This window comes from Methanomassiliicoccales archaeon (assembly GCA_038740345.1).
Lineage (GTDB): Archaea > Thermoplasmatota > Thermoplasmata > Methanomassiliicoccales > UBA472 > JAJRAN01.
Window position 1 is genome coordinate 1 of the sequence record JAVYMA010000014.1, and the last position, 50,884, is coordinate 50,884.

Consider the following 50,884-nt stretch of genomic DNA (forward strand, 5'->3'; position numbering starts at 1 on the left):
CACACAGGACGAGGCCTATCCACGCCTAAACTGGCGTGGCCCAATTGAAGCTTGCCATATTTCGCCCTCCGGTCTCACGAATTGACTCTATCCACGCCTAAACTGGCGTGGCCCAATTGAAGCATGACCACTGCTATCGCGGGTGTGGCACCAGCGGCCTATCCACGCCTAAACTGGCGTGGCCCAATTGAAGCCCGGGCGTGGCGTTCCGTATCCATACTGGCCTGCCTTCTATCCACGCCTAAACTGGCGTGGCCCAATTGAAGCTATCTCACACTATGCCTCCTCATCTGCCGAGCCATCTCTATCCACGCCTAAACTGGCGTGGCCCAATTGAAGCGCCGTGCCGCTCGTCCAATGCAGGCGTATCATCTTGTCTATCCACGCCTAAACTGGCGTGGCCCAATTGAAGCTTCGGCTGCCTCTTTCCCTGCCTCTTGTCCCTCGTCCTATCCACGCCTAAACTGGCGTGGCCCAATTGAAGCCAACGCATCGTGGCGCAATTGAAGCAGCAGGAATCTCTATCCACGCCTAAACTGGCGTGGCCCAATTGAAGCGTCCCCGGAATATGGCCGATGCTGAGGCAATCGCCGTACTATCCACGCCTAAACTGGCGTGGCCCAATTGAAGCCTGTCGCGTGCCAGCCGCTGAAAGGCAGGTATTGGCCCTATCCACGCCTAAACTGGCGTGGCCCAATTGAAGCAGGAGCTCTACCTCCTTCATTCTCATCTCAGCCTGCTATCCACGCCTAAACTGGCGTGGCCCAATTGAAGCTAGAAGAACTGATCGAATCGAAAAAGATAAAAAAGCCTATCCACGCCTAAACTGGCGTGGCCCAATTGAAGCAATCTGTCATAGTAATAGCAAGGGAAGTCGTTTATCCTATCCACGCCTAAACTGGCGTGGCCCAATTGAAGCTGAGAGAGCGTTTATTATACTCTCTCTCATCCTAATCAGCTATCCACGCCTAAACTGGCGTGGCCCAATTGAAGCAGAGCAGATTCTGCCGTCTTCAATGTACACACAGACTACCTATCCACGCCTAAACTGGCGTGGCCCAATTGAAGCTTCGAGAATCGAGGAAGCATACTCCCTAAGGTACGCCTATCCACGCCTAAACTGGCGTGGCCCAATTGAAGCTATTTATTTCATGCTACATGATAACATGTAGCATGACTATCCACGCCTAAACTGGCGTGGCCCAATTGAAGCAATATTGAGATATATTGGTGCAGCGAAAGAAAAGGCTGCTATCCACGCCTAAACTGGCGTGGCCCAATTGAAGCCCGAGTTGCAGGATTGATGAAGCGTACCTTAGGGAGCTATCCACGCCTAAACTGGCGTGGCCCAATTGAAGCCACTATAGACTTCGGAGTAGATTCTGCCGTCTTCGATGTCTATCCACGCCTAAACTGGCGTGGCCCAATTGAAGCTTAACTTTCTTCTTTTGTTTTTATCGTGCTACATGTTACTATCCACGCCTAAACTGGCGTGGCCCAATTGAAGCTCCTCACCTGCCTACACAGGCAATGCCTATATACACCCTATCCACGCCTAAACTGGCGTGGCCCAATTGAAGCGCAGGCGGGGGCACCTCGCCTGTGATAATCATGCACTCTATCCACGCCTAAACTGGCGTGGCCCAATTGAAGCTTTTCTGAGAATATACCTCAGCAACTATTTTATTTTCCTATCCACGCCTAAACTGGCGTGGCCCAATTGAAGCGAGGGTGTGAGACAATGCTTGATGAGGTGATTAGGAGCTATCCACGCCTAAACTGGCGTGGCCCAATTGAAGCACTTTCTCCCCGTCAGGACATATGCCCCTAAATAATCTATCCACGCCTAAACTGGCGTGGCCCAATTGAAGCCTACATCAAGGAGGTGAGGGGGTGAGGGAGAAAAAGCCTATCCACGCCTAAACTGGCGTGGCCCAATTGAAGCTTGTCCAAAACGCCCGTGGCTCTCTCTACAATCGTACTATCCACGCCTAAACTGGCGTGGCCCAATTGAAGCGATCTAACGACCAGATAGAGCTGGAGTGCAGGGACGGCTATCCACGCCTAAACTGGCGTGGCCCAATTGAAGCCGCAACAGGAGCAAGCTGAGGACATTGGAACGGGTGCCTATCCACGCCTAAACTGGCGTGGCCCAATTGAAGCCACATAACGTAACTGCCTACGAATGCGCCCCCTATCTATCCACGCCTAAACTGGCGTGGCCCAATTGAAGCTGTCATGTGGAAACTGGTGGGACCGTCAGTGGTCCGCAGCTATCCACGCCTAAACTGGCGTGGCCCAATTGAAGCCTTTGGGAGTCTCCGACATTGAAAGACTCCACTTGCTATCCACGCCTAAACTGGCGTGGCCCAATTGAAGCTCCTGAAATAAAAACCTGCCCTCGGTGAAGATATAAGCTATCCACGCCTAAACTGGCGTGGCCCAATTGAAGCAGGGCTATGTGTTCAAGCCCTCTCAAGTCCGTATTTATCTATCCACGCCTAAACTGGCGTGGCCCAATTGAAGCGAGGCTAACGACGGGGCCAATCAAGGACCGCAGACGGCCTATCCACGCCTAAACTGGCGTGGCCCAATTGAAGCTCTCAGGACGGGCATATCATGGTGACCTCCCAAGGCCCTATCCACGCCTAAACTGGCGTGGCCCAATTGAAGCATAACCATAGCGCTGGCCGTTCGGACCAAGCTCCATCACGCTATCCACGCCTAAACTGGCGTGGCCATGATAAAATATATTTTTTATTATTAAAATATTTGATAATATTACAAGATGGCCGAGGGGTTTTAGAAACTTGATACTTATATCTTGATATAAGAATCACTCTCTGATGTCGAATCGAATTCCACTTCATACTTATTCCATTGTAGCTAGAGATTCAGAAACTGGAGAAATGGGTGTGGCAGTGCAATCACATTGGTTCGCCGTGGGCACCATCGTCACGTGGGCCGAGGCAGGAGTGGGAGCCGTCGCTACACAAGCCCTGACAGATCCTTCCTACGGCCCCAATGGCCTAGGTTTGATGCGTGATGGAGCCGGTGCTCCAGAGGCGTTGCGCACCCTCTTGGACCGCGATCAATACAGCTCCGTGCGTCAGGTCGCCATGGTTGATTCCAAGGGGAATGTGGCGGCATTCACAGGCAAGAAATGCATTCCCAAGGCAGGGCATATCGAGGGTCAAGGATTCTCCGTCCAAGCTAACATGATGTTGAGCGATGAGGTCTGGCCTGCCATGGAGAAGCGCTTCTTGCAATGGAAAGGGTCTTTGGCCGAAAGGATGATGGCGGCCTTGGAGGCGGCTGAAGAAGCAGGAGGGGATATACGCGGCAGGCAATCCGCGGCCATGTTGGTGGTCAGAGCGCGTCCTACCGGTCGTCCATGGGAGGATCGAGTAGTGGATATACGCGTTGACGATCACAAAGAGCCGATAGTGGAGCTCAAGCGCCTCCTGCGGATTCACAGGGCGTATCAGCACATGAACATGGGGGACAAGGCGTTGGAGACCGAGGACATGTCTGCCGCCCTGAAGCATTATTCCTTGGCGGAGAGGATGTTCCCCCGCAATCTGGAGATGAAGTTCTGGCATGCTGTAGGCCTGACCAACAACGGTCATTTCCAGGACGCTCTGCCCCTATTCAAGAAAATATTCGAAAGAGATGAGAACTGGAAGGAATTGGCCATGAGGATAATCTCAGTAGGGATGCTCCGTTTGGAAGAGGATCAGGTGGAGAGGCTCTTCGATCTTTGATTCATTGCAGAATGTACATAGCCCTATACTCTGCAGCGAGGTCACCTTACCTGAATTTTAGAAGCGAGGATCCAATTAGCCAGGGTAGTTGGTGTACGCGCCCAAGCCCAATCGATTTATGCCTACGATATGCTGGATAATAAGGGGAAGTTTCGCAAATGGAGGCGGCAGAAACGATCACTCGATGACCATCAGCGTCTTTCCCCCCTCCACCATCTCCCCTGGCTTGACTTTGATCTCTTTCACCGTCCCTGCTTCCGTGGCCAATATCTCATTCTCCATCTTCATGGCCTCCAATATCAGCAGGAGCTGATTGGTGTTGACCTTATCACCAGGCTTGACCTTGATGGAGACGATCTTGCCTGGCATGGGAGCCACAATGCTGCCAGTCTCATCCTTGCGCTCGCTCGGCCCCGTCTCCTCCTCAGAGTAGGACTCGCCCCTCTCGATCTCGATGATCGGCTCCACCTTGACCATCACCTTCCTTCCATCCAGATCGATCTCAGCTCCCTCCTCCAGCGACCCTTCGAAATTGAGGGCAAGGAATTCCTTGTTCACCACCACACCCCCATCCTTAGGGGTGCAGACCAGAATATTGTCCCCTAAGGTCACTCTGTAGTCTCCCCCATTCTTCTCCACCAGGGCCTCATGCACTTGACCGTTGAGATGTATCCTTATCTTCACCATGTCCAGCCCCCGCCGCTCACGGCCTCTCTTCTGGCCGCTAGGCGCCACAGGTCTGCCTCTGCCTGAGCCACGTTCCTTTTCACTTTGCTCCGTCTCTCCGCCTGAGCTACGAACAAGGCGGCGATAGCTGCCAGCTGCCTAGGGTCCACGCCCTTCTCTCTCATCTCTCTCTCCTTGAAGAACTCCAGCGCCACTTGGGGGAAGAGGGCGTAGGAGAGCACATCCTCCTCACTGCGGGCATAATCCTTCACCTCGGCCGCCAGCTTCTCGAACTCTGGTGGGAGGAGGTCCGCCGGTCTGACGGTAATCGGCTTCTCATCGCCGATGATCTTCTTCCGCACCTCGGCAGGGATGGGGGCAGGCGTCCTGCCGTACATCCCCCTGACCAGGTTCTTGGTCTCATTGGTGCAGGTCTTGTATCTCTGGCCCGTGATCACATTCAAGGTGGCCTGGGTGCCAACGATCTGGGAGGTTGGTGTTACCAATGGCACATACCCCAGGTCGGCGCGCACCCTTGGCACCTCTTCCAGCACCTCATGCAGCTTGTGCTCCTGCTTGGCCTCGCGCAGCTGGTTGGCGAAATTGGACATCATGCCCCCCGGTATCTGGAATATGAGCACGTCAGTATCGATGGCCGGGCCGCAGCTCTCGTAGTCCTTGTATTTCTTGCGCACCTGGGCGAAGTGCTCTGCTATCTCCGCCAGCTTGAGCAGGTCCAGACCAGTGTCATACTCCGTACCCTTAAGCATGGCCACCAGTGATTCCGTGGGAGGCTGTGACGTGCCCATGGACAGGGAGGATATGGCCGTGTCCACTATGTCCACGCCTGCCTCTATTGCCTTCAGATAAGAGGTCAAAGCCATTCCCGAGGTCATGTGTGAATGCAGGTGGATAGGAAGGGAGGTTTCCTCCTTCAGCCCCTTCACCAATTCGAAAGCGGCGTGTGGCGAAATCAGCCCCGCCATGTCCTTGATGCAGATGGTGTCGGCCCCCATCTCCTCTAGCTTTTTCCCCATCTCCACGAATCCTTGAATGGTATGAACTGGGCTTATGGTATAGCAAATGCTCGCCTCCACTACCGCCCCCACTGATTTCGCGGCCCTCATGGCTGTCTCCATATTGCGCACGTCGTTCAGGGCGTCGAATATGCGGAAGACATCGATGCCCCGAGCATGCGCCTTCTGCACGAACTTCTCTACTATGTCGTCGGAGTAATGGCGATAGCCCACCACGTTCTGTCCCCGCAGCAGCATCTGGAAATGGGTATTGGGCATGGCCTTGCGCAGCTTCGATATCCGTTCCCAAGGATCCTCCTTGAGGAAGCGCAGGCAGGAGTCGAAGGTGGCCCCTCCCCACATCTCCACGCTCCAATAGCCTATCTCGTCTATCACTGGCGCTATGGGCAGCATATCCTCGGTGCGCATCCTCGTGGCGAGGAGAGATTGGTGCGCATCCCTCAGCATCGTATCCGTTATCTTCACCATTTTCCAGCACCTCAGAGCGGCATATTTCCGTGCTTGCGCGGCGGCCTGGTCTCGCGCTTCCTTTCCAAGGCCCTAAGGGCCTGGATGAGCTTAATCCTCGTCTCTCTCGGCTCTATCACATCGTCCACATATCCCTTGGCCGCGGCGACGAAGGGATTGGCGTGGGAACGACGATATTCGGCCGCGAGCTCCTCCCTCTTGGTCTGCGGGTCCTCGGCCAAAATCAGTTCCTTCTTATAGACGATATCGATGGCGGCCTCAGGCGACATGACTGCTATCTCTGCCCCTGGCCAGGCCAGAGTGATATCAGCGCGGATGTGCTTGGAGGCCATGACGCAATAGGCTGGCCCTATGGCCTTGCGCAGGATGAGAGTGATCTTGGGCACCGTGGCCTCGCAGTACGCGTACATGAGCTTGGCGGCATGGCGCACTATGCCTCCCGCCTCCTCCTCCACGGAAGGCAAATATCCTGGCGCATCCACCAGGGTGATGATAGGAAGATTGAAAGCGTCGCAGAAGCGCACGAACCTGGCGGCCTTGGTGGATGAGGCGATATCCAGCGTCCCCGCCAGGAAGGAGGGGTGATTGGCCACGATCCCTACCGGCATCCCATCTAGGCGGGCGAATCCAATTATGATATTGCGAGCGTATTCCTCCTGCACTTCGAGGAAGTCGCCATCGTCCACTATCTTCTTTATGACCGACATGACGTCAAGGGGCTTCATGAGGTCCAAGGGCACGGCCTGGTTCAGCCATTCCTCCGCCCGATCGGGCGAGTCCTTAGGCTGCGATATTGGCGGGGATTCGAGATTATTCGAGGGCAGGAAGGATAAAAGGCGGCGCAGTTTGCGTATGCACTCTCCCTCATCCTTGCAGGAGAAATGCGCGCAGCCGCTCTTTAGGGAATGGACCAGGGCGCCTCCCAATTCCTCATAGTCCGTCTCCACGTTCTGCACCAACTTGATTACCTCAGGTCCCACCATGAACATCTGGCCTGTGCCCTTGACCATGAAATTGAAATCCATGATACCTGGCGAGAAGACGGCAGTGGAAGCGCAGGGGCCCATTATGAGTGAGATCTGGGGCACCACGCCCGAGGCAAGAGCGTTGCGGAAAATGATCTCGGCATAGCCGGCCAGAGCGTCCACGCCCTCCTGGATGCGCGCTCCTCCTGAATCGAAGATGCCGATTATGGGGCGTCCATTCTTCATAGCGAGGTCCATGACCTTGCAGATCTTCATGGCATGCATCTTGCCCACTGACCCGGCGAAGACGGTGAAGTCCTGAGCGAAGATGTACACCTGACGCCCCTCAATTGTCCCATATCCAGTCACCACGCCGTCGCCATGGATGCGGTTGCGCTCCATGCCGAAATCGTGGCATTGATGGGTGACGAAAGGGTCGAGTTCCACGAAGCTACCTGGGTCGAGTATAGCCTCGATGCGCTCTCGCGCGGTCATCTTGCCTTGCTTATGCTGCCGCTCGATGCGCTCGCCTCCCCCTCCTATCTTAGACTTGCGCCTGAGCTCCCTAAGTTCCTTGATGTCCTTTCGCTCCTTGTTCTCGTCCTCAGCGCCCATGGACACATCTCTCCGCCGTTTCCGTGAGGAATCTTCGAATCATTATTAATTCTTTCTTAAAGATTTTGAATCGTTTTCTTCTTCTTTCGTAACTTTAATGCTAGTTTCGTTGACATGAGCGAGCCTAAGCACCAACCCCTCGTCGCTCTTCATGATGAGCGCTCCATCTCGCTGGAGATACAACGCCTTGCCCCTGAAAGTCTCTCTTCCCACTACGGCCTCGATTTGACGTCCCAGGACGCAGGACATGGCCTTATACTCATCCTCGTCCACCTCATCCTTCTTCAGCTTTTCGTAGAATGAATCGATTTCTAGGAGCAAGGTGGAGAGCATTCTCTCTTCATCGATGACTCCATTCTTCTCCTGAGATAAGGATGTGGCGTCGGGAGGAAGCTCTCTGACATCGGTGTTCACATTGATGCCCACTCCCAGCACCACCATCTCCAGACTTCCCCCTTTGAAGACACCTTCGACCAGGATGCCCGCGGCTTTCTTTCCCTCTATCAGAACGTCGTTGGGCCATTTCAGCTTGGGCGTCAGACCAGTCACTTGCCGTATGGCCTTGGCCACTGGGACGCAGGCGTGCACCGTCAGACGTAGAGCATCCTCTGCCGATCCCGGAGGGCGGAGCAGGAAGGAGACGTAGAGGCCTCCAGGTGGGGAGATCCAGCTCCGACCCATACGGCCCCGACCACAGGTCTGTCGTTTAGCTACGACCACCAGCCCTTCGCTCTCTCCCCTCTTCCCCATATCCTTGGCCAAATCGTTGGTGGAAGACACCTCGTCAAATCTTAAAATTCGATTCCAGGAGGACATGCCCTTCTCACATCAAGGCTCCACGGCCCTTAAGCTTGTCAATTTGAAGTTGCCTTTCAGATGGGAAAGGTGCTCCTCGATGATGCTTCGCAGAGAATCCAAACCATCGCCCTTATACTTGGAGATGTCCGCCACCACGGCCATGGACATGGACTCGTAATAGATCAGCACCTTGGTCTTGACCGACATGAGATTGATATCCTGATCCGCCAGGAGGGCCATGACCTCGCCAATGGCCCCTGGCCTGTCCGGGATGAGGAAGTCCATCTGCACCATCCGCAGGCCTTCCTTTAGGGGGCTGATGGACAATACCCAGGAGTCCTGGTCCGCCACCATTATCACGGGCGTGCCGTCCCTGACCCCCTCCATCACTGCCAGGTACTCCGACGGTATCTCGAACTCCATGTTCCTGATAAGTCCAGGTCCCTTCTGCGCCCGTTTAACCGCCTTCACCTTTATGGTTGAGACGGAGGGAACCACGCCTTTGGTATAGCGGTCGTTGATCCGGGAATGCTCGATGAGCATGGAATCCACTTTAGATAGGGAGGCGGACCTCTGCCTTTTCAGGGCCTCGAACTCCTCCTTCAAAGACGCAGGCTCGCCATAATAGGATAGATCGACCATCATCTTCCAAACCATGCACACCTCTGATATCATGCTCAGGGAGACCGAGTTCAAGATGTCGATGTTACGCTCACCCAAGAACTTGGCCACTTGGGCGCAAGCCCCAGGTACATCGATGAGGTAAAAGGTCACATTGCATATCTCCCTATAGTCCTCGGGGCCGATGGTGGAGAGCACGATCTCATGGCTTACATGGCCATTATGCTCATAACGGAACAAGGCGCTGAAGGCCTGACTGCCATCCACTAGCCCCAACAGCCTACCAATCCGCTCAGGTATCCGCACCTTGGAGCGCTCGATCCTACCGAAATCATACAGCTGCATCTTCTGACCAGCGGAACGCAAAGGGCTTTCGATTGATAAACGTTGTCATGGCCATGGTGCGGATCTAGCCATCTCCATCGTCATATAGAGGAATGGATGGTTGGATAGCATCTCGTTTCTCACTCATTAGAATGAAGCCACCGGTGGATTCAAAAGATTGAAATATGCGAGTGTGTGTGCCCCTCGGACATAGGTAGAGCTATACTTAGTATCGGTCTACATAGGAGGATAGCATGGTGACTGAAGGTGAATCTGGCTTCAAGAGGGATGAGAGGCTGAGCTTGAAAGGGAACGGCATAATACTCGCCATACTGGCAGCCATGGCCATGATGGTGATGTTCATAGAGATTATGCTGGTTCCTGCCTTGCCCCACATTGCCATGGAGTTCAGAGAGGATGCAGCCTGGGTATCGTGGGTGCTCTCCGCCTATCTCCTAAGCGGCGCAGTGGCCACGCTCCTTCTTGGCAGACTAGGTGATATCTATGGTAAGAAGAAGGTGATGATGGCCTCCCTGATCATATATTGTGTGGGCCTGATAGGCTGCGCCCTCTCTTGGTCCATGGGGTCCCTGATAACCTTCAGGGCCATACAGGGTTTGGGGATGGGAGTATTCGTACTGGCCTTCGGCATAATCAGGGATACTTTCCCTACACGTCTGATTCCAGTTGCAATTGGCATGATCAGTGCTATGTTCTCCGTGGGGGTGAGCATAGGTCTGCTAGGCGGCGGTTTCATCGTATCCCAGCTCTCCTGGAGGGATGCCTTCTACGTGGTGGCTCCATTGATGATCGTCCTAACGGCCATGGTCTGGTGGCGCATCAAGGATGTAGCACGGCAGCAGGAGAAAGAAAGTGTCGATTTTATAGGCGCAATGCTTGTCAGCGGTGCGGTCCTCAGCTTGCTATTGGCATTGCAACAAGGACAGGACTGGGGCTGGACGGATTCGAGGATAATAAGCCTATTCGCCACTGCCGCATTCCTGACAATGGCTTTCGTGTTTTGGGAGACCAGGAAAGCGAGCATGCCTTTGGTTTCGATAGATCTCATGCGTGTCAGAGGCATCGCCGGGGCCAATGTTGCGGCCCTCTTCGTCGGCATGTCCATGTTCCTCCTGTTCCAGACCTTGCCCTTCTTCCTCATGTCGCCGAAGGAGATCGGAGGATTCGGTGTGCAGGATGCCTTCATGATCGGCGTCTATATGTTTCCCAGCGCCCTGGCGCAGCTCATCTTCGCTCCTTTGGCGGGCAAATGGTCCAGATCGATAGGGGCAGACAAAATGCTCATCTCGGGATTGCTCATCCTTACGCTAGGAATGTTCCTGATATCCTTTTGGCACGAGGCGCTGTGGCAGGTCATGGTTAACGTGTTCATCGCAGGCCTAGGGCTAGGGTTCGCCATGGTATCGCTGATAAACGTGGTGGCTATGTCCTGCCCTAAGAGACAGTTCGGGGTGGCCTCGGGCATGAACACCTTGTTCCGGGTGGTGGGCGGGTCGATAGGACCAGTTCTGGGGTCGGTCATCACCGCCTCCTTCATGGTCAACTATTTCCCTCCTGGGAGTCCATTCCCTATTCAATTGCCGGGGGAGACAGGCTATACCATGGTCTTCATGGTCGCGGGGCTCATCGCCTTCATCGGTGCGATGATATGTGCGCTGATGCGTCCAGGGAAAGGAGCATGCTTTGAGGAAGAGTCACCGGCCGTGGGAGCGGAGGCATGATTGGCAAGGGACACGTGTATAAGGGGAATCGCATCAGCCCTTCGCAATTCCTCATGCTGGTGGTACTGCGCAAGGGGCCCATGTACGGCTATGAGGTGCTGAAGCGCCTGCGAGAGGAATTCTCTGGCCTGTGGGAGCCGCAGAGCGGAGCGGTGTACCCGGCGCTGAAGAAGCTGGAGGAGCATGGGCTCCTGCGCTCGGAGCGTAAGGAAGACAAGGATTATTACGCCCTGTCAACGGAGGGCGAGCAGTGGTTGAAGGATAGGCTGGCGAGCATCTCCAGCGATGTGCTCTTCATGGCTCGCTATTTTCAGGTGATAGGTGAAGCGGCGGGCGAGAACGCACCCCGCGAAAGCCGAACATTGGATCCAAGCACCCTCCCACCCCACCTTGCTCACCTCATGGCTGAGGAGATGGATCTCCCGGATCGCTTGAAGCACCTGAAGAAGATGAGGGCCATGCTGTCCCAAGGAGTGGCAGAAATGGACAAGGAGATCGCGAGGCTGGAAGGATGCCTGAAGGAGAGATAATATGACTGCTATCATTGAGGTCAGGGACCTGGTAAAGGTGTTCGATGGTAAGATACGAGCTGTGGACGGCATATCCTTCGATGTAGAGGAAGGCGAGATCTTCGGCTTTCTCGGTCCCAACGGAGCGGGCAAGAGCACGACCATCAACATCCTGGTGACTCTTCTACGCCCCACCAGTGGCTCGGCGAAAGTCCTCGGCATGGATGTGGTGAAGGAGGCGAAGAAGGTGCGCCAGGTGATCGGCTTGGTGCCTCAGGACCTCACCGTGGACGATGATCTATCTGGCAGGGAGAACATGATGCTCCAGGCAGATCTTTATAATGTGGATAAGAAGGAAGCCCATGCCCGCATAGATGAGCTCCTTAGGCTGGTTAAATTGGAGGACGCAGCCGATCGCCTGGTGAAGACTTATTCCGGCGGGATGCGCAAGCGGTTAGAGCTAGCGGAAGGCCTGATACATCGGCCGAAGGTGCTTTTCCTGGACGAACCAACTTTAGGCCTGGACATTCAGACCAGAGCGACCATGTGGGAGCACATCCGGAAGCTGAAGACGGAGCATAATATGACCGTGTTCATGACCACGCATTACTTGGAGGAAGCGGACAGCCTATGTGACCGCATCGGCATAATCGACCTTGGGAGGCTCATGGCGCTGGATTCGCCCGAGACGCTGAAGCGCTCTCTAGGAGGAGACGTGATCCAGATGTCGGTGGACGGGGGGTTGGATGTGACCCCTGCCATCAGGTCCGTCCCTGGCGTGGTGGACGTGAGGAAGGAAGGTTCTGAATACCGGGTGAAGGTCCTGAAGGGTGAAACAGCTATGGCCGCGGTGCTTAAGGCGGTCATTGAAGCAGGGGGCAACGTGAGCTCCGTCTCCTTGCAAAGGCCGAATATGGATCAAGTCTTCTTGGAGTATACGGGGCGTTCGCTAAGAGACGCAGAACAAACGCAGGGCAGCAGCATCGGGGAAAGGGTGGCCCGCAGCCGCATGGCGCAGAGGAGGCATTGAGCATGTTGCGAGAGATGTGGGCTCTGTACGTCAGGGAGATGAAGCATTGGTATCGCATAAAAATACAGATTTTTATGGCGCTCATCCAACCTATCGTGTGGCTGGGACTCTTTGGCCAGTCCTTCAACATCACTAACCTTGTCCCTCCTGGCATTCCTGGCTTCGATCCTGCTCTGCTGCTATCAGGCGCGCCGGATTACTTCTCATATCTAGCCACGGGTATGCTGGCTGTGATCGCGCTCTTCACCACCATGTTCGCAGGTATGTCCTTGGTTTGGGACCGCAGGTTCGGCTTCCTGACCAAGCTGAGGGTGTCGCCCATCCCCCGAGGCGTGGTGCCCATATCGCGCATGAATTCGGCGGTGACCAGAGCCGTGATACAAGCGCTCATCGTGCTCTTGATCGCGTTGGGGTTCGCTTATGTTCCCGGGCTGGTGGGCTTGTCCCTCAGCCCTAGCTTCAATGTGTTGGATTTTCTAGGCATAGTGGCGGTGTTAATACTCCTAGCCACAGGCTTCGCCTGCATCTTCATCACCGTGGCACTCGCGGTCGAGAACCAGGACACCCTGTTCGGCCTCATCAACCTCCTCAATCTTCCCGTGATGTTCGCCTCCGCTGCCCTTCTCCCCCTCAGCCTGATGCCCAGCTGGCTTCAAGGCGTAGCCAAGGTGAATCCTCTGACCTGGGCTGCGGATGCGTGCAGGACATTCGCCTTCCATAATACCAACCCTATCTTCCCCGTGTGGCAAGAGGTTCTCATGCTCCTCGCCTTCGCCTCGTTCATGATCGGCGTGACGGTGGTCTCGGCCAAGAGGTTGTTGGATTGAGTTAAATCATGGTAACATAAAGGAAAATGCATGTAGAGCTGCTCTAATACTTCCCCTTCATCTTTTTATGAGTTTCTGCTTTAATTGGGATACTGCCTGCTTCACATCCTCGATTCCTTCCATGTCGAATATTGCCATCCCCTCCAGATCTGCCCTGGTTAGATGGTCATTGCGGGGGATTACGGCTAAAAGCTCGAGGCCCATCTCTTCAAGCCGTCGGGCTACCTCTTCCATCTCCTTGGACGAGGAGACTTTATTGGCCACTGCTGCCACCCTCATGATGCCCAGTTCCTTCGCCAGCTTCAGGATAGAGGCGGCAGCCTCTAGCGCTCTCGCACCAGGCTCCACCACGATGAGCATGACGTCCACAGCGCGTGCCGTCCCTCTACCTAAGTGCTCTAAGCCCGCTTCCATGTCCATGAGGACTATCTCATCCTCCTCCAACAGCAGGTGGTCCATGACGCGGCGCAGCAATGTCGACTCGGGGCAGAAGCATCCTTCACCAGCATGGCGTATAGTCCCTAAGACGAGCACCTCCACCTTATCCGGTCCTTCGACGGACAGCGTTTCTGTGAGGTCACTCACCTTCGGATTCATCCTAAACATGCCTCCAGGCCCGCTGCCTGGTCTAACGCCAGTCCTCTCTTCTATCAGATCTAGCATAGTGGAGAGAGGTCTCATCTTCTCCCTCTCTAGAGGAGGTATGCCTACTGCCACTGCTAACGAAGGTGAAGGATCCGCGTCCACTGCTAGCACCTTGACACCCTCCCTAGCTAACATTCTGGCGAGAAGCGCCACTACGGTGGTCTTGCCCACACCTCCTTTTCCTGAGACAGCGATCTTCAATGCCATTTCACTCCCTCTCGAAGACGATGCCATGACTGAGAAAATTTGCCTCCTTGAAGCGCACCCGTTCCAGCACCACCCTTTCACCTATGATGCTGGTACATATGACATCGTGGCCCTCAGAGACTATCCTGGCAACGTCTCTCAACATCTCCTTTACCTCTCCCTTCTGCTCCAGGAAGACGATGGATTCGCACATGAAACGCTGACGTGGACCAATGATACTTAATCCTTGTGAAAAATTCAGAGCTTTGTCTGGGCCGGGTCCTGGCGCGCCTGTTGCACATACGCCGGCTCCGCATCCTCAGCATTGAATATGTAGCGCGTGGGTACCTTCCTCCTTACCCCCGTCCAATAGCCGCAGAACCGACAGCGATAGCCAAGCGTCACCTTCCCATCGAATATGGTCCTGTTCTGGATGCGCTGCATGCGCTTCCTGCCGCATACTGGGCAAGGTGACTTACGGCTCCTCTCCTCGATCTCGCGCGTCTGTATCTCTACCTTTGCGAGCCTGCTACCCAAGGCCACACGCCTAACCCTCTCTTCCGAGACGGCATAAGATGGGTCTATCCGTCTCAGCCTGAGGTTTACGAGCTCAGCCAGCTTGGCCTGGGAGTCCACCGTCCTTTGCTCTCGGAGAGCCTCCTTTATGGCCAGGGCCAAGATGTCCGCCTTGGGTATCTTGTAGCTCATCGGCCCTCGATACATTTTAGAATACAGATAATTTTCCTTATATATATCAGAGTCCTGGATGTAATAGGCCGCAGAAGCAAGTGAGGATTCTCAAAATGCACTTATAGCCGCCCCGGCAATCTTTTGGCGGTGAGTCGATGAGAAGATGCAAGGTTATAATCATGGGTGCGGCAGGGAGGGACTTTCACAATTTCAACACTTTCTTCCGCGACAACGATCGCTATGAGGTGGTGGCATTCACCGCAGCGCAGATACCGAACATAGAGGATAGGAAATATCCCGCTGAGCTAGCGGGAAGATTATACCCTGATGGTATACCCATCAGGCCAGAGGAGGAACTTGTAGACCTGATAAGAGAGCACGGCGTGGAGCAAGTGGTATTTGCCTATTCCGATATTTCCCACATTGACCTAATGCACAAGGCCTCATTAGTGCTAGCCCATGGAGCGGACTTCCGCCTGATGGGGAACTCTCGCATCGTTTTAAAGTCCATAGTGCCAGTCATCTCCGTTTGCGCCGTGCGCACTGGCTCAGGCAAGAGTCAGACCACGCGCAAGATATGCCGCTTGCTGCGCTCCAAAGGCTTGAGGGTGGTGGCTGTGCGCCATCCCATGCCCTATGGCGACCTAGCGAGGCAGGCTATACAAAGATTCGCTTCCTATGATGATCTGGACAATCATGACTGCACGATAGAGGAGCGGGAGGAGTATGAGCCTCTAATAGATAACGGCATAGTGGTCTATGCGGGCGTGGACTACGAGCACATCCTGAGGGAGGCGGAAAAGGAAGCGGATGTCATAGTCTGGGATGGAGGCAACAACGACATGTCCTTCTACGCCTCCGATCTTTACATAGTGGTGGCCGATCCGCACCGTCCTGGCCATGAATTGCTGTATCACCCTGGAGAGGCCAATGTGCGGAGGGCGGATGTGATCATAATAAATAAAGTTCAGACCGCGGACCGGCAGGACATATTGAAGGTCAGGGAGACTGTGAACCTGCTCAATCCAAAGGCGTTGGTGATAGAGGCCGCCTCCCCTATCTCGGTGGATGACCCCTCCATGATAAGGGGAAAAAGAGTGCTGGTGGTAGAGGACGGCCCCACCCTTACCCACGGGGAGATGACTTATGGTGCAGGGACGATAGCGGCAGAGGACTTTGGCGCTCTGGAGCTGGTGGATCCCAGGCCTTATGCCGTGGGCTCCATCGCTGAGACCTTCGCCAAATATCCCCATCTGAGGAATCTTCTGCCTGCCATGGGCTACGGGCAGGAACAGGTGAGGGAGTTGGAGGAAACTATAAACCGCGCCAACTGTGACGTCGTTGTCTCAGGGACCCCAGTGGATTTGCGGAGGGTCATCAAGGTCAACAAACCAGTGGTTCGGGTGCGTTATGAGCTGGAGGAGATAGGGCATCCGAACTTGGAAGAGATATTGAACATGCACATGGGCGACAAGCTAAATCTCCGAGCTAGCAGGTAGGGCTCTCACTTGTCGTCGAGTAATGAGGTCCATGAATATTGTTTATTGGCGCTCCTCATATTCAGCATATGCCGTTGAATCTTGACTATTATTGTAGAGCAGCAGCTCTTACTCTTATCTTCCCCTTTGCTTTCCACTCTCTTAATCCTTATAACTTCAGAATAAATGAAATAGGAAACCGTTCATGTGGGGAGAGTATGCGGGGGTAGCCAAGCATGGCCAACGGCGCAGGACTTAAGATCCTGTCCTTAGTGGTTCGAGCGTTCAAATCGCTCCCCCCGCACCAATTTTTGGCCTTAGTTCGGGAAACCATATTTGCATGCACAGTTCTTCACACGGTGGGTATGTTTTCAACATTTAACAAAATGTAGATTAGATATTAAGTGGAAAGAAGGCTTAGCAATTGGGTTGGATGGAGAAATCTGCTAATTGCAGTTGATACGACTCACCGTCGAGAGCAGGTAAGAAATATTGCAAGCGCTGCGATAACAGTGTGATGGACCTACGCTTCTTTTATGCGCTTGATACGCTCTGAAGACCCCCTTCAACCCAAACCAACTTCCCTGCATCCATAATCAGGGCCTCAGGTCCTAGCTTACCGAGATAACGATGTGAACTCTGACCAATTAGAGCCAAATATGCTGACGATATCCTTGAAGCGAGGCTGGGTTGTGTCGGCGCTGTTGTTTGTCATTATCGGATTCATGAGCTTTGTTCTCCTATTGGTTATATCCGTTCTGGATGAGAATGTGTTTGCGGCCTCCTCGCTATGCCATACTTGGACATCCACATGACTTTTCAAGGATGGTGCGCCGCAAAAAGTCGATTCCATAAGCCTGACGTTCAACCCCGATGGCAGCTACCGTGTATTCCTGGATACGCCAACCGCCCACTGTCAAATAATTTACCGGAAATGGAATGTATTGGAACGCAAGCTAGAGTTCTATACGCGCTTGTTTCTCATAGAAGCTCTTATGTGCATGCTGGATTTTCCACAGAAGGTGGGGGAGTGTCTCTTCTGATTTTTTGCAAAGTTTCAAGGTCTTTAACCCTGAATCAAAGTATCTTGTGTGAACGTTTCGTAAGCTGAATAATCGAGCATTTCTGTCTCATTTTTTATTTTCTAAAGCATAAGTCATAATTTTATGACTCGCTATTCCTGGCTTTGAAAACAAGAAAACTCAAGCCTCGACTTCTACTCGACTTCTCATGGGTTCTGGTTATATCTCAAATGTTGAAAACATCTGGAAAAGTTTCACGCCGTGCCCCCTACATTAAAAGAACGTTGTGGATATAACCGTCAATTTTTCTCATGCATCTACTAAATACGGAGTCTGGGAAGAGGTCAACAACGGGCTTCCCGTTGGCAAGGCTATCATATACCATCTCGCAAAAAGGTACCTTACTCACCACTTCGATTTGCAAATCTTTAGCTCTTCTCTCTATCTCATCGGCCTTCTTCGGATTGAGGTCGAATCGATTGATGACCAAGGCAGTCGGGACACTCATCCTCTTAGCCAAAGCTGCAACTCTTTCCATGTCGTGTGCTCCGCTAGCCGTCGGCTCTGTAACCAGCAGGCAGAGATCTGCTCCAGATAGAGTGGCTATAGCAGTACAGGCAATCCCCGGGGGTCCGTCGACTATCAACAGCGGGATACTTTCTTCGATGGCTTTGTCCCTAGCAGCATTCTTTATCTCCATAGCAAATTTCCCTACATTCTCTGCAGGTGGTTCCAGATTGCCATGGGATAGCCAGCCATTATCTATTTTGGACAGAAACCTCTCACCGATGTCTTGCCCTCTTAGCTCTATCGCCGTTTGTGGGCAAAGATGACTGCATAATCCGCAACCTTCACATCTATCGAGGTCGATTTTAGCGTATCTATTCTTCCCTTTTTTTACCATCGCGATGGCTTGGAATCTACAATGAGAGGCGCATATTCCGCAGCCATCACAAGAATCTGTCCTAATGAATGCTCTCTGCATAATCAACGGCGCCCTTGATAATTCGCGGGAATTGAAAAGAAGGTCTAGGTTCGGAGCGTCAAGATCGCAATCTGCCGCCACGACAGACGGCTGTATCTTTATCAAGCTGGCAGCTATGACTGTCTTGCCCGTCCCCCCTTTGCCGCTTAGGATCACGAGTTCCTTCATTTATCTGCAACCTCCAGGCACTTTTCCCATAGTCTCGAGAATAGCTCCTTCCACCTCGGCTCCTCAATTAGGAGCTCACCCTTCGAATATTTCTCGGCTATGAAGCGGCTAAAAGGCAGGCTTGCGGCGATTTCCAAATCAAACTTGTCCAGATACTCGAGATATTCACTCGCGTCCTTATCCCGCAGTCCAACCTTGTTGAGGAGCAAGAGGGCGGGAATGCCCATTTTTCTCACGAGTTTGATGGCCAAACCAAGATCATGCATTCCGAAAGGCGTCGGTTCAGTGACCAATAGGCAGACATCAGCGCCGCTCAGGGCTTCGGTCACGCCACAGCCCACACCAGGAGGGCAGTCCAACACCGCATTCACATTTTCAGGGATTCTCTCTTTCACAGCACGGATAAGAGGCACCGTGGATGGCTCCCCGATCCTCATCAAACCATAAACGAGGCTCCTATGGATTCCCGCTAAATAGACCAGCTCTCCTATCTTTCTCTCTCGCATCAGGATGGCTTTTCGAGGGCAAAGATCCATGCAAGCCCCGCAGCTATGGCAAGCTTCCTCTCTGAACTTTACTTGTCCCTTGATGTGCATAACGGCGCCGAAGCGGCAAAAGGATGCACATTTCCCGCAAGAACTGCAATCTTCCTGGGAGACATAAGGGACGGGGCGATGAATGCTTTGGACCGTTTCCTGCCCAGAAAAAGGGAATAGATGGCAGTTGGGGGCCTCCACGTCAAGGTCAACCAGCCAACTCCTAGCAGCTGCAGAGAGATTGGTCGAGACCAGAGTCTTACCTGTGCCACCCTTGCCGCTGGCGACTGCTATTCGCAATCTTTTCCTCATAGCATCAGGATTCAATGCCTATGTTCCTTGCAGGCACTGTGGACATCCGCGGGTCGGAGCTTACCCTCCTTCCACTGTCTTATAGCTTGATTGATGGTGCCGCAAGCCCCAACATAGGTGCGAATGTTGAAATTCTCCAACATCTGGATTGCCTTAGGGCCGAGACTAGAGCAGATCATTACTTGAACTCCTCGCTTTGCGATATGCTCTGGGGGCTTGCCGACTCCTCCTGCATGCTCTCCCCTATTCTCAAGAACATCAAGAGAACCATCTTCCGTATCAACTATTAGGTAATATGGAGCGCGACCGAAATGCTGGCAAATATCGTCATTGATGCTAGTGCCCATGGAAGGCACGCATACTTTCATCCTCTCCTCCTCCCGCCTCAGTTCTCTATTCGATTGGTTCTGTAACTGGCTCTTTCACTCGAGAACCCGTGCATCACCACATCCTCGGCGCTATATTCTCGTTCTTCACATCTTATGAGAAGCCCTTTCTCAAAGGCTATTAGAGCCTCTTTCCCGCTCATGGATTTGGCTATGAAGACCTCTATGCCTGATTCTCTGAGGATTCGCATAGCATTAGGTCCGGGCTTACCCCCCAAGACCGCGGTGGCGCCGTTCTCTACCACGATCTGCGCCGTGCGCACCCCCGCACCACAGCTTTGCTCGGAGGAAGGGTCTTTGACAACACGCTCGACCTTTCCATTCTCCACCAATAGAAGGTATCTGCAGCGTCCGAACCTGTCATCCACAGAGTCGTCGAGGCTGGGGCCCTTTGAGCATATGGCAAGCTTCATCTCTCTCATCTTCTCCCGAATGGACCGCGGCATCGGCCCCGACCGAAGCCCGCATCATTTCGATGGAAAGATGTGGATTTGCAAGCAGGGCAGGAGGCGGGACGGCCTGTGCCGAATGGCACGCTCCATACATGCCCGCAGTTGGCACATATGAACTCGCGCTGACATCCCGCTTGCGACCTTTCCTCTGCGGACCAAGCACGGCCAGGGCGCCAACCGGGTCCAGCACCAAAACATACGCACATAAAGGCAAGTTTCCCTAAATTCAAAATATCAGCAACAGCTTCTTTTGACGTAGACCGGAACCAACCTCTCATGATGGGATTCATACTCATCGAATAGCACACGTTTTCAGAAGGCCAAGTTTTTGACGGCTAACAAGTTAGTCGTGTGCCGGCTTTGATAAAAAATCATTCATAGGGAAGCCATCTGCTCTTCAACAAGCTTACGTTGGGCTCGACGGAGAATTATGTCCAGCGATGGTTTCGATATCTCCATTCTCTTTGCCAATTGGTCCAAGTTTATTTTTCTTGGGATATCGAAGTAACCTAGATCGTAGGCCATGCGCAGGGCGTGACTCTGCCTTCCTGTCAAGCCTCGTGCATCCTTTAGCCGGACAACTTTCTTCACCTTTACTTGACATCCCGATTCGCTCAACTCTTTCACCAAGCATGTAAGTGCAGAAGCGTCAGGGGCGATCACGGACCATTCTATCTCCCCTTCCTGCCCGGATCTAGCGGATTCAAGGATACAGTTGGTTTTGGAAAGAGCCTGACATAATTGACAAAATGGCACCTCTGTCGTACCAAGCCAATGACCTGGGCTAACCATCATCAATTTCGTCGAGCAACCAGGTAGGATTGAGCCTAGCTTCCTCTCTACCTCTTCCTGCGTCATATCCTCTGGTCCATGGATCTTTAGAAGACCCTGGCCTTTGTTACCATGTTTGGGGATACATCTCTCTATCTCGACCTTCATTCCCGTGATCTTGGAGAACTTGGCTACCCAATTGTCTTTGCATTTCAATGTCAAGGTCGCCAGTCTCATCTGATCACCTCCTCGTTAGGAGTGGTAAATCGCTGTGGGATTATTCGCAGGGCCTTGCCATGGATGACCGCCTCCGCCATTTTCCGTCTTCCCGAGGCAAGTATGCGAGAGAATGTGGGCTGGGAGACGCCCATTCGCTCGGCCGCCTCCAGCTGATTTAGCATCTCCAAGTCTGCCAATCGCACCGCCTCTAGCTCATCCACACCCATCATGACCTGTTCTAGATCCCTCCACGGTATCCCATGCGGTTTGAACAACTCATGTGGCTGTCCGCATGAGATGCGACGGCATCTTTTTGGCCTGGGCATCGAATTATGAATATTTATTCATTATAAAAAACTTTAGGGACTTTAGGTGGCCTGGAACGAGATATTTCCTGTGCGCTCCTTTCAACTGACATTGAAGAAAATTTGTCAATGCATTCAAGGTATCATTTCCTTTCAGACATTTTCAATCATTGAGTTGAAGATATATAATGCGAGTTCGGAATGTTCTCCTTGTCACAGAAGATGGAATAATAATTTTTTAACTGGATGACCTGCAAACTTACTTTTATAATAGAATTTAAATAATTTATAATAGCTCCGTAAAATATTATTTTTTAATATAATCAAGTGATAAAAAAATATAAATAATTTTAAAATAAAAGTTCACATATCGATGATTACGCATAACATCCAACAATTGATTTCATATTGAAACATGATTCATCTAGCACTTTCTCCATATTCCGTACCGTGCCAACTTCTTCTCCCATACTTCATTCTACCCTTCATATCCTCTGAGTTTACATCAAAAGCGGCTTGATAAAACAACTACTTATTGCCTGCTCTAGGAAATTTGAATATTAGAGATGAATATGTTTGAACAGTCGGTTTTTAAAAGGTCGGTTCTTGTAAGGGAAAAAGGCTTTACGGAATCCTCTCTTTTCTGGTACAGAAGCCTCCGGCATGGGCTTTCACGAGTCGATTTAGGTTCAGAGAGCGAAAGGATGAGGTTGTTTGCATTGAGCATGTGGTGAATCAAGATGGGAGAGCAAGAAGAGAAGGCGGTGGTGCGCGGCCTCAGGGATGTCCCAGCTGCGGAGACAAGGCTTAGCTATGTGGATCCAAATGGATACCTCTATTATCTCGGCTATAACATCGACGACTTAGTAGGTCGTGTTCGATACGCCGAGGTAGCCTTCCTTTTCTTGCATAAAAGGCTTCCGAGAATGGATGAGCTAGAGCGGTTCAGTTCTGAACTCATCGAAAACATGAGGCTGCCAGAGGCCATAGTTGACAGCATTAGGAGGACGCCAATGCGATGTAAGCCTATGGACGTCCTCAGGACCGAGGTCTCACGCCTGGGAGAATACGATCCAGAGAGCAACGATCTGTCCATGCCCGCTAATCTTAGGAAGGCGGTGCGGCTGATAGCTCAAGTCCCCACTATCGTGGCCACTTTGCATCGGGCTCGCCAGGGACTGGATGTTCCTGAGCCGAGGAAGGATCTGAGTTTCGTGGAGAACTTCCTCTATATGTTCAAAGGTTCCCTTCCCAATAAGGCCGAAGCGGACGTATTGCATCGGCTCATGATACTCCACGCTGACCATGGCTTCAACGCCTCTACCTTCGCCGCTCGCGTTACGGCAAGCACCAACTCCGACATGTATTCCGCCGTCACTTCTGCTATAGGAACGCTGAAGGGACCCCTCCATGGAGGTGCCAGCGAGAAAGTCATGGAGATGCTGGATGATATTGGGCTGGAGGAGCATGTTAACGAGTATATCCAGGGACTGCTGGACGATAACAAGAAGATAATGGGGTTCGGGCATCGCGTCTATAAAGCTGAGGATCCCCGTACCAAGCATCTCAGGCTCATCGTGGAGAACCTCTGTCATCAAGAGAGGACGATGAGTCTTTATAATAAATGCATCAAGATCGAGCAAATAGTCCTTGAGCGAAAGAAAATTTACCCCAATCTGGACTTCTACGCTGCGGCGGCCATGGACGCGCTAGGAGTGCCCAAGGAGTTCTTCACTCCTTTCTTCTGCTGCAGTCGAATATCTGGATGGGTGGCGCATGTGATAGAGCAATATGAGGATGCGGTGCTCCTCCGCCCCTCTTCCAAATATGTGGGCGAATTCGGAAGGCCTTTCGTGCCAATAGAACAGAGGTGAGTTCACACCAGTTGAATGAAAGGAACAACCAGGAAAGCAAAAATCCATAAGGACGATGCTCAACTCCCGCACATCATCGATTAAAAGAGTTGCTTCAATTTAATGCGTATCTGTTTTTCATCCTCCTCCTATTAATGCCTTAGCCAAAAATTTCATGGATTCTATTGAGGGCCTTGTCGTGAGGGCCTTAATAGCGTACTTCCTTGAACCTCTTAAGTCGCCATTGATTCGAAGATAATAGCTGATTCGTCGAAGAAGCTCGGCGTGGGCCTTGGGGCTCTTTTCGAAGACTTCGAGATGGCGATCATGAATGGCGATGAGCGATGTGGCCACATGAGGTTTATTCTCTAGACCTTTAGAGAGCCTTTCTCCCGAATGCTCTCGCATGACTGTCAATCTCTCTCTGAGACAGGCGATCATGGTGACTTTAGCCAATCGGATGCTGAACTCCCAATCCTCAGCGTATTTTAAGCTTTCGTCGAAACCGCCCATTTCCAGGAAGAGCTGGCGCCGTATCAACCAGGAAGAAGGTGTCCCCAGGACAGCTGGCCAGGCGATCACCTCTCTCAAATCGCCCTCCTCCTCATGTTTATTATAGTCCGAAATCACGGCACCAGTATCATCCACGACCTCTCTCAGGGTGTATGAGAAGTTAAACTCCGGACCTTTCGCACGTAAATATGAGAGCTGTCTTGCCAGCTTCTGGGGCTTCCATTCATCGTCGCTATCAAGGAAGGCGATGTATTCTCCTTTGGCAACATTCGCGCCTCGATTCCTTGCTGCCGCCACCCCTTGGTTCTCCTTTTGACGTAAATGTTGGATTCTAGGGTCGGAAAACATCCTAACAGTTGACGTGAGATCGACTGGGGAGCCGTCCTCCACAATCAGCAATTCCCATCGCTGATAGGTCTGAGCTAACACGCTGGCAATGGCCTTCTCCAAGAGCTTGGGGCGATCATAGGCTGGTATTATCACGGAGACCAACGGCTCAGAGCCTTCTTCGGAGCTAGCCATCGGACTGGAATCATGGTGTCGTTTTTAAATTTTGATATGATCAAAACGTTTCATTTATCGGTCCAATAGCCACGAAGGATATCAATACGAATTCAACCTCAAGGATCGAAATCACGGAAATTAGAAACAACAGATAGTAAGCGCTTCTTATAATCCTTTGGCTAAGCTCTTTCATATGAAATTTACCAAAAAGTGCTTGGGGTATCAAAATGATATCTTGTGTCTTTTGGCATTCGTCGATTTATATTATTATGGCTTGGGAGTGTTCGAGTCTAGAGCCCGCTCCGCTTCCTTATTGAATATAAGCATCATTTTCAATGCTCATACAAAATCACGAAATCTTCAATTGATTCTATATTAAAAGAAGATAGCTTAGCAGAGAAGCCTTAAATCTATGGGGGGGGGTGGGCAGCATAGTAAAGATAGGCGCACAGATCGGTTCAAAAAATGTTTGAAAATATATTGAAAAAAAGGTAATGGGTTTGCCTCTTCTATCTGCGTCATGCCCTAGCTTGGATACCGAAGAACAGGGTCCATGCCAGTATCGACTTGGATACCAGGCTAAGGATGATATATCCTCTTTCGCCAACTAAATAATCCTTCCATCTCCCCTTCTTGCGGTACTGCAGGATCATGTTCAGGGGGAAGGTTATCCAGAAGAAGACCAGGAAGGCCGTGGCCACGTAAACGAAATTCGGTATGTTGTCGAAGTTCTCCAGAGCCGCTCCGAAGAAATACATGAGCACGGCTATCCAAGCGATGGCGCCGGCGATGGATCCGAAATAGAAGTTGATCCAGCTTGTTTTAGTGGTGTATTGGTTCTGCAACTCCATGGAGTAGCCGAATAGATTCATGGATGCATTGCACCCTATAAGAAGCAGGAGGGCCGCGGCATCATTGAGTCCGCTGAGTATGGCTATAATGACTATCATCAAAGAGGAGGAAATGGCGTACTCATACCATCTGGCTGGGTTCATTCCCTTGCTCAGGTTCTGGACATACCATTTATAACCGAAAGTAGAGACAGAGTAGTGGGCAATAGCTGACATGAACATGAAGAGGGCGATCATCGGCCCCAAGGGCACCTCGAACATCGTCTGCTGATTAGGTATCGGTCCGATGCCCTCCTGGAACTTAAAGAAATTAGTCGTAATGGGAACCCAGACCTCCTTGGTGAAAAGAAGCATAATCAGGCCTTGTATGAGATGCAGGGTGCCCATCACCAAGTTCCATTTTTTCAACTTAAGGTATTTAGGATCCTTTGGATCCGCTATTTGTTTACTTTCTCCTGCCGTTTCTGTCATATGAATCCCTGACGAAGATTTGAAACTCAGTGTATATATCGGTTTGGATAAATGCTATCTGAACTAAGGAGTTGATTAGAGGTCGCTGCAGATGAAATGCGCTCGATGCGGGAAGTGCTGCTACGAAACCAGGATGGAACTTTCAGAGGAGGATGTACATAGATTGGAGGCATTAGGCTATTCCAGGAAGGACTTCTGCGAGAGCGATAAAGATGGCATTCTCAGATTGAGGAATGTAAAAGGAAGATGCTATTTCCTTTTAGGTAACAACGAATGTGCAGTGTATCCCTCACGACCTCTTGGATGCGAAATATACCCGGTGAATTGCGATCTGGACGGAGAAGTCTTTGTTGACGACTTCTGCTCCGTCGCTTCCTCAGTCGGAAAAGATGAGATATTAAGGAAAGGGGAGCTGCTGAGAAGGCATTTGCGCGTTATTGATCATGAGGCTGCGCTGAGGAAAGGTAAGCCGGTCTGAGCCTACCATCCATTCATATGCACCCGTTCGGGACGAAAGCGGTCTACCTGTGGCAATGGCTTCGCTGGATATCCCAAAGGTATCAAGCATAGAGGCACGATTTCATCGGGAAGCTTGAACAGCTTACGCACCCCCTTGATCCTTTCCTCGATAGGATAGACCCCTGTCCATACTGCCCCAAGTCCCATTTCATGGGCGGCCAAGAGCAGATTCTGGGCCGCCGCGGAGCAATCCTGGGGCCAAAAGCCAGGATATCTCTCCTTGCTGGTGTCGCCACACACTAAAATGGCAGCCTGCGCCTCCAGGCACATCTTGGCATTCGGATTAACATCTACGATCGCATCCAGCATCTTTCGTTCGGTCACGATCAGAAAATGCCAAGGTTGTTGGTTGCCAGCGGAGGGTGCCTGCATGGCCGCCCTCACCAGCTTATCTATTATCTCTGGTGGGATTGGCCTATTAGAGAAGCTGCGACAGCTCCTTCTTGTGCTAATGGCTTCTAAAGTGTTCATCGAATGATTATTGCAAGTCCGATTAGAAAATCTATTGCCCGTACATAGTGATTAGCGCGAAAATGCACTTCAGAAAGGCTTCATGCCTCTCCTTATCTGAGTGCGGACATTACGATTCAGGATGTTGCTGAAGACTATACGTCTGGCGGTATGATTACGGAGCAAGGTTGAAAAAAACTCCTTCACTCCTCTTCCACTCCACCACCCTTTCAGCCATTCAGAGTAAGCTGAATTAACAAGGTCCTGCAACTCCTGCTTAGAGCGCGCGCACTCATATTCATAGATGCGATGATTGCTCTTCCAGTCATCTGGGCGAATGAATCCGTGTTGGCTCATCTCATCCCATATCTTCGTCCCTGGCAGACAATCAAGTATGTTTACTTGTATGGCATGTGGCCGTACTTCCCTTATGAAGTTGAGAGTGGTGATGAGGTCCTCATCTTTCTCTACTGGCGCGCCAAAGATGAAGGACGTTATTACCAGCATTCCAGATTCCTTAGCATTGGCGATAGCCTGGGCGGTCTTCTCCGGGGTTATATGCTTATTGAAATAATCCAACGTGGATTGGGACGCACTCTCAGCCCCGAAATAAATCACATCGAAGCCAGCCTTTTTCATGGTGAGTAGAAGTTCTTTCGAGGCCGAGTCCACCCTTCCTTCGCAGTACATGCGGAGGCGGATCCTTCTTTTCTTGATCAGTTCGCATATGCGCATCACTCGCCTTTTGTCATGGGTGAAGTTATCATCGACAAAAACGCAGCTTTCAAAGCCATCAGAATAAATTTCCTCCAATTCTTGTACCACATTCTCGGCACTGCGCGGCCTCCATCTGTTCAAAGAGAAGGCAGCACAGGAGCAGTAAGAGCAACGAAAAGGACAGCCCCTGGATGAGGAAATGGTGGTGAATTTCCCGAAGGTCAATGGTATCCCTTGGTGCGTATACCCATATCTTATACCAACAAGTGCGCTCCGGTCGGGAAAGGGAAGAGAGTCAAGGTCCTCCACAAGACATATCGGCCTCTTCACCAACTCCCCTTTTTTCATATAGCAAATTCCTTGCACTGTCTTAGGCTCGTCCCCTTTGTCCAAGCTGTCCAATAGGGATACCAGCGAGTGCTCAGCCTCGCCACGGAGGATATAGTCTATGAAAGGATAGCTTCTCAGGATACTCTCAGTAGCAAAGGTGGCATGATAGCCCCCCATGAGAATGATGCTCTGGGGAAGCGCTTCTCTCACTTTCTCCAAAACTGCGATGGCTTTGAGGAAGGTGTGTGTTGAGCAGCTCAATCCTATAACGTCTGGCTTCTCCTGAATTATTCTGCTTAAGAGTTCGCTTCTATCCCAGTCAGCACAGAAAGCGTCACATACCACCACCTCATCATCACGCTCTTTGCGTAAATTAGAGGCCAAATAGAGAAGACCGAGCGGAGGCCATTTCTCGGTCGTCCTCCCCGGAGGGGTGGACAACAGCACTTTCACTCTCTATCCTCCATAAGGTGAAGATGCTGCACAATCCCATCAATCTTCTCCCTCGACAGCTCATCGACCTTTATCTTCACCTTTCTCACCGCCTCCATTACTGCCTGAGGTTGGGTAAACATGGGCATGTGACCTGTGCGCTTCAGGAGGATGAGCTCAGATCCTTTCACCTCTTGGTGAAGACGAAGGCTTTGCCCTTCTGGAGGCACAATTCGATCATCCTCTCCCACTACCAATACCAAAGGCACTTTGATATCGCTGTATCTTGTCTCAATCGCACTCAGGGTGGCAATGAGACACTTTAAATCTTCGGCCTCAGCCTTGAGAGAGCTGGGTCGAAGGGCCAGGGCGAGACCTACTTGCCGATATTGATGCGGCGCGGCATCAGGGGCGAAGGTGAACCTTAACAGTCTCTGCCCCAATAATCTTCCTACTGGCAATATGAGAGTCCAGATCAAAAAAGTACCGAGTAGCCTTCTATTCAAAGCGTTGAATATGCTTATGACTGGCACTTGATCGCCTTCAAAGCAATGGACCACCCCCGATAAGAGCACCACCCCTGAGATATCCTGCGGACATCTGATGGCTAAATCCAAAACAACCGCAGCAGCTGAGGAATGACCCACCAAGATGGGCCTGTTCACTCCTAGCTGCTTCCATGCCTCTTTGATCAATTCCCCCTGCCAAGAGCAAGTGTCTCTCCCCCAAAAGATTCTTGGCGTGTGGCCATGGCCGGGCCTGTCTATGGCTATAACTCTGAATTCTTTAGCGAGAGCGTCCATTATGGACAGCTTGTAATCATAGAGGGAGCCGTTGCTGCCATGAAGCATGATCACGGGTGCTCCCTCACCTCTCTCGCAGTAGTGAACCTTTCCCCATTTGGTCTGCACGAAAGCACATGGTGGGGGCATAGCGCGCTTATTCAATGCCAGCACGAGACAAGAGAGAAGGAAAAGAATCCCAAAGATAATTGGCAAACTGAATAACACCCAAAGAAGGTTCACAGAGAGGGCAAGGTAATGAAGGCATTTCAATCTGCCCTCGTGAAATCGCCAAGTTTATTAGCCAAAGAATGCAAATCTATGCGAATTCGTGTATGTGATTAGTCTTAAGGGGTGTATTCTTGCAGCTTCATAGGATAGAGTCGGAGGGACTGGCTCACTTTTCGTATTTGTTGATTGATGGGACAGATGCCTTGGTAGTGGATCCACGCAGGGATGTGGATGTGTATCTTGAGTTAGCTGCGAAGGAAGAAGCGCGAATTACCCGCGTCCTAGAGACGCACCGTAACGAGGATTATGTGATTGGCTCCATGGAGCTCATGGAGAGCACTGGAGCTGAAGTGCTTCATGGACCGGGATTGGATTGGGATTATGGTGGCATAGCCCAGGACGGCGAGAAACTGCGCCTCGGCTCCCTAGAGATAATGGCTATTCACACTCCTGGCCACACGGAAGAAAGCATGTGCTATGCACTCTTTGACCGTTCCTCGGGAGAAGATGCCGTGGCAGTATTCACCGGCGATACTCTGTTCGTGGGCAACGTAGGGCGCACCGATCTGCCCGGTCCAGAAAAGAGGGAGCGGCTATCCCGCCATCTGTTCACGAGCATTCATGAGAAGATCATTCCCTTAGGCGATGGATGCATGGTCCTGCCAGGGCATGGAGCTGGATCTGTTTGCGGAGGGGACATAAGCGAAAGACCCTTTAGCACCATAGGTTTGGAGAAAAAGAATAATCCGATGCTTAACCTTTCAGAGGAAGATTTCGTGCGGCTGAAAATGGAAGAACAATTGGATCGGCCCCCGTATTTCAGAAGGATGGAAACACTAAACTTGCGCAAACACGCCCCTTTACAAAGGCTACCTTCGCCACCTCCTTTGTCACCAAAGGAATTCAAGGAGGCCCAGGAAAATGATACGATGGTTTTGGACACCAGGATGCCGCATAGCGTGGCGGGTGCCTATATCAAAGGAGCGACAAGCATATGGCTCGACGGCCTGCCCCTTTATGGAGGTTGGTTGCTCCCCTATGACCGCCCCATATTGCTCGTTTTAGATAGTAAAGAGGAGCTAGAGAGAGCGGTTCGGATCCTTGTCCGAATAGGATATGATAATATCATAGGGTACCTCCATGGAGGGATGGCGCAATGGTGCCGAGAAGGGTTAACATATGAGACCCTACCAACCATAAACGTGAAGCAAGCCAATGAATGGTGGAAGCAGGGCAATTCATTGTTCATAGATCCCCGGCCCAGGCACGAGCGAGAAGTCTCTCATATACCTGGCACTAAGCACATATTCGTGGGGGAGCTTGAATCTAGACTGGCTGAGATTCCGCAAATGATGAAGAAGGTATGCATATGCAGCGCCGGCTTCAGAGGCGCAATGGCAGCGGTCATGCTGCGCAATCACGGCTTTGATGAGGTTTATAACGTGCTGGGCGGATTGGGAGCGTGGAAGGCGGCGGGCTACCCTATCAAGGAAAAATAGGCCAGGATTATGAATTATTAAGAATGGGGGAACGATATTTGTATATCTTAATAATAAATCATATAAATGTTAATAATAGTAGCCTTGTCGCGAGAGGGCGATGTCGAAGAAAACGTATAACATTTCTCAAAAGTTTCTGTCAATACTAATAATCGCTGTTCTGATCGTAGCTGGCGCTTTAGCATTTATGCTTATTGCTCCCCCAGGAAATCCATCTCATAAGCTTCAGGTTGTGGCCACCTTCTATCCTCTTTATTTTTTTGCCAGTGAGGTGGCGGGCGACCGCGCTGAAGTGCATATGTTGATTCCAGATAACGTCGAGCCACATTCGTGGGAGCCATCTCCATCTGACATCATTAAATTGAGCCGGGCTGACATTCTCATTTTCAACGGGGTTGGCTTTGAGCCTTGGATGGAAGATATATTGGCGAGCGCAAGCAATCCGAATCTTGAGTTAGTGGATACTAGCGTGGGTGTCTCTCTCTTACCCTCCGATGAGGAAAAAAAGGCTTACGATGAAGCCCTGCGCCTTCTCGAGACAGCTCCTGGCTTAGAGATCAGCGCTAGCAAATCAACAGATGAGGCCTCTTTAATTGAATCTAATTCGACGGTTATTAGTGTAGCGCTGCTTGATTTTGAAGGAGCTAAAGGAGGTTATCTGAAGATTCGTGCTAATAAAGATGGAGATTTCAGATTCTTCCTCACAAGCACGGTCAACTTCACATTGTCAAACTGTTCTGGGTCACCTATAGAGCCTGAGAAAGAAAGCGGGCCTGTAAGCTGGTATCCTCAATTCGCTAGCTCTGCGGTTTTCAGCTTTAAAAAGGGGGAACTTTATACGCTTAAGATTGGACCGACCCCCCTTTCTGAGTTTGAGGCGGTCATTTTGAAAATGGAAGAGCACGAGACGGAGCCTGAGGACCACCTTCATGGAATTAATGATCCGCATTTCTGGCTCGATCCATTGAGTGCCAAGGTGCAAGTTCTCAACATATTAAGTGCTTTTCAGCGCGCGGATCCTGACAACTCCACTTATTATGCAGACAACGCTGCTCGGTTGGGAGAGAGATTGGACAAGCTGCATATGGATTTCCAGTTGGGCCTTCGCAACAGAACCAAGAATGCTATAGTGACCACTCATGAGGGCTTTAATTACTTAGCCATGCGCTATGGATTCCAAGCCTATGGCGCTATCGGCATATCTGCCGACCAACAACCTAGCCCGACCGATCTCATGAGACTTACTGCCTTGGTTAGAGATTTAGGCCTTCGCTACGTATTCTCCGAGCCTGTCTATTCAGATGCTGTGATGGAGACTATCTCTCGAGAGACTGGGGCCAGCATTCTAATATTGGATGGCCTTCATGGAAGAAAAGGCATTCATTCTAGTCTTGATTACTTTGGCATCATGTATGCAAACCTGGAAAGTTTAAAGATTGGCTTGGAAGTTACATTGTAACGACTCGGGAGGAAGAGAGCTGGTGGAAAGCGTCGTAGAGGTCAACGACGTCACCGTCCGAATCAACGGTTTGACTATCTTGGACAGGGTCTCAGTCCGGGTGGACAAGGGAGATGTACTGGGCATCGTGGGACCGAATGGAGGCGGGAAAACCACCTTTCTTAACGCCATATTAGGCAACATCCCTATTGAATCTGGTGAGATCCGGCTCTTCGGCGTGGATCTTAAAAGATTCAAGGATTTCCATTGGATTGGGTATGTAGCACAGAATGCCATTCAGTTCGATCCGATCTTTCCTGCCACGGTAAGGGAGATAGTTTCATTGGGGCTGATAAATCGCCATCGACTGGGTAGGCCATTGACTCATGCGCAGAAGGAAGAGGTGGATTGGGCTATCGATCTCGTTGGCTTGATTAACGTGGCGGATAGGAAAATAAGCGACCTATCCGGAGGGCAGAAGCAAAGAATATTCATCGCCAAAGCACTTGTAAGGAAACCGAAACTATTGATACTGGACGAGGCCACATCGGGCCTGGACGCATGCATGCAGGACCATTTTCATAACATCCTACGCTATCTCCGTAAAGAACAAAACGTTACGGTATTGACTGTCTCGCATGATCTATCAGGCGTTATATGTCAGGCAAACAAACTAGCTGTGATCAATCGCCAATTGCACTACGCGCCTTTAACCCCAGAACTCGACCCTTCTGAGATCCTGAGAGAGGCATACGGCGAGCACTTCACTTTCATCTTTCATCGAGATCACGATGCATGCGTCGGGTTCAGAAATGAGTTAAAAGGTAAGGATCTTGGAGGGACCTGAAGTGGTAGATATCGGCGGACTTTTTGAATACACTTTCTTCCAAAGGGCTTTCTTCGCTGGCATCTGCGCTGCCATCCTTTGCTCCGCTCTAGGGGTTTTCATCGTACTGAAGCGCGCCTCTCTCATAGGGGAAGGAATAGCTCATTTGTCTTTCGGGGGCATAGCCTTAGGTCTAGTGCTTGCCGTTTATCCTCTCTATACCGCTCTTATCCTGGCATTGCTAGGAACCAGCATAATCTTCATGCTGGGTCGGAGCCGAATAATCTATTCGGAGACAGCCATTGGGCTCATGTTCTCCGCTGGTTTGGCGATGGGTGCCGTACTAGCGACATTAGGCAGTGGTCTGAGTGTTGATCTATTCTCCTATCTTTTCGGTTCCATTCTTACAGTCAGCTCACAGGATATTCTAATCATCGCAGCGTTGACTGCCATTTCATTGTTATTCATAGGGATATTCTACAAGGAACTCATGCTGATGACATTTGATGAGATTAGTGCCAAAATCTCTGGCGTTCCCATCACAGTGTTCGAGATGGCTTTCAACGTTTTAGTAGCCCTTACTGTGGTGGCGTCAATCAAAATCGTTGGAGCGCTATTGGTGTCCGCCTTGATCATCACTCCGGCAGCCTCAGCCATGCAGCTCTCCAAATCTTTCAAAGGAACGATGATATCAGCCATCATAATCGGAATCGCCACAGTCCAAATTGGACTGCTGACCTCATTCTATTACGATCTTGCTACTGGAGGGGCGATAGTTCTCATTGGTTTATTGGTCTTCGTCATTTGCGTGGCGCTTCGAAAGATCCTTAGGCTCAGAAGAAAGGAATCAGCTCCAGACATCGTTTGCACTCATGGCTTTCAGAGCAGTCGGATAATTGAAGAAGAAAAGAAAAAATAAACGATTAATTCTAACTACGCCCTTGTTGAACTCACTATCATGTTTTCTTTTTCTTAATTATGAAAAGGCGATTGTTAATCTGGGGGGGTAAAATAATAAAGTGTTCTACAAATATTTGCATAAAAATGCAACAATAATTTAAAATTCGCATAATTATCGCAATATATTTTCAAATTAACACACCTATAGATTTCCAGATGAAACGTTGTTGCATTGCCTTTACGGCAAGGATTATATATCGTCAAATGCACTCAACAGATGGGGATTCCATATGGGCTACGAAGAGATGTTTCCACCTATGGATATGAAGTGGCATGCGAATGCCGCTAAGCGCTTTGCGAGCCCCTTCGTGGATAATCCGCATGACAGGATCGACGTGGACCCAATCATTTTGTCCCACGCCGCGGTGGCATGCGGGTATACCATCAGGGACTTCTATGAGAAGCCGGAGCTGGGAATACACTGCGTGGGTTATATATCGCAACTATACGACCTATTACCAGTGACGCACTGGTTCTACTCCATGCCTTGGACTCGTGAGCTGGGATTGAAATTGCAATATAAAGAGACCCTCCCGCCAATCTCAACGGGGCCAATCCTGAGCGAGCCTGGGGATGTGGACAAGCTGCGCGTCATGGACAAGGAGGAGCTGAAGAAGAACTACACCCTCCAGGAGTTCTACCGCATATATGACTATGTGGCCAAGAACTTGCCCATGACTCTGGTTCCGATCTCCTACGGTTTCGACTTGGTAGGAGCCGCGGCAGAACTGGTGGGCGTGGAGAACTTCATCATGTGGACCTTCACAGAGCCAGAAGCAGCGAAGAAATTGGTCAAGATTTACACCGATACTGCGGTTAATGGCGCAGCGGGAATGGCCGACAAATATGGCATGGCGATGCTGATCGTGGGCTCGGTGCTGGCCAACAATGACATATTCTCCGATGAGGCCGTGGAGGAGTACTCCGCCAAGATGATGAGGTACTACGTCGACCAGAGCTTCAGGAAAGGTGCAGGCCCGCAGGTCTTCTACCACCTATGCGGCAACCACGAGACCGACTATAAGGTCTTCAAGGACACCTTGATTTGGTCCCCCTTCACCGTGTTCCACATCGGTTACAAGGGGAAGAACGTGTTCCCCTCAAAATTGCTGAAGGAGGAGTTCAGCTCCCGGGCCACCATCATGGGTTCTGTGGACACCAAGCTTATGATTAACCCCAACCCCATGACGGTATACCAACAGGCTAAGGAGCAGTTGCTAGCTGGCCGTGACGCGCCCAAGGGCTACATCCTGGGCAACTCCTGCGAATGCCCGCCATACACATTGCCTGGCAACATGCTGGCATTGGTGAAGGCTGCTAGGGACTTTGGTACCTATGGGTCATGGTGAGGTGAGATAAATGGACATAAAAGCATCTGACCAGGTCAAGGAGACCATCGGCAAGAGGGGCCTAAAGATCGATGACGTGATGGACGTCATCAAGACCGCCGAGGGCTCGAACAAGAAGGTAGTCGACAAGGCGACAGGCAGGGTCATAGCCAAGAAGACCATCAACAACGTGACCGTTTATGCTGATTACAATGTGGAGAAGGGCATATTGAAGTCCCACGCCAATGTGAACTCAGCATACTCTCACCGCATGACCATCGGCAAGATCGTCAACGCCACTGAGCCCTCGCCCTGGACCTGCGCCCACTGCAATGCGCAAGCCTATGCCGGTACGGCGGAGATGAGTTATATGGGAGTGGTCAGGAACGGACCAGCCATCGTCTGCCCCAAGTGCAACGATGCTTGGGTGGAGGAGTACCTGGCTACCAAGACGCTCGCAGCCGCCGAGGGCCTCTTCGAGAAGAAGAAGGCATAAACGCTAAAAGGGGCCGAAATGGCCCCATTTTAACTTTTATCTCTTGCATGGACCTTATTTTTCATCAATTCTAATCGGTTTAAACTTCTCCATGTAGAGTCAAATTTACGAATTCGGAAGGTTTAATGAAGTGCTAAGATGTTGTGGTGTGAGAGCCAGGTGAGAAGATGACTCAGAAAATCGGCGAGACGAACAGCCTCTGTCCAGAGTGCTTGAGGACTATACCTGCTGAGAAGATTGCCGAGGATGATAAGATCTATTTAGTCAAGAAATGTCCCGATCATGGAGAATTCAAGGTCTTGATATGGACCGGTGTGAAGGACTACCTCGACCTATATCAATATAAACCAGAATTCTCTCGCCCCGCTAAAGTGGCCGTTCAGGAGCGAGGCGATTGTCCACAGATATGCGGACTGTGCCCAGATCATCGCCAACATACCTGCCTGGTCGTGCTTGAAGTGACCAACCTCTGCAACCTGAAGTGCCCCATTTGCTTCGCCAGCGCGAATGAGCATTACCGCTTCCATCCATCTTTGGAAGAGATTAGGAACATGTATCAGACTATTGTGGATTATGTACCTCATCCCATATGCATCCAGATATCAGGAGGAGAACCGACTATCCGCGATGATCTCCCGGAGGTTGTTCGCATGGGCAAACGCATGGGCATCGATTACATAGAACTCAACACCAATGGGGTTCGCTTGGGTGAGGATATTGAGTTTCTGAAGGCACTTAAACAAGCAGGGGTTGAATCTTTGTATTTCTCCTTCGACGGCCTTCGCCCCGATATTTACATGAAGACTTGTGGCCGGGATCTGCTGCAGCCGAAGCTCAAGGCGCTGGAAAACTGCAAGCAGGTAGGGATGGGAGTGACATTGGTGGTTGTGGTGTCGCCCAACATCAATCAGGACCATATAGGGGAGATTGTCCAGTTCGCCAAGAAGTGGGTGCCGACTGTCAAAGGGATTCATTTCCAGCCTCTCAGCTACTTCGGTCGCTACCCCATAGATCCAGAGAATAAAGACCGCATCACCATACCCGACCTGCTGCGAGAGATCGAGGTACAGACTAAGGGAGAGTTGAGAGCGGATAATTTCATCCCTACCTCATGCTCCAACGTCCATTGCGATGCCAAGTCCATGAGTGTGCTGATGGAGGACGGCTCCTTGTTCCCCATGACTCATAGAGCTATGGGGCCTCCCAGCGATACGAAACATGTGGCAGAGAAGACTAGGAAGGAGATTTCCGATCTTTGGCGCTTCATCGAGGAGAAGCTTGATGACACACCTGCCGAGGACAACACCTGGAGCAGCTTCATAGAAAGGGCCAAGACCAATTACCTCACGGTCAGCACCATGGCTTTCCAAGATGCATGGACCGCGGAGACGGAAAGATTCTGCAACTGCTGCATACACACCGTTACTCCCGATGGCAGGCTCATCCCCTTCTGTCTGTTCAATATAAATTCGAAGAAAGGAAAGACCCTCTACCGACATGAGATATGGTCTAAATATGGTAAGAAGAGTTGAACTATCGCCTAAAGGGGGCGATAAAATCTATCAAGAGCGCTGATCGATTCAATCAGCGCCTCGGATTTTTGCCTACCGACTTGTAGTAATTCTCTACGATTTTATTCATGTAGAGGGAGACATTCCTTTGTCCTAATTCCGTGGGCACTATAGGTCCATACAGAGGGAACTCCAAATCGCATCTCAGGCAGCGCGCCATCTCGCAATTAAGAGCTGCCTTGCTGCATCCTACGCATGCGATAGCCCTCGACTGGAACAGGCTGAATTCCTGACCGCAGCGAGGGCATTTGATCCTTTGCGTGGTCTTCATCAGCCTTGGCGTTACTCCAGCCTGTCTCATGTGCTCAGTCAATGGCATCTTCTATCCCATATGTTTAAAGTAATGCGCCTACTTAAAATCTCCCTGATTACATCACAGGCATTTACGCTCATTCTAACTCAGGTCCCCTTGGCTCCATATCGGGTGCGAAAACCACCTGCCAACCTAGGAAGGGTTTGAAGGGGTGGCTGGAGAATTGCTCAGTGCATCTCAGGCCTTCCACTATCTGTTGTGAGCGGCATTGATGAAAGGCTAAAAGCATCTCATGCTCCTGCACAAGTCCGAACATTCGGTCGCCTATGCACGGCAAATCTATCACCATACTGCGTTCGCGGTAGGCATGAGCAATAGAGGAGCAGAGCGAGGACTGGCCAGTTATCGTGCTCCTTATTTCCTCCCCTTCCTGATAGGCATACGCTATCACCATCCTTAGAGCTTGAGCAGGTGTCACATACATGACTACGACGTCTGGCTCGAAAGGTGTTAGGTCAAGGGGAGACATGGCCAAGGCCTGAAACATTTTTTCCTTATCCCCTAGCACACCCATGGATTCTTGAATACGCCTGCCTGCTTCAGCATCTTTGGCATAGCGCCATGCCAGCTCACCTTCACTTAACCTTTCTGGAGATCTCATCAGGCCAGTGCAGCTTGCCCCCCATACGCATTTGATGCCTTCAGACGAGGCCCCCACTATGCCATCATGACGATAATATCGTGCCAGAGCCGCCATATGACAGGGGGCCGTGGCGTGCAGCTGCCTCAGGCCCTGTATCTTGGCCAACTCCTTCACATCGGGAATGAGCCTGATCGCGATGGGATAAGCGGCAAGATTGCAATATCTACGCAGATCAGCGCACACCTTTTTCCAATCCTGGGTCATATGGCAGTCATCCGCATGAGGCTATTTACCACTTGCAGCAGCCTCTTTTCATATTTTAATGCTTTCCGATTCCAGAAAACATAAGCTCGAGTTTTTAGTGAGCCACGGAAACGATGTATTAAGGAATAATTAAGGCGAAAAATCGTGAATGCAGCGAGATAGGAATTGTATCTAAATTTAAGACACCTTTATCATTATCATGGTGAACTTTTTCAAACGCCCTTAAGATTGAAGAATTCATTTAAATTATTCATCCAATGCGTTCAGGGATCGGTATCGGTTTCTTCCCATCTCCTTTGGGCCCGTATAGAGTGGGAAATCTCAGGATTAATTTAGCTGAATGACTTCAGAGATGTCGGAAAAAACCATTTAGCCACGTTATGCCATTCCCTGCTTATTGAATCCGATGAGGCGTCTGCTGCTCGCCATCGCTCGTTCCAAGCTCTCCTCGACGAAATTGGATGAGGATTCCCAGCATCCTCTGGAGGATTGGATATGCAATAAGGTGGCGGTCGAGGCCAAAAAGGAGCCAGAACTGAGACGGGCCATAGGAAGAGTGAGAGCAGAAGAAGTGGACTTGGAAGCTCTTCGAGAATACCAGTTGTTCAGAGTAAGGCAGCAGTTACGCTACACCCAACAGAATAGCTATTATTACAAAAAGAAATTGAAGGAGGCAGGCATCAATCCTTCAGTCATCAAGGAATTCTCCGACCTGACTAAAATACCCATTACAGAGCCTAAGGACCTAGCTGAAGATTCCATGGGTTTCCTTTGCGTCTCTCAGACTAAAGTGATGCGAGCCTTTACCACATCCGGCACCTCTGGCAATCGCAAAAGGCTATTCTACACCCGCGCAGACGTGCTCAACATCGTTGACGCCATCGCCGCCGCTTTGAAGGATGTGGGAATGAAGAAGAATGATACCCTGCAGATAATGTTCCCCACGGTAGCAGCTTGGGATCCTGGTCTAATGCTGGAGAGCGCCTGCAAGGTAGCAGGTCTGAATGCTGTGAATGCCTCTACCATCGACATTCAAGAGCAATTGCGCATCATGAAGGAACATAGAACGACCATGATGATCGGCCTCACCTCTTTCCTCTATCGATTGACTATCTTGGCTAAAGATAAGGAGGATCTCTCTTCCTTCGGAATAAAGGCCATAATCTGCTCGGCCGAGCCACTACCTGAGGCCATGCGCCGAGAGCTTGAGAGTGCTTGGGGGTGCAAGGCTCTAAGTCAATATGGAATGACGGAGATGGGCCTGGCCACGACGATAGAGTGTCAGGCACAAGACGGGATGCACGTGGACATGGCGGACTATCTGCCAGAGGTGGTAAATCCGAAGACGGGCGAGCATGTTGGGAATAGAGAAGAAGGAGAGCTCATCTGGACCAGCCTCAACTTCGAGGGGAGCCCTTTGATCCGCTATAGATCCTATGACCTGTCCATGCGCATCGACCCACCCTGCGGTTGTGGAATGAGCGTTTTGGGCAAAATCGGAAAGATCAAGGGACGTATGGACATGCAATCGAAAATAGGCCTGGGGGATAAGGTCTATCCCCTTCTTTTCGACGAAGCCTTGCTTAAAATACCAGGAGTATTGGGGTATAATGCCACTATCGAGAACAGCGGATATCGCGACCTCCTACGATTCCGCGTGGAATATTCTGGCGATCCCAAAGAGGGCAAGAAACTGATGGAGGAATCGTTACTTTCATTGGACGAGATCAGGGTGGGAATAGAGAACGACCTATTGGAACCCCCGATAGTAGAAATCACCCCTCCGGATCAAGAACATTGGGTGCCTAAGACCAGAAGTTTGATAGATAAGAGGAAGCAATTCGATTAAGGCGGGAAAAATGAATGGAACGGTGCGGGAGAACATCTTCCGACGAAGCCAGCTCCTGCAGGAAGTTTGGTCCAGGCCTAGATTGGTAATATTCATCACATATGTATGGGTCGTTTCGATTCTGGTCTTACTTATTTTAAATACAGAATCATGGGTCGGAAAGGCTCTCCTGCCAGCCTTCTTTCTCTATGCCTCGATCCCTTTTCCGATGATCTTTGTCCGCATCTTCAGGGGAAAAGACGTCACTCTGGAGGGCAGTGGCAACATTTCCCTTTCTAACTCCTTTAGAGTTGGGGGTTGGGCCGCTGGTTCTTTTACATGGTTAGGGGAGATATCTAAGGCATTGCTGCCGATTTTGGTGAGCTGGGCGTTCTTCTCATTCGACATCTTCGTCTCCGCTGCCTTCCTGGCCGCGTCTCTGCTGGGGACCTTTTATTCTCCTTTTCTTAAGGGCAGAGGAGGTTTGGGAACAACCCTAGCAATATGGGGCCTCTTACTTCTCTCCCCTTGGTCCCTATTGGCCATTTTAGCATTGGCCGCTTTCCTGCTAATTACGCATAAGAACACATACCAAGATACCCTGGCGGCATTCTGGGCAGCGCCACTGCTGATTTATCTGATCGATGGGAGATGGCCATTGGTACTCCTCGCCCTCCTTTATGCTTTAATTTATTCCATCAGGCTCTCGCCCCAACGGGATGAGCTAGCTCACGGAATAAGAATAGCAAAAAAATAGCATCCAGATGTAACGAAATATCTTTGAAATGATTATGTAGATTGCACAATTTTTTCTCATTCATGGTTCTCTTGGAACCCCTGTTGGCCATAGTTTCATCCGCCGTGCTGGGTGCAGCTATAGTTGCATTGCTTTCCTGCAAGCCGAGGTATATCGCCCCATGGATTGGTATAACTGTGTTCTCTATTGTAGGCATCGTTTGGGGGACTTCTTACTTCCAGCAGTGGGATATTGCTATCGCCTTGATATGCGCCTCCTCAGGAGTGGGTGGCTATTATGCGATGACTAATCGCCTGTTAAACCTGCAAGGGCCGAGACAACTCCCTGAGATTAATGAGAGCCAGAAAAGCAATCCTGGTCACATTTCTGTGGTGTACGTGACGCATGGCGAATCGGAGGAATATGACCAGGTGGCTTGGGCGCGACAATTCAAGGAATTCGACCATCAGGAACTTCGTTTCATTCCTTACCTAGCAAGACCCTTCTTTTTCGCCATACTACGTAATAAATATATGAAGGTAGGAAAGAGTCATCACCGCAGCATTCATGAGGTGATGATGCGGAAGGTGAAGGAGGAGCTAGAGAAGAGAAAGGGTAACGATATCAGATTCTACCTATCCTTCCTGGATGATGAACCTAGGCCAGATGTGGCCGCGGCCAAAGCTTTTAATGAAGGGGCTAGAACAATAATCGTATGTAGAGTCTTTCTAACAACCTCGAATCACACCGCGGAAGCCGACGATCAAGTCAAAAGCCTGCGGTTGGAGGAAAGAGGAGTACGACTGAGATTCACCGAGCCTCTTTGGAACTCGGAAAAGCTGAGGAGGAGCTTCTTGGAGAAGGCGAATGCCATCATACCGCCGGAAGAACGGGCTAATACGGGTATTTTATTGGTCGGCCACGGACAGCCACATGAATGGGATCTGGCATTCCCGACTGAAACTGAACAGGAGATGAAATTTAGAGAGGATCTCCTCAAGGACTTCGAGAAGGAAGGTTACAGAAGAGAAAATCTCAGCTTGGCATGGATGGCATTCCGAGAGCCGAAGGTCCCTGATGTGGTGAAGGCCATGGCTTCCCGGGGATTGAAGAGGATTATCTACTTCTCTGCTGCCATCAGCGCTGAGGCAATTCATAGCCAGAGCGACATACCTGAGCTGGTAGCGAAGGCAAAGGTGTCAAAGACGACAGAGACCGTGAACATGGGGGCTTGGAACGATCATCCTCTCGTGATAGAGGCGATACGAGAGAAGATTGAAGAAGCCCTAGAAGTTAAAGAATGAAGGCTGGCTCGCCCTAATCGTTCACCATGACCTTTTCCTCATCAATTGCAAATCTTCAGTGTGAACAGCAACTATTTTAACGACCGCCATACTCACGTGTGACTAATGAGGATTGGAGTAGTCTCAGTCCAAGGCGCCTTCCCAGAGCATGTCAAAATCTCGAAAATGGCCATGGAGAGGATGGGAATCGTGGGAGAGGTGCTCGCAGTGCGCAAAGGCCAAGAGCTTGAAGGCATGGATTGCCTGATAATACCTGGAGGGGAGAGCACCACCATAGCAAAGCTGCTCTGGCGTTTTGGCTTGGCGCAGAGAATATTGGACATGGCAGCTGCTGGAACTCCGATTATGGGAACCTGTGCAGGTATGGTCTTATTAGCTAAAGAAGGTGATGAGCAGGTGGAGAAAACAGGTACCAAGCTTTTAGGACTTATGGACATGTCTGTGGCCCGCAATGCCTTTGGCAGGCAAAGGGAATCCTTCGAGGCAAATTTGGATGTAGAAGGTCTGGATAAACCGTTTCCTGCCGTTTTCATCAGAGCGCCAGTCATTGAAAGAGTGTGGGGAGGTTGTCGCGCCTTGTCCAAATATCAAGAGCGTGTGGTCATGGCCAGACAGGGAAATATCCTAGCTCTCTCCTTCCACCCAGAGCTTTCTGGAGACACACGAATCCACGAAATGCTGATATCCATGGCCAGGCGCTAGGCGCTTCTATCCTTGACCGCTCTTATGACACCTTCTAAGCTCTGAGAGAACCCCTCTCCCTCCACCAACGTTCCGGTCACTATGATGTCAGCTCCTGCCGCCCTTAACGACATCGCTTGCCGTGCTGACCTGATGCCTCCACCGACCACAACTGGTATCCTTACCTTCTCCTTTACTGCCGACACCATCTCTGTTGGTATGGGCTCAGGAGCCCCGCTACCCGCCTCATAATAAATAAGATCCATTCCCATGAACTGTGCCGCTAAGCCATAAGCCACAGCCGTTTGCAAATCGTCCCGTTTAACGAGATTCGCTTCTCCAACCTCCCCCACTTTCATTCCAGGCTCGACAATAACATATCCCATGGAAATCGTCTCCAGGCCCAGTTTGGCCACAATGGGCGCTCCCATGACCTGCTCTCCTATGACCATTCGGAGGTTTCGAGAGTTCAGCATACTCATGAAATAAATGGCATCTGTGAAAGGAGAGATGGCATGCGCTCCAGAAGGGAAATAGATAACTGGCAAGCTCACCGCTTTTTTTATAGCTTTAACGGTAGAATCGAGATTCTCTTGTGTGACATCGGTGGAGCCTCCGACCATTATGGCATCCGTCCCTAGCCTTTCCGCCTCTCGAGCTATACTTGCCGCCCTCTCCACTTCCTGCTTGGCAGGGTCGATCAAGGTCATGTGCATGGGCTTCCTGGCCCTATATCTTTCGAGAATGTATTCCTTGACCTTCATGCGATTCCTCCTACAAGGAAGGCCACCAGGGCGACTAGCATGCCATACTTAGCCCAGGTCTGCCCACGCTTGGGGTTTCGGAAATGAACCAAAGAGGAGTATATAAAAATTGCATCGGCTACTAAAACCGTTAGCAGATATTCCAGGCCAAATATGCCCATGAAGTAGGGCTGGAAGCTTAGGACTACCGCAGCCAACAAGGCCGCACTACCCAATAGGCCCGCACTCCGCTTTCCTATTCTCTTGGGCAAGGTCATGCGGTTGAAATCCCCTTCCATGTCTTGGATATCTTTAACTATCTCCCGCCCAAGGGTAGCGAGCCCGGCCATAGCCGATATGGCCAAGGTACGCTCTACCATCTCTACCATGGCTCCACCAAGAAGGAACAGGGAGGCGGTGAGGAATGCGATGGAAGCGTTTCCGACCAGACCCATGGCCTTGGTCCGAGCCTCATAGAGTACGATAACAACCACCGAGATAACAACGATGATGATTGACCAGAAATTCAGAAAAAGTGAACTGGCTATGGATATCGTGAAACATGCCACCGCTATTCTCAACGCTGTGGTTGGCCTCATCCTTCCTGAGGGGATTGGCCTCTCTGGGTGCGCAATTCTGTCGATATCCCTATCCAAATAATCGTTCAGGGCGTTGCCTCCCGCCACGAAAGCGAAGACCACCACAGATCCTGCCACAGCCGAAGTGATGTGATCAATTAATTCTGCTCCGGAAGCTATCAATAAAGTGAGCCAAAGGGCCATCACGCCCATTAAGCAGTTTCCCAGGCGGATGACTTGGAAGAAAGCCTTCACGCTCGTCAAAATTAGGTAGCACAATTAATACCTTTCTGCTTTTCAGCACATCCAGTTTGCAGATTCCTCATCCGTAGAAATCAACCCACCGAGCAGAAATTATATAGTTGCTTCTTTGTTAATGCCGCAGGTGCGCTTCTCTTGGATCAATCGGCAGAGGTTAATTTGATCAAATCTCTTGTCGCAGCTCACTTCAAGGTCTATGAGGTGAAAGTCAGCTACGAGACAATAGAATTGTTGGTGACTCCTGAGCAGTCCACTCTGGAACAGAATTTCGAAGCTTTGCGCCGAGACTTGTACTCGAGAGGGTACATCCCGGTGTTGGAATATTCTGGTGGGGAATACAAAATCACGGTGTTGAGAAAGCCTCCTTTGCCTAAGAGACGCAATTGGCTCAATCTGGCTTTTCTTACCGCTACGATATTGACCACTGTCTACACGGGCACGATATTATATGCTAGTTATTCGAACCAGAGCCAAGCTCTCTCCCTTGAGAACGTGGTCATGGGTGCATTGACCTTCGCGCTGCCCCTCATGCTTATATTAGGTGCGCATGAGCTCTCCCATTATTTTATGTCAAAGAGGCATGATTTAGACGCTTCGTTGCCTTATTTCATTCCAGCATGGCCTCCAATTGGGACCTTCGGTGCTTTCATCTCTATGAGAGAGCCAATGCCCAACAAGAAAGCTCTGGTGGACATTGGTGTAGCAGGCCCAATCGCAGGGTTACTCATGAGTATACCTATTTTGATAATCGGGCTACTTTTAAATGCTGGTGCTACTCCTAACCCCGATGCGGTTCCAGCAGGGCAGCTAGCGATAAACACTCCTTTGCTTTTCGATCTCTTTATGTTTCTCTTGCCCATTCCGGAAGGCGCTGTCCTCCATCCCATGGCCTTTGCCGCTTGGGTAGGCATATTCGTAACGGCTATTAATCTGCTTCCAGCAGGTCAGTTGGATGGAGGACATATAGCACGCGGTCTGTTGGGAAAGAATGCCATATTCCTAAGCTTCGCCACGGTTGCCCTCCTTCTTATATTGGGCTTCGTCTTCTATTTGGGTTGGCTATTATTCGCTTTTTTGATAATCGTACTAGGGCTAAATCATCCAGCACCACTCAACGATGTTAGCAAGCTAGACACTAAACGCATCGCCGTCGGAGCTTTCGCGGTGGTGCTTCTCGTTAGCAGCTTCGTTTTCGTTCCAATATACCAGATTCCTTATGTGGACACGTTTGACATGAAAGTGGAAGGGAACAATGAGACCAATATATCACCAGGAGGGCAGGCACTCTTCTTCGTTAGTGTCCAGAATACAGGTACGATGAACATATCCGTACAGCTTGATGTCCAGAATGTTCCTGCCGGTTGGACTGCCATCATTTATCAATCAGGATCATCATCAACCGGTGCAACAAACAGCTTGCTTCTGCCCGTACCTTATAGTAAGAATGCTACTGTGATCCTTGAAATCGTGGTGCCGGCTGGAGAATCTCAGAAGACGAGAGTTCTCACATTAAAAGGTCAGACATCAGATACCAGGGCGAGCGAGCACACGATTGCGTATCAGGACTTTACAATCCACGTCTCCTGAGGAGGCAGTAGTGCCTTTGTAAAGAACGATGAACGCGCTGTACATGTGTTTGTTCCAGAAAAAGCGATGCGGTATGGTTGCATTGATAAGGCAGTATGATACCGGCTCTACCTTCGCTCTTCAACACTTTTCCTATCGCCTCAAGGCCCCTCTTGTGCAAAGTCTCGACGGACTCTTTAAGCGTTGTTGCTGACCTGCCGTAAGGTGGGTCGGTAGCTACCGCATCCACCTCATAAAATTTCTCAACCACCTCTCCAACGTCCATCCTCTCAAGGCAAAGCCATGGTGCTCCAAAATGCTCAAGATTCGCCTTGCATCCTTCAATCATCTCTTTAGAAGCATCCGTGCCAATTACTCTAACGCCCATGAGAGATGCTTCAAGAACTATCCCTCCCGTTCCGCAGAATGGGTCAAGGAGCGTTTCTCCAGGTCTTATTCGAGTCAAATTGACCAAGGCTCTAGCATAACAGGGATGTAATGAGACAGGAGAGAAGAAAGGCCTGCTGCGTACATGTCTTCGCTCAAACTGGTCGCGGTCCACCAAAGCTTTTTCGATATGGAAATGCAGACGTTCGCCCAAAATCACTCTGATAATTTGCTCAGGTTCTGTAAGGTCTATCTTATTGGTTCGAGATATCACCTCCCCTACACAGCGCGAGATATTATTCGCAAGCTCAGGGCTTCCGGCTCCTCCATAGCGTTTCACTCTTACAGCAGCGGACCCTGGTCCAATCTCCAAATGGATTAGAAATGTCTTGAGCTCATCTAATCTACACGATCCTAAATACTCCCCCACCCTATGCGTCAAAGCCAATCTAGATATCGTGGGATAAAGATCATTCTCATCCATTCTAACTATGGCGAAGCCCGGTCCGTTCTCCAAAAATTCGAAATTTTTGCAGATAGTAAAAAGGCAGGCGTTTAGCTCTGCTAAAGGAAGTGAGGGATGCTCTCCTGAGAGTTCGAACAGGAAATTTGTTCTCCTCATGCCTCAGAAAACCTCAGTCCCTAATTCCTTCCTCTGAAACAGTGAATACAGCTTCCGCCTCAGGCAGATTGGGGGAATCTATCAATCGAGCGATCCTTTTGCCTCCCTTACTCTTCCTTAAATATACCCGATAGGTAGCGGTATGCCCCACTATATGCCCACCTATGGGTCGAGTGGGGTCACCGAAGAAAGCGTCAGGCTTGGCTGAGACTTGATTGGTCACAGCAATCACGGCGTTGTTAAGATCACCGAATCTTAAGAGATCATGCATATGTTTGTTCAACAATTGCTGCCTCTCTGCCAGAGCTCCTCTCCCTACATATTCAGCGCGGAAATGAGCTGTGAGGGAGTCCACGATTAGCAGCCTGACAGGAATCTCCCTCGCTTTTTCCATAGCCTTCTCCACTAAAAGCATTTGATGAGAGGAATTGAAAGCCCTCGCTACATGGATTTTATGCAATGTCTCCACAGGGTCCAAATCCATGGCATTGGCTATCTGAGCTATTCGTTCGGGACGGAATGTGTTTTCGGTATCGATTATTATGACCTCTCCATCGAGTCCGCCCTTCTCTATCGGCATCGTGGCATTAACAGCAAGTTGAAAACACAACTGGGTCTTGCCGCTACCGAATTCACCGAAGAACTCCGTGATTGCCTGCGTTTCGAAGCCTCCACCCATAAGCTCATCAAGGGCCCTAGACCCAGATGTGAGCTTGTGGAGATTCTGCCTTCGCTCCATTATGACATCACCAGGCTCGAAACCTCCAACGTCTGCCGCTTCCTTTGCAGCAGCGATGATCTTAGCCGCTGCCGCCTCGCCTATCTCGCAAGCCTCAGCTAGATTCTTCGGAGATTCCACAGCAATCGACATCAGATCGGTGTAACCGGCATCACGTAACTTTTCTGCCGTTGCAGGACCTACGCCAGGCAACTCCTCTAATCTCTTTTCTGCCATTAACGCACCTTTCCTTCTATCTTATCTTTTCGGGGCATATAAACGTGCAAGGGGGTTAGATGAAAGTGCCCCATTCAACATAAGAATAGAATCAAATCAAAGTTAATCTCCTCTAATGCAATTAGCGTACTATTCCTTAAATCTGGCCAGGCCTTCTTAAATGACTTTGTTCAAAAAGGTTTAAATTCTGGCCACATTTACCGGGTGTTCATGGCCAAGAAGAGAAGGAAGGAGGAAAAGGAGGAGGAGAAGTATGAGTTCGTGCCTCCTGACTTCGATGAAAAAGGTTTCTTAGAGAAAGATATCAAGGGAACCAAAGCTCTTGCCCTCTCCACTGCAGTGGCTATCATCGCTGGATTCTTCGCTTACTTGACTACATGGATATCCGTTTTCCTTGGCCTTGCTTTAATTTTGGTTTTCATAGTGGCATTGAAATGGCTCTATCCACTTTTCAAAATAGAATTAGAAAGCCTGGAAAAGAAGACCATTGCAGGCAATTACATCCTCGTTTTCTTACTCGCCTTGGGGATATGGATTATTCTTTTAAATCCTCCATTTGGTGATTATCAAGATCCCGAGATAAGGGAGAATTTTATATGGTTTGAGCACAACGGCGCATGGAATAGATATGTGAGCGTCGGTGCTACTCCCATAAAAGCTGGGGACCTGATAAATATAACCGTCTTGGCGCGCGACAATGGAAGAATAGCCTCAGTGCAGATCGAAATACACGCCTCAGGGCAATCGCCGAGTAACTTTGTAGAAATGGACTCCGCTAATGTCTATGGTAGGTTCGAGTATAAGGACACCTTTTCCACTATTGGTGGTGTTAATACTCAATATCTCTATACTGTTAAGGTCGTTGACGGTGTTGGTAGAACAGCGACTATCTCAGGATCTTTCACTGTGGTGCCTTAGGGCGTTCTTTCCCAAGGATAGCGACGATCGAGAAGTGCCGTTAGAGCCGAGATTGGAAGAGAGTGCAAGGCTGCAGTATGACCAAGTACTTGAAACCCTTCCAGCCTTTTCAAAGCGCTACCGATTGAAGCTTTTTCCAACTCATTCTTAATGGCATCTGCCGCTCTTCTATATCTCCTCTCCTTAATTACCATCCACCTGCCATTCTCCAAATATGGCGGAGCTAGACCTTTCCCCTTCCATTTGTTTAGGAAGGAGTCTGTACGGTCACTTGTCGCGGGTGGTCCGATATGCTTTTCAGCTATGGGCAGAAGGTCTGTTTGTAGCTCGAAGATAAAGTAAATCTTCTTCCTAAGGGGTAAAGCGCATTTCGATAGCACGACGAAATCGTGCGCAATCAAAATCTTTGACGCCCCTTCTAAAGTCTTACGAACCTGAGGATAGAGATTGTCATCGGTTATTGATGGCTTTCTGAGACTAAAAGCTAAAATTTTTGTCCCTCTTTTAGTCATCTCTAACCTGATTCTGTTTTTGCTCCACTTTTTATTTTTCGGAGGGAAGAAGAAACGCTCGTGGGGTTGCTTGAGGAACTCTTTACAGGCATGAATGAAGATAGAGAATGATTGCAAAGATAAAGCGGAGGCAACGTTCCTATCTATATCTACAGGATCATAGAACACCAAAGGCGCTTCAAATCTTTTCTTTCCCTTTTGGTGAAGATAAAGGATAGTACCTTCCTTCCAAGCGCTTGCTTCTTGGATTACCTTCTCAAAACTACCATAATATAAAATGAGGAGTTCGACCAGATATCCAGAGAAGCCTTCTACCTTAGCCTCTGCACCGTAAACGCCAATGCCCTTCATGAATTGTTTTAGCAACCTAACCTCATCTTTCTGATCCGGTCTAAGATGAGAAATAATAAAATCGGTGTGGAAAGGCGTTCGGTCGACAGACGATATTAAATGAGAAGCGTCTTTCACAGCATAGCACGGGACGATGTCGACCTCAAATCCTAGGTACTTCCCATGTATGTATGGATGCTCTGCATATCGCTCTTCCCCTTTTAGCACTCTGTATCCTATTTCGAGTCCTTTCTTCTCCATCTCTGCTCTATTCACCTCAGGATTGAACATTACAAATATGTCGATGTCAGGATTGTTGACGTATGTGTCTTTCGCTACACTACCGACCAATCTAACCTCTACGTCCAACGATAATGCCTTGGCCTCTTCCCTGACCGTTTGCAGGAGTTTCTCTGAGACCCTTTTAACCTTAGTCCGGACCCTTTCGTTCGGAGAGATCTTTTTTAAAACATTTTTCAACAGTTCCATTTGGGCAATAATAGCTTCACCCATGGAAAATATTTGCCTTTAAAAAATTATGAAATTGGGATGTTTGGTGTCCAAGGCCGGTGTTGGTGGGGATTCAGAACAGATGCTTAGGAGGAAAGTTGAGCCACCAACCTCGGACACCATTTTAACCGACTTAAGAACTTATATAAAAAGATTTTCAGACAACATCATAATTGTTTCGTAATAAATCTTGCATTAGGTGCCATGCTTTTACTTCGTTATATTGAATTTTAATCGCTCACTTGATGAAGTCGCTTATTCTGTGGGAGTTTGAGAAAAAATAATATTTTAAAAAGCACGTTAGCATGCAGAGGTGGAGCGGCAAGGCAACAAATTAATACTATATTAATTCTTTGCAGGTATGTTAAGAAATTTAACCTATCGGGATTGGCTTCGAATCATTTGTATAAGGATCAAATTAATCCAAAAATAGCATTGCTGGACAGTGTTAGATAAATTGCAAAAAAGAATTATTATTATTATTTGTATTTAATAATTTAG

The 50,884-nt window shown here is 50.2% G+C and carries 48 protein-coding genes, 1 tRNA gene and 1 CRISPR repeat array; of the genes, 22 read left to right on the plus strand and 27 right to left on the minus strand.

All coding sequences use genetic code 11. The annotated features are described in order from the left end of the window. The first annotated feature begins 15 nt into the window (after nt 1–15). Nucleotides 16–2,750: direct repeats of the CRISPR family, unit length 36 nt; unit sequence CTATCCACGCCTAAACTGGCGTGGCCCAATTGAAGC. Between the two features lie 96 nt (nt 2,751–2,846). Continuing rightward, entirely contained in the window at nt 2,847–3,764 is a 918-nt protein-coding gene (locus tag QW520_05820; protein ID MEM0449322.1) for a DUF1028 domain-containing protein, read from the plus strand. A 177-nt stretch (nt 3,765–3,941) separates the two neighbouring features. Here QW520_05820 and QW520_05825 read toward each other — a convergent pair whose 3' ends face one another. Genes QW520_05825 through QW520_05845 form a run of 5 tightly spaced genes read right to left on the minus strand, consistent with a single transcriptional unit; the run spans nt 3,942 to nt 9,279 of the window. After that, nucleotides 3,942–4,499, minus strand: coding sequence for a biotin/lipoyl-containing protein (locus tag QW520_05825; protein MEM0449323.1), 558 nt, complete (start codon nt 4,497–4,499; stop codon nt 3,942–3,944). Then, complete coding sequence (locus QW520_05830; GenBank protein MEM0449324.1) at nt 4,445–5,935, minus strand: pyruvate/oxaloacetate carboxyltransferase; 1,491 nt, start codon at nt 5,933–5,935, stop codon at nt 4,445–4,447. Before QW520_05830 ends, QW520_05825 begins: the two co-directional genes overlap by 55 nt. An 11-nt stretch (nt 5,936–5,946) precedes the next feature. Further along, nucleotides 5,947–7,515 carry an acyl-CoA carboxylase subunit beta gene (locus QW520_05835; GenBank protein MEM0449325.1) on the minus strand — a complete coding sequence of 523 codons (1,569 nt, stop codon included), beginning with the start codon at nt 7,513–7,515 and terminating at the stop codon, nt 5,947–5,949. Between the two features lie 45 nt (nt 7,516–7,560). After that, entirely contained in the window at nt 7,561–8,331 is a 771-nt protein-coding gene (locus QW520_05840; GenBank protein MEM0449326.1) for a biotin--[acetyl-CoA-carboxylase] ligase, read from the minus strand. A gap of 12 nt (nt 8,332–8,343) precedes the next feature. Continuing rightward, complete coding sequence (locus QW520_05845; GenBank protein ID MEM0449327.1) at nt 8,344–9,279, minus strand: hypothetical protein; 936 nt, start codon at nt 9,277–9,279, stop codon at nt 8,344–8,346. A 233-nt stretch (nt 9,280–9,512) separates the two neighbouring features. Here QW520_05845 and QW520_05850 point away from each other — a divergent pair, with 233 nt between their 5' ends. Genes QW520_05850 through QW520_05865 form a run of 4 tightly spaced genes read left to right on the plus strand, consistent with a single transcriptional unit; the run spans nt 9,513 to nt 13,366 of the window. Continuing rightward, nucleotides 9,513–11,000 (plus strand): MFS transporter, encoded by a 1,488-nt coding sequence (locus QW520_05850; GenBank protein MEM0449328.1) that lies wholly within the window; start codon nt 9,513–9,515, stop codon nt 10,998–11,000. Continuing rightward, nucleotides 10,997–11,530, plus strand: coding sequence for a PadR family transcriptional regulator (locus QW520_05855; GenBank protein ID MEM0449329.1), 534 nt, complete (start codon nt 10,997–10,999; stop codon nt 11,528–11,530). Before QW520_05850 ends, QW520_05855 begins: the two co-directional genes overlap by 4 nt. A 1-nt stretch (nt 11,531) precedes the next feature. Continuing rightward, nucleotides 11,532–12,539, plus strand: coding sequence for an ATP-binding cassette domain-containing protein (locus tag QW520_05860; GenBank protein MEM0449330.1), 1,008 nt, complete (start codon nt 11,532–11,534; stop codon nt 12,537–12,539). Between the two features lie 2 nt (nt 12,540–12,541). Beyond that, the gene (locus tag QW520_05865) at nt 12,542–13,366 is read left to right on the plus strand and encodes an ABC transporter permease (GenBank protein ID MEM0449331.1); all 825 of its coding nucleotides are present in this window, start codon (nt 12,542–12,544) and stop codon (nt 13,364–13,366) included. Between the two features lie 57 nt (nt 13,367–13,423). On the opposite strand, the gene QW520_05870 is transcribed toward QW520_05865, so the two are convergent. Genes QW520_05870 through QW520_05880 form a run of 3 tightly spaced genes read right to left on the minus strand, consistent with a single transcriptional unit; the run spans nt 13,424 to nt 14,905 of the window. After that, nucleotides 13,424–14,218, minus strand: coding sequence for an AAA family ATPase (locus QW520_05870; protein MEM0449332.1), 795 nt, complete (start codon nt 14,216–14,218; stop codon nt 13,424–13,426). A gap of 1 nt (nt 14,219) precedes the next feature. Beyond that, on the minus strand, nt 14,220–14,411 hold the full coding sequence (locus tag QW520_05875; protein MEM0449333.1) for a CooT family nickel-binding protein: 192 nt from the start codon (nt 14,409–14,411) through the stop codon (nt 14,220–14,222). Between the two features lie 44 nt (nt 14,412–14,455). After that, a complete protein-coding gene (locus tag QW520_05880) occupies nt 14,456–14,905 on the minus strand; it encodes a hypothetical protein (protein ID MEM0449334.1) in 450 nt (149 codons plus the stop codon). A gap of 137 nt (nt 14,906–15,042) precedes the next feature. Between QW520_05880 and QW520_05885 the strand changes: the two genes are divergently transcribed. Both QW520_05885 and QW520_05890 read left to right on the plus strand, forming a co-directional pair. Next, a complete protein-coding gene (locus tag QW520_05885) occupies nt 15,043–16,386 on the plus strand; it encodes a cyclic 2,3-diphosphoglycerate synthase (protein ID MEM0449335.1) in 1,344 nt (447 codons plus the stop codon). A gap of 199 nt (nt 16,387–16,585) precedes the next feature. Continuing rightward, a tRNA-Leu gene (locus QW520_05890) sits at nt 16,586–16,672 on the plus strand. Nucleotides 16,673–17,655: 983 nt separating this feature from the next. On the opposite strand, the gene QW520_05895 is transcribed toward QW520_05890, so the two are convergent. The 7 genes from QW520_05895 to QW520_05925 form a co-directional block, all read right to left on the minus strand. After that, entirely contained in the window at nt 17,656–18,540 is an 885-nt protein-coding gene (locus tag QW520_05895) for an ATP-binding protein (GenBank protein ID MEM0449336.1), read from the minus strand. Beyond that, complete coding sequence (locus QW520_05900) at nt 18,537–19,376, minus strand: ATP-binding protein (protein ID MEM0449337.1); 840 nt, start codon at nt 19,374–19,376, stop codon at nt 18,537–18,539. Before QW520_05900 ends, QW520_05895 begins: the two co-directional genes overlap by 4 nt. A gap of 23 nt (nt 19,377–19,399) precedes the next feature. Next, entirely contained in the window at nt 19,400–19,756 is a 357-nt protein-coding gene (locus QW520_05905; protein ID MEM0449338.1) for a NifB/NifX family molybdenum-iron cluster-binding protein, read from the minus strand. Between the two features lie 17 nt (nt 19,757–19,773). Then, nucleotides 19,774–20,196 carry a NifB/NifX family molybdenum-iron cluster-binding protein gene (locus QW520_05910; protein ID MEM0449339.1) on the minus strand — a complete coding sequence of 141 codons (423 nt, stop codon included), beginning with the start codon at nt 20,194–20,196 and terminating at the stop codon, nt 19,774–19,776. Beyond that, nucleotides 20,135–20,416 (minus strand): hypothetical protein, encoded by a 282-nt coding sequence (locus QW520_05915; protein ID MEM0449340.1) that lies wholly within the window; start codon nt 20,414–20,416, stop codon nt 20,135–20,137. Before QW520_05915 ends, QW520_05910 begins: the two co-directional genes overlap by 62 nt. A 185-nt stretch (nt 20,417–20,601) precedes the next feature. Further along, nucleotides 20,602–21,234 carry a helix-turn-helix domain-containing protein gene (locus tag QW520_05920; GenBank protein ID MEM0449341.1) on the minus strand — a complete coding sequence of 211 codons (633 nt, stop codon included), beginning with the start codon at nt 21,232–21,234 and terminating at the stop codon, nt 20,602–20,604. Continuing rightward, on the minus strand, nt 21,231–21,542 hold the full coding sequence (locus tag QW520_05925) for a DUF134 domain-containing protein (protein MEM0449342.1): 312 nt from the start codon (nt 21,540–21,542) through the stop codon (nt 21,231–21,233). The genes QW520_05920 and QW520_05925 overlap by 4 nt, the downstream gene beginning before the upstream one ends. A gap of 719 nt (nt 21,543–22,261) precedes the next feature. Between QW520_05925 and QW520_05930 the strand changes: the two genes are divergently transcribed. Further along, nucleotides 22,262–23,395 (plus strand): citrate/2-methylcitrate synthase, encoded by a 1,134-nt coding sequence (locus QW520_05930; protein MEM0449343.1) that lies wholly within the window; start codon nt 22,262–22,264, stop codon nt 23,393–23,395. A 117-nt stretch (nt 23,396–23,512) separates the two neighbouring features. On the opposite strand, the gene QW520_05935 is transcribed toward QW520_05930, so the two are convergent. Beyond that, nucleotides 23,513–24,409 carry a glycosyltransferase gene (locus tag QW520_05935; protein ID MEM0449344.1) on the minus strand — a complete coding sequence of 299 codons (897 nt, stop codon included), beginning with the start codon at nt 24,407–24,409 and terminating at the stop codon, nt 23,513–23,515. 500 nt (nt 24,410–24,909) lie between these two features. Continuing rightward, nucleotides 24,910–25,713: a heliorhodopsin HeR gene (heR, locus tag QW520_05940; protein ID MEM0449345.1), complete on the minus strand. Its 804-nt coding sequence runs from the start codon at nt 25,711–25,713 to the stop codon at nt 24,910–24,912. 91 nt (nt 25,714–25,804) lie between these two features. On the opposite strand from heR, the gene QW520_05945 reads away from it, so the two are divergent. Next, a complete protein-coding gene (locus tag QW520_05945) occupies nt 25,805–26,191 on the plus strand; it encodes a YkgJ family cysteine cluster protein (GenBank protein MEM0449346.1) in 387 nt (128 codons plus the stop codon). Between the two features lie 2 nt (nt 26,192–26,193). On the opposite strand, the gene QW520_05950 is transcribed toward QW520_05945, so the two are convergent. The 3 genes from QW520_05950 to QW520_05960 form a co-directional block, all read right to left on the minus strand. Beyond that, nucleotides 26,194–26,703: a nitroreductase family protein gene (locus QW520_05950; GenBank protein MEM0449347.1), complete on the minus strand. Its 510-nt coding sequence runs from the start codon at nt 26,701–26,703 to the stop codon at nt 26,194–26,196. 69 nt (nt 26,704–26,772) lie between these two features. Further along, complete coding sequence (locus QW520_05955) at nt 26,773–28,182, minus strand: radical SAM protein (protein MEM0449348.1); 1,410 nt, start codon at nt 28,180–28,182, stop codon at nt 26,773–26,775. Then, on the minus strand, nt 28,179–29,186 hold the full coding sequence (locus tag QW520_05960; GenBank protein MEM0449349.1) for an alpha/beta hydrolase: 1,008 nt from the start codon (nt 29,184–29,186) through the stop codon (nt 28,179–28,181). Before QW520_05960 ends, QW520_05955 begins: the two co-directional genes overlap by 4 nt. 119 nt (nt 29,187–29,305) lie before the next feature. On the opposite strand from QW520_05960, the gene QW520_05965 reads away from it, so the two are divergent. The 7 genes from QW520_05965 to QW520_05995 all read left to right on the plus strand — a co-directional run bounded on the left by QW520_05965 (nt 29,306) and on the right by QW520_05995 (nt 37,253). Beyond that, nucleotides 29,306–30,673: a rhodanese-like domain-containing protein gene (locus tag QW520_05965; protein ID MEM0449350.1), complete on the plus strand. Its 1,368-nt coding sequence runs from the start codon at nt 29,306–29,308 to the stop codon at nt 30,671–30,673. Nucleotides 30,674–30,773: 100 nt separating this feature from the next. Then, the gene (locus QW520_05970) at nt 30,774–32,132 is read left to right on the plus strand and encodes a zinc ABC transporter substrate-binding protein (protein ID MEM0449351.1); all 1,359 of its coding nucleotides are present in this window, start codon (nt 30,774–30,776) and stop codon (nt 32,130–32,132) included. Further along, the gene (locus QW520_05975; GenBank protein ID MEM0449352.1) at nt 32,110–32,958 is read left to right on the plus strand and encodes an ABC transporter ATP-binding protein; all 849 of its coding nucleotides are present in this window, start codon (nt 32,110–32,112) and stop codon (nt 32,956–32,958) included. Before QW520_05970 ends, QW520_05975 begins: the two co-directional genes overlap by 23 nt. A gap of 1 nt (nt 32,959) precedes the next feature. Beyond that, nucleotides 32,960–33,856 carry a metal ABC transporter permease gene (locus QW520_05980; protein MEM0449353.1) on the plus strand — a complete coding sequence of 299 codons (897 nt, stop codon included), beginning with the start codon at nt 32,960–32,962 and terminating at the stop codon, nt 33,854–33,856. A gap of 271 nt (nt 33,857–34,127) precedes the next feature. Further along, nucleotides 34,128–35,246 carry a uroporphyrinogen decarboxylase family protein gene (locus QW520_05985; GenBank protein MEM0449354.1) on the plus strand — a complete coding sequence of 373 codons (1,119 nt, stop codon included), beginning with the start codon at nt 34,128–34,130 and terminating at the stop codon, nt 35,244–35,246. 10 nt (nt 35,247–35,256) lie between these two features. Next, nucleotides 35,257–35,721, plus strand: coding sequence for a hypothetical protein (locus QW520_05990; protein ID MEM0449355.1), 465 nt, complete (start codon nt 35,257–35,259; stop codon nt 35,719–35,721). 167 nt (nt 35,722–35,888) lie between these two features. Continuing rightward, entirely contained in the window at nt 35,889–37,253 is a 1,365-nt protein-coding gene (locus QW520_05995) for a radical SAM protein (GenBank protein ID MEM0449356.1), read from the plus strand. A gap of 52 nt (nt 37,254–37,305) precedes the next feature. Here the strand turns inward: QW520_05995 and QW520_06000 are convergent, their stop codons facing one another. Next, nucleotides 37,306–37,611, minus strand: a complete 306-nt coding sequence (locus QW520_06000; protein ID MEM0449357.1) for a hypothetical protein — start codon at nt 37,609–37,611, stop codon at nt 37,306–37,308. 70 nt (nt 37,612–37,681) lie between these two features. Further along, nucleotides 37,682–38,452 (minus strand): DUF169 domain-containing protein, encoded by a 771-nt coding sequence (locus tag QW520_06005; GenBank protein MEM0449358.1) that lies wholly within the window; start codon nt 38,450–38,452, stop codon nt 37,682–37,684. Between the two features lie 406 nt (nt 38,453–38,858). Here QW520_06005 and QW520_06010 point away from each other — a divergent pair, with 406 nt between their 5' ends. The 4 genes from QW520_06010 to pdxT all read left to right on the plus strand — a co-directional run bounded on the left by QW520_06010 (nt 38,859) and on the right by pdxT (nt 43,022). Next, complete coding sequence (locus QW520_06010; GenBank protein ID MEM0449359.1) at nt 38,859–40,301, plus strand: AMP-binding protein; 1,443 nt, start codon at nt 38,859–38,861, stop codon at nt 40,299–40,301. Between the two features lie 10 nt (nt 40,302–40,311). Then, nucleotides 40,312–41,037 (plus strand): glycerol-3-phosphate acyltransferase, encoded by a 726-nt coding sequence (locus tag QW520_06015; GenBank protein MEM0449360.1) that lies wholly within the window; start codon nt 40,312–40,314, stop codon nt 41,035–41,037. A gap of 62 nt (nt 41,038–41,099) precedes the next feature. Beyond that, nucleotides 41,100–42,320 carry a ferrochelatase gene (locus QW520_06020; protein MEM0449361.1) on the plus strand — a complete coding sequence of 407 codons (1,221 nt, stop codon included), beginning with the start codon at nt 41,100–41,102 and terminating at the stop codon, nt 42,318–42,320. Between the two features lie 105 nt (nt 42,321–42,425). Next, entirely contained in the window at nt 42,426–43,022 is a 597-nt protein-coding gene (gene pdxT, locus QW520_06025; protein ID MEM0449362.1) for a pyridoxal 5'-phosphate synthase glutaminase subunit PdxT, read from the plus strand. Here pdxT and QW520_06030 read toward each other — a convergent pair. Together QW520_06030 and QW520_06035 are read right to left on the minus strand one after the other, a co-directional pair. After that, nucleotides 43,019–43,765 carry a geranylgeranylglyceryl/heptaprenylglyceryl phosphate synthase gene (locus QW520_06030; protein MEM0449363.1) on the minus strand — a complete coding sequence of 249 codons (747 nt, stop codon included), beginning with the start codon at nt 43,763–43,765 and terminating at the stop codon, nt 43,019–43,021. The genes pdxT and QW520_06030 overlap by 4 nt on opposite strands. Continuing rightward, the gene (locus QW520_06035) at nt 43,762–44,577 is read right to left on the minus strand and encodes a UbiA family prenyltransferase (protein MEM0449364.1); all 816 of its coding nucleotides are present in this window, start codon (nt 44,575–44,577) and stop codon (nt 43,762–43,764) included. The genes QW520_06030 and QW520_06035 overlap by 4 nt, the downstream gene beginning before the upstream one ends. Before the next feature lie 141 nt (nt 44,578–44,718). Between QW520_06035 and QW520_06040 the strand changes: the two genes are divergently transcribed. Continuing rightward, nucleotides 44,719–46,170, plus strand: coding sequence for a site-2 protease family protein (locus QW520_06040; GenBank protein ID MEM0449365.1), 1,452 nt, complete (start codon nt 44,719–44,721; stop codon nt 46,168–46,170). On the opposite strand, the gene QW520_06045 is transcribed toward QW520_06040, so the two are convergent. Further along, on the minus strand, nt 46,151–47,158 hold the full coding sequence (locus QW520_06045; GenBank protein MEM0449366.1) for an RsmD family RNA methyltransferase: 1,008 nt from the start codon (nt 47,156–47,158) through the stop codon (nt 46,151–46,153). The genes QW520_06040 and QW520_06045 overlap by 20 nt on opposite strands. Before the next feature lie 13 nt (nt 47,159–47,171). Further along, entirely contained in the window at nt 47,172–48,113 is a 942-nt protein-coding gene (radA, locus tag QW520_06050) for a DNA repair and recombination protein RadA (GenBank protein MEM0449367.1), read from the minus strand. A gap of 210 nt (nt 48,114–48,323) precedes the next feature. On the opposite strand from radA, the gene QW520_06055 reads away from it, so the two are divergent. Then, complete coding sequence (locus QW520_06055) at nt 48,324–49,031, plus strand: hypothetical protein (GenBank protein ID MEM0449368.1); 708 nt, start codon at nt 48,324–48,326, stop codon at nt 49,029–49,031. Here QW520_06055 and cca read toward each other — a convergent pair. Beyond that, nucleotides 49,028–50,362, minus strand: a complete 1,335-nt coding sequence (gene cca / locus QW520_06060) for a CCA tRNA nucleotidyltransferase (GenBank protein ID MEM0449369.1) — start codon at nt 50,360–50,362, stop codon at nt 49,028–49,030. The genes QW520_06055 and cca overlap by 4 nt on opposite strands. Nucleotides 50,363–50,884: the final 522 nt, after the last annotated feature.

Bases quoted from the DNA above. Each gene is read 5' to 3' on its own strand.
- QW520_05820 (MEM0449322.1), top strand. From the start codon at position 2,847: ATGTCGAATCGAATTCCACTTCATACTTATTCCATTGTAGCTAGAGAT.
- cca (MEM0449369.1), bottom strand. From the start codon at position 50,362: ATGGAACTGTTGAAAAATGTTTTAAAAAAGATCTCTCCGAACGAAAGG.
- QW520_05835 (MEM0449325.1), bottom strand. From the start codon at position 7,515: ATGGGCGCTGAGGACGAGAACAAGGAGCGAAAGGACATCAAGGAACTT.
- QW520_06030 (MEM0449363.1), bottom strand. From the start codon at position 43,765: ATGAAGGTCAAGGAATACATTCTCGAAAGATATAGGGCCAGGAAGCCC.
- QW520_05990 (MEM0449355.1), top strand. From the start codon at position 35,257: ATGGACATAAAAGCATCTGACCAGGTCAAGGAGACCATCGGCAAGAGG.
- pdxT (MEM0449362.1), top strand. From the start codon at position 42,426: ATGAGGATTGGAGTAGTCTCAGTCCAAGGCGCCTTCCCAGAGCATGTC.
- QW520_05830 (MEM0449324.1), bottom strand. From the start codon at position 5,935: ATGGTGAAGATAACGGATACGATGCTGAGGGATGCGCACCAATCTCTC.
- QW520_05905 (MEM0449338.1), bottom strand. From the start codon at position 19,756: ATGAAAGTATGCGTGCCTTCCATGGGCACTAGCATCAATGACGATATT.
- QW520_05985 (MEM0449354.1), top strand. From the start codon at position 34,128: ATGGGCTACGAAGAGATGTTTCCACCTATGGATATGAAGTGGCATGCG.
- QW520_06015 (MEM0449360.1), top strand. From the start codon at position 40,312: ATGAATGGAACGGTGCGGGAGAACATCTTCCGACGAAGCCAGCTCCTG.
- QW520_05870 (MEM0449332.1), bottom strand. From the start codon at position 14,218: ATGGCATTGAAGATCGCTGTCTCAGGAAAAGGAGGTGTGGGCAAGACC.
- QW520_05855 (MEM0449329.1), top strand. From the start codon at position 10,997: ATGATTGGCAAGGGACACGTGTATAAGGGGAATCGCATCAGCCCTTCG.
- QW520_05865 (MEM0449331.1), top strand. From the start codon at position 12,542: ATGTTGCGAGAGATGTGGGCTCTGTACGTCAGGGAGATGAAGCATTGG.
- heR (MEM0449345.1), bottom strand. From the start codon at position 25,713: ATGACAGAAACGGCAGGAGAAAGTAAACAAATAGCGGATCCAAAGGAT.
- QW520_05995 (MEM0449356.1), top strand. From the start codon at position 35,889: ATGACTCAGAAAATCGGCGAGACGAACAGCCTCTGTCCAGAGTGCTTG.
- QW520_06000 (MEM0449357.1), bottom strand. From the start codon at position 37,611: ATGCCATTGACTGAGCACATGAGACAGGCTGGAGTAACGCCAAGGCTG.
- QW520_06055 (MEM0449368.1), top strand. From the start codon at position 48,324: ATGGCCAAGAAGAGAAGGAAGGAGGAAAAGGAGGAGGAGAAGTATGAG.
- QW520_05910 (MEM0449339.1), bottom strand. From the start codon at position 20,196: ATGAGAGAGATGAAGCTTGCCATATGCTCAAAGGGCCCCAGCCTCGAC.
- QW520_05935 (MEM0449344.1), bottom strand. From the start codon at position 24,409: ATGGCTAGCTCCGAAGAAGGCTCTGAGCCGTTGGTCTCCGTGATAATA.
- QW520_05925 (MEM0449342.1), bottom strand. From the start codon at position 21,542: ATGCCCAGGCCAAAAAGATGCCGTCGCATCTCATGCGGACAGCCACAT.
- QW520_05945 (MEM0449346.1), top strand. From the start codon at position 25,805: ATGAAATGCGCTCGATGCGGGAAGTGCTGCTACGAAACCAGGATGGAA.
- QW520_05845 (MEM0449327.1), bottom strand. From the start codon at position 9,279: ATGCAGCTGTATGATTTCGGTAGGATCGAGCGCTCCAAGGTGCGGATA.
- QW520_06045 (MEM0449366.1), bottom strand. From the start codon at position 47,158: ATGAGGAGAACAAATTTCCTGTTCGAACTCTCAGGAGAGCATCCCTCA.
- radA (MEM0449367.1), bottom strand. From the start codon at position 48,113: ATGGCAGAAAAGAGATTAGAGGAGTTGCCTGGCGTAGGTCCTGCAACG.
- QW520_05895 (MEM0449336.1), bottom strand. From the start codon at position 18,540: ATGAAGGAACTCGTGATCCTAAGCGGCAAAGGGGGGACGGGCAAGACA.
- QW520_06020 (MEM0449361.1), top strand. From the start codon at position 41,100: ATGGTTCTCTTGGAACCCCTGTTGGCCATAGTTTCATCCGCCGTGCTG.
- QW520_05860 (MEM0449330.1), top strand. From the start codon at position 11,532: ATGACTGCTATCATTGAGGTCAGGGACCTGGTAAAGGTGTTCGATGGT.
- QW520_05850 (MEM0449328.1), top strand. From the start codon at position 9,513: ATGGTGACTGAAGGTGAATCTGGCTTCAAGAGGGATGAGAGGCTGAGC.
- QW520_05875 (MEM0449333.1), bottom strand. From the start codon at position 14,411: ATGTGCGAATCCATCGTCTTCCTGGAGCAGAAGGGAGAGGTAAAGGAG.
- QW520_06010 (MEM0449359.1), top strand. From the start codon at position 38,859: ATGAGGCGTCTGCTGCTCGCCATCGCTCGTTCCAAGCTCTCCTCGACG.
- QW520_06005 (MEM0449358.1), bottom strand. From the start codon at position 38,452: ATGACCCAGGATTGGAAAAAGGTGTGCGCTGATCTGCGTAGATATTGC.
- QW520_05920 (MEM0449341.1), bottom strand. From the start codon at position 21,234: ATGAGACTGGCGACCTTGACATTGAAATGCAAAGACAATTGGGTAGCC.
- QW520_05930 (MEM0449343.1), top strand. From the start codon at position 22,262: ATGGGAGAGCAAGAAGAGAAGGCGGTGGTGCGCGGCCTCAGGGATGTC.
- QW520_05880 (MEM0449334.1), bottom strand. From the start codon at position 14,905: ATGAGCTACAAGATACCCAAGGCGGACATCTTGGCCCTGGCCATAAAG.
- QW520_05970 (MEM0449351.1), top strand. From the start codon at position 30,774: ATGTCGAAGAAAACGTATAACATTTCTCAAAAGTTTCTGTCAATACTA.
- QW520_05840 (MEM0449326.1), bottom strand. From the start codon at position 8,331: ATGTCCTCCTGGAATCGAATTTTAAGATTTGACGAGGTGTCTTCCACC.
- QW520_05950 (MEM0449347.1), bottom strand. From the start codon at position 26,703: ATGAACACTTTAGAAGCCATTAGCACAAGAAGGAGCTGTCGCAGCTTC.
- QW520_05885 (MEM0449335.1), top strand. From the start codon at position 15,043: ATGAGAAGATGCAAGGTTATAATCATGGGTGCGGCAGGGAGGGACTTT.